This window comes from Streptomyces sp. NPDC003248, from assembly GCF_055563235.1.
In genome coordinates, this window is the sequence record NZ_JBVHDT010000021.1 from 1 (window position 1) to 55,542 (window position 55,542).

At 73.2% G+C, this 55,542-nt stretch carries 54 protein-coding genes (1 of these 54 only partly in view); 21 read left to right on the forward strand and 33 right to left on the reverse strand.

Annotation, left to right across the window (positions count from 1 at the left end):
* The 16 genes from ACZ3KJ_RS32460 to ACZ3KJ_RS32535 all read right to left on the reverse strand — a co-directional run.
* On the reverse strand, positions 1-194 hold a 194-nt coding region (locus ACZ3KJ_RS32460), incomplete at its 3' end, for a flavodoxin-dependent (E)-4-hydroxy-3-methylbut-2-enyl-diphosphate synthase (RefSeq protein ID WP_467532253.1).
* Between the two features lie 4 nt (positions 195-198).
* The gene (gene hpnH / locus ACZ3KJ_RS32465; RefSeq protein ID WP_389521838.1) at positions 199-1,221 is read right to left on the reverse strand and encodes an adenosyl-hopene transferase HpnH; all 1,023 of its coding nucleotides are present in this window, start codon (positions 1,219-1,221) and stop codon (positions 199-201) included.
* Between the two features lie 5 nt (positions 1,222-1,226).
* A complete protein-coding gene (locus ACZ3KJ_RS32470; protein ID WP_467532255.1) occupies positions 1,227-1,868 on the reverse strand; it encodes a 5'-methylthioadenosine/S-adenosylhomocysteine nucleosidase family protein in 642 nt (213 codons plus the stop codon).
* Entirely contained in the window at positions 1,868-3,883 is a 2,016-nt protein-coding gene (gene shc, locus ACZ3KJ_RS32475; RefSeq protein WP_467532256.1) for a squalene--hopene cyclase, read from the reverse strand. Before shc ends, ACZ3KJ_RS32470 begins: the two co-directional genes overlap by 1 nt.
* A gap of 120 nt (positions 3,884-4,003) precedes the next feature.
* A complete protein-coding gene (locus tag ACZ3KJ_RS32480; protein WP_467532406.1) occupies positions 4,004-5,068 on the reverse strand; it encodes a polyprenyl synthetase family protein in 1,065 nt (354 codons plus the stop codon).
* Positions 5,069-5,142: 74 nt separating this feature from the next.
* Complete coding sequence (gene hpnE / locus ACZ3KJ_RS32485) at positions 5,143-6,639, reverse strand: hydroxysqualene dehydroxylase HpnE (RefSeq protein WP_467532257.1); 1,497 nt, start codon at positions 6,637-6,639, stop codon at positions 5,143-5,145.
* Entirely contained in the window at positions 6,636-6,788 is a 153-nt protein-coding gene (locus ACZ3KJ_RS32490; RefSeq protein WP_467532258.1) for a DUF6380 family protein, read from the reverse strand. The genes hpnE and ACZ3KJ_RS32490 overlap by 4 nt, the downstream gene beginning before the upstream one ends.
* Positions 6,788-7,738, reverse strand: coding sequence for a presqualene diphosphate synthase HpnD (gene hpnD / locus ACZ3KJ_RS32495; protein ID WP_467532260.1), 951 nt, complete (start codon positions 7,736-7,738; stop codon positions 6,788-6,790). Before hpnD ends, ACZ3KJ_RS32490 begins: the two co-directional genes overlap by 1 nt.
* Positions 7,735-8,637: a squalene synthase HpnC gene (hpnC, locus tag ACZ3KJ_RS32500; RefSeq protein WP_467532262.1), complete on the reverse strand. Its 903-nt coding sequence runs from the start codon at positions 8,635-8,637 to the stop codon at positions 7,735-7,737. The genes hpnD and hpnC overlap by 4 nt, the downstream gene beginning before the upstream one ends.
* Before the next feature lie 359 nt (positions 8,638-8,996).
* On the reverse strand, positions 8,997-9,779 hold the full coding sequence (locus tag ACZ3KJ_RS32505) for an ABC transporter ATP-binding protein (protein ID WP_389521825.1): 783 nt from the start codon (positions 9,777-9,779) through the stop codon (positions 8,997-8,999).
* Positions 9,772-10,701 (reverse strand): ABC transporter permease, encoded by a 930-nt coding sequence (locus tag ACZ3KJ_RS32510; protein WP_467532264.1) that lies wholly within the window; start codon positions 10,699-10,701, stop codon positions 9,772-9,774. The genes ACZ3KJ_RS32505 and ACZ3KJ_RS32510 overlap by 8 nt, the downstream gene beginning before the upstream one ends.
* 97 nt (positions 10,702-10,798) lie before the next feature.
* Entirely contained in the window at positions 10,799-11,671 is an 873-nt protein-coding gene (locus ACZ3KJ_RS32515; protein WP_467532408.1) for a glycosyltransferase family 2 protein, read from the reverse strand.
* A gap of 8 nt (positions 11,672-11,679) precedes the next feature.
* Positions 11,680-12,459, reverse strand: a complete 780-nt coding sequence (locus tag ACZ3KJ_RS32520) for a CDP-alcohol phosphatidyltransferase family protein (RefSeq protein ID WP_467532265.1) — start codon at positions 12,457-12,459, stop codon at positions 11,680-11,682.
* Positions 12,437-13,498 carry an iron-containing alcohol dehydrogenase family protein gene (locus tag ACZ3KJ_RS32525; RefSeq protein ID WP_467532266.1) on the reverse strand — a complete coding sequence of 354 codons (1,062 nt, stop codon included), beginning with the start codon at positions 13,496-13,498 and terminating at the stop codon, positions 12,437-12,439. Before ACZ3KJ_RS32525 ends, ACZ3KJ_RS32520 begins: the two co-directional genes overlap by 23 nt.
* Entirely contained in the window at positions 13,486-14,238 is a 753-nt protein-coding gene (locus ACZ3KJ_RS32530) for a phosphocholine cytidylyltransferase family protein (protein WP_467532267.1), read from the reverse strand. The genes ACZ3KJ_RS32525 and ACZ3KJ_RS32530 overlap by 13 nt, the downstream gene beginning before the upstream one ends.
* On the reverse strand, positions 14,235-16,079 hold the full coding sequence (locus ACZ3KJ_RS32535; RefSeq protein WP_467532268.1) for a DUF5941 domain-containing protein: 1,845 nt from the start codon (positions 16,077-16,079) through the stop codon (positions 14,235-14,237). Before ACZ3KJ_RS32535 ends, ACZ3KJ_RS32530 begins: the two co-directional genes overlap by 4 nt.
* A 389-nt stretch (positions 16,080-16,468) precedes the next feature.
* Between ACZ3KJ_RS32535 and ACZ3KJ_RS32540 the strand changes: the two genes are divergently transcribed.
* Both ACZ3KJ_RS32540 and idi read left to right on the forward strand, forming a co-directional pair.
* Complete coding sequence (locus tag ACZ3KJ_RS32540; RefSeq protein WP_467532270.1) at positions 16,469-17,410, forward strand: cation diffusion facilitator family transporter; 942 nt, start codon at positions 16,469-16,471, stop codon at positions 17,408-17,410.
* Positions 17,411-17,626: 216 nt separating this feature from the next.
* Positions 17,627-18,220, forward strand: a complete 594-nt coding sequence (gene idi, locus ACZ3KJ_RS32545; RefSeq protein ID WP_467532273.1) for an isopentenyl-diphosphate Delta-isomerase — start codon at positions 17,627-17,629, stop codon at positions 18,218-18,220.
* A gap of 19 nt (positions 18,221-18,239) precedes the next feature.
* Here the strand turns inward: idi and ACZ3KJ_RS32550 are convergent, their stop codons facing one another.
* Positions 18,240-18,785, reverse strand: coding sequence for an ATP-binding protein (locus ACZ3KJ_RS32550; protein ID WP_467532409.1), 546 nt, complete (start codon positions 18,783-18,785; stop codon positions 18,240-18,242).
* A 343-nt stretch (positions 18,786-19,128) separates the two neighbouring features.
* Between ACZ3KJ_RS32550 and ACZ3KJ_RS32555 the strand changes: the two genes are divergently transcribed.
* From ACZ3KJ_RS32555 to ACZ3KJ_RS32570, 4 genes are all read left to right on the forward strand, one after another.
* On the forward strand, positions 19,129-19,878 hold the full coding sequence (locus ACZ3KJ_RS32555) for an enoyl-CoA hydratase/isomerase family protein (RefSeq protein ID WP_467532275.1): 750 nt from the start codon (positions 19,129-19,131) through the stop codon (positions 19,876-19,878).
* Between the two features lie 117 nt (positions 19,879-19,995).
* Positions 19,996-20,127: an LPFR motif small protein gene (locus ACZ3KJ_RS32560; RefSeq protein ID WP_385068740.1), complete on the forward strand. Its 132-nt coding sequence runs from the start codon at positions 19,996-19,998 to the stop codon at positions 20,125-20,127.
* Between the two features lie 200 nt (positions 20,128-20,327).
* A complete protein-coding gene (locus ACZ3KJ_RS32565; protein ID WP_467532277.1) occupies positions 20,328-22,736 on the forward strand; it encodes a Tex family protein in 2,409 nt (802 codons plus the stop codon).
* Positions 22,737-22,916: 180 nt separating this feature from the next.
* The gene (locus ACZ3KJ_RS32570) at positions 22,917-23,504 is read left to right on the forward strand and encodes a DinB family protein (protein WP_467532278.1); all 588 of its coding nucleotides are present in this window, start codon (positions 22,917-22,919) and stop codon (positions 23,502-23,504) included.
* Between the two features lie 2 nt (positions 23,505-23,506).
* On the opposite strand, the gene ACZ3KJ_RS32575 is transcribed toward ACZ3KJ_RS32570, so the two are convergent.
* The 4 genes from ACZ3KJ_RS32575 to ACZ3KJ_RS32590 all read right to left on the reverse strand — a co-directional run bounded on the left by ACZ3KJ_RS32575 (position 23,507) and on the right by ACZ3KJ_RS32590 (position 28,252).
* Entirely contained in the window at positions 23,507-25,147 is a 1,641-nt protein-coding gene (locus ACZ3KJ_RS32575) for an ABC-F family ATP-binding cassette domain-containing protein (protein WP_467532280.1), read from the reverse strand.
* Positions 25,148-25,330: 183 nt separating this feature from the next.
* Positions 25,331-26,251, reverse strand: coding sequence for a PfkB family carbohydrate kinase (locus tag ACZ3KJ_RS32580; protein WP_467532281.1), 921 nt, complete (start codon positions 26,249-26,251; stop codon positions 25,331-25,333).
* Positions 26,248-26,736, reverse strand: a complete 489-nt coding sequence (locus ACZ3KJ_RS32585) for a macro domain-containing protein (protein WP_467532283.1) — start codon at positions 26,734-26,736, stop codon at positions 26,248-26,250. The genes ACZ3KJ_RS32580 and ACZ3KJ_RS32585 overlap by 4 nt, the downstream gene beginning before the upstream one ends.
* 49 nt (positions 26,737-26,785) lie before the next feature.
* A complete protein-coding gene (locus tag ACZ3KJ_RS32590; RefSeq protein WP_467532284.1) occupies positions 26,786-28,252 on the reverse strand; it encodes an amino acid permease in 1,467 nt (488 codons plus the stop codon).
* Positions 28,253-28,534: 282 nt separating this feature from the next.
* Here ACZ3KJ_RS32590 and ACZ3KJ_RS32595 point away from each other — a divergent pair, with 282 nt between their 5' ends.
* Positions 28,535-29,266, forward strand: coding sequence for a MerR family transcriptional regulator (locus ACZ3KJ_RS32595; RefSeq protein ID WP_467532286.1), 732 nt, complete (start codon positions 28,535-28,537; stop codon positions 29,264-29,266).
* 151 nt (positions 29,267-29,417) lie between these two features.
* Here ACZ3KJ_RS32595 and ACZ3KJ_RS32600 read toward each other — a convergent pair whose 3' ends face one another.
* Genes ACZ3KJ_RS32600 through ACZ3KJ_RS32610 form a run of 3 tightly spaced genes read right to left on the reverse strand, consistent with a single transcriptional unit; the run spans position 29,418 to position 33,983 of the window.
* Positions 29,418-31,595 (reverse strand): 3-hydroxyacyl-CoA dehydrogenase NAD-binding domain-containing protein, encoded by a 2,178-nt coding sequence (locus ACZ3KJ_RS32600; RefSeq protein WP_467532288.1) that lies wholly within the window; start codon positions 31,593-31,595, stop codon positions 29,418-29,420.
* 40 nt (positions 31,596-31,635) lie between these two features.
* Positions 31,636-32,850, reverse strand: coding sequence for an acetyl-CoA C-acetyltransferase (locus ACZ3KJ_RS32605; RefSeq protein WP_467532289.1), 1,215 nt, complete (start codon positions 32,848-32,850; stop codon positions 31,636-31,638).
* 35 nt (positions 32,851-32,885) lie between these two features.
* Positions 32,886-33,983 (reverse strand): CaiB/BaiF CoA transferase family protein, encoded by a 1,098-nt coding sequence (locus ACZ3KJ_RS32610; RefSeq protein ID WP_467532411.1) that lies wholly within the window; start codon positions 33,981-33,983, stop codon positions 32,886-32,888.
* A gap of 480 nt (positions 33,984-34,463) precedes the next feature.
* Here ACZ3KJ_RS32610 and ACZ3KJ_RS32615 point away from each other — a divergent pair, with 480 nt between their 5' ends.
* Positions 34,464-35,642: a saccharopine dehydrogenase family protein gene (locus ACZ3KJ_RS32615; RefSeq protein WP_467532290.1), complete on the forward strand. Its 1,179-nt coding sequence runs from the start codon at positions 34,464-34,466 to the stop codon at positions 35,640-35,642.
* Between the two features lie 73 nt (positions 35,643-35,715).
* Here the strand turns inward: ACZ3KJ_RS32615 and mmpA are convergent, their stop codons facing one another.
* The 3 genes from mmpA to ACZ3KJ_RS32630 form a co-directional block, all read right to left on the reverse strand.
* On the reverse strand, positions 35,716-35,862 hold the full coding sequence (gene mmpA, locus ACZ3KJ_RS32620) for a morphogenic membrane protein MmpA (protein WP_467532291.1): 147 nt from the start codon (positions 35,860-35,862) through the stop codon (positions 35,716-35,718).
* Positions 35,863-36,022: 160 nt separating this feature from the next.
* Complete coding sequence (locus ACZ3KJ_RS32625) at positions 36,023-36,718, reverse strand: endonuclease V (RefSeq protein ID WP_467532293.1); 696 nt, start codon at positions 36,716-36,718, stop codon at positions 36,023-36,025.
* Between the two features lie 61 nt (positions 36,719-36,779).
* Complete coding sequence (locus ACZ3KJ_RS32630) at positions 36,780-37,106, reverse strand: plasmid stabilization protein (RefSeq protein WP_389521779.1); 327 nt, start codon at positions 37,104-37,106, stop codon at positions 36,780-36,782.
* A 309-nt stretch (positions 37,107-37,415) separates the two neighbouring features.
* On the opposite strand from ACZ3KJ_RS32630, the gene ssgD reads away from it, so the two are divergent.
* The 4 genes from ssgD to ACZ3KJ_RS32650 all read left to right on the forward strand — a co-directional run bounded on the left by ssgD (position 37,416) and on the right by ACZ3KJ_RS32650 (position 41,893).
* A complete protein-coding gene (gene ssgD / locus ACZ3KJ_RS32635) occupies positions 37,416-37,829 on the forward strand; it encodes a spore wall synthesis regulator SsgD (RefSeq protein WP_467532295.1) in 414 nt (137 codons plus the stop codon).
* A gap of 322 nt (positions 37,830-38,151) precedes the next feature.
* Positions 38,152-39,774 (forward strand): ABC-F family ATP-binding cassette domain-containing protein, encoded by a 1,623-nt coding sequence (locus ACZ3KJ_RS32640; protein ID WP_467532297.1) that lies wholly within the window; start codon positions 38,152-38,154, stop codon positions 39,772-39,774.
* Between the two features lie 143 nt (positions 39,775-39,917).
* Complete coding sequence (gene ddaH, locus ACZ3KJ_RS32645; RefSeq protein WP_467532299.1) at positions 39,918-40,694, forward strand: dimethylargininase; 777 nt, start codon at positions 39,918-39,920, stop codon at positions 40,692-40,694.
* Between the two features lie 224 nt (positions 40,695-40,918).
* Complete coding sequence (locus ACZ3KJ_RS32650; protein WP_467532300.1) at positions 40,919-41,893, forward strand: acyl-ACP desaturase; 975 nt, start codon at positions 40,919-40,921, stop codon at positions 41,891-41,893.
* A 190-nt stretch (positions 41,894-42,083) separates the two neighbouring features.
* Here ACZ3KJ_RS32650 and ACZ3KJ_RS32655 read toward each other — a convergent pair whose 3' ends face one another.
* Positions 42,084-42,329, reverse strand: coding sequence for a WhiB family transcriptional regulator (locus ACZ3KJ_RS32655; RefSeq protein WP_467532302.1), 246 nt, complete (start codon positions 42,327-42,329; stop codon positions 42,084-42,086).
* 245 nt (positions 42,330-42,574) lie between these two features.
* Between ACZ3KJ_RS32655 and ACZ3KJ_RS32660 the strand changes: the two genes are divergently transcribed.
* A complete protein-coding gene (locus ACZ3KJ_RS32660) occupies positions 42,575-43,366 on the forward strand; it encodes a VOC family protein (protein ID WP_467532304.1) in 792 nt (263 codons plus the stop codon).
* Between the two features lie 31 nt (positions 43,367-43,397).
* Here ACZ3KJ_RS32660 and ACZ3KJ_RS32665 read toward each other — a convergent pair whose 3' ends face one another.
* The 3 genes from ACZ3KJ_RS32665 to ligD form a co-directional block, all read right to left on the reverse strand.
* Positions 43,398-44,447 (reverse strand): LacI family DNA-binding transcriptional regulator, encoded by a 1,050-nt coding sequence (locus ACZ3KJ_RS32665; RefSeq protein ID WP_467532305.1) that lies wholly within the window; start codon positions 44,445-44,447, stop codon positions 43,398-43,400.
* A 152-nt stretch (positions 44,448-44,599) separates the two neighbouring features.
* Positions 44,600-45,538, reverse strand: a complete 939-nt coding sequence (locus tag ACZ3KJ_RS32670; protein ID WP_467532307.1) for an ornithine cyclodeaminase family protein — start codon at positions 45,536-45,538, stop codon at positions 44,600-44,602.
* 123 nt (positions 45,539-45,661) lie between these two features.
* On the reverse strand, positions 45,662-46,687 hold the full coding sequence (ligD, locus tag ACZ3KJ_RS32675; RefSeq protein WP_467532309.1) for a non-homologous end-joining DNA ligase: 1,026 nt from the start codon (positions 46,685-46,687) through the stop codon (positions 45,662-45,664).
* A gap of 74 nt (positions 46,688-46,761) precedes the next feature.
* On the opposite strand from ligD, the gene ACZ3KJ_RS32680 reads away from it, so the two are divergent.
* The gene (locus ACZ3KJ_RS32680) at positions 46,762-47,847 is read left to right on the forward strand and encodes an ATP-dependent DNA ligase (RefSeq protein WP_467532310.1); all 1,086 of its coding nucleotides are present in this window, start codon (positions 46,762-46,764) and stop codon (positions 47,845-47,847) included.
* Positions 47,848-47,945: 98 nt separating this feature from the next.
* Here the strand turns inward: ACZ3KJ_RS32680 and ACZ3KJ_RS32685 are convergent, their stop codons facing one another.
* On the reverse strand, positions 47,946-49,136 hold the full coding sequence (locus ACZ3KJ_RS32685) for a zinc-dependent alcohol dehydrogenase (RefSeq protein ID WP_467532312.1): 1,191 nt from the start codon (positions 49,134-49,136) through the stop codon (positions 47,946-47,948).
* Between the two features lie 263 nt (positions 49,137-49,399).
* Complete coding sequence (locus tag ACZ3KJ_RS32690; RefSeq protein ID WP_467532313.1) at positions 49,400-49,864, reverse strand: MarR family winged helix-turn-helix transcriptional regulator; 465 nt, start codon at positions 49,862-49,864, stop codon at positions 49,400-49,402.
* A gap of 217 nt (positions 49,865-50,081) precedes the next feature.
* On the opposite strand from ACZ3KJ_RS32690, the gene ACZ3KJ_RS32695 reads away from it, so the two are divergent.
* The 7 genes in view from ACZ3KJ_RS32695 to pcaDC are tightly spaced (at most 8 nt apart) and all read left to right on the forward strand, a layout consistent with a single transcriptional unit that may run on beyond the window.
* Positions 50,082-50,864 (forward strand): CoA transferase subunit A, encoded by a 783-nt coding sequence (locus tag ACZ3KJ_RS32695; RefSeq protein ID WP_467532315.1) that lies wholly within the window; start codon positions 50,082-50,084, stop codon positions 50,862-50,864.
* Positions 50,864-51,508 (forward strand): CoA transferase subunit B, encoded by a 645-nt coding sequence (locus ACZ3KJ_RS32700; RefSeq protein ID WP_467532316.1) that lies wholly within the window; start codon positions 50,864-50,866, stop codon positions 51,506-51,508. The genes ACZ3KJ_RS32695 and ACZ3KJ_RS32700 overlap by 1 nt, the downstream gene beginning before the upstream one ends.
* Positions 51,505-52,707, forward strand: coding sequence for a thiolase family protein (locus ACZ3KJ_RS32705; protein WP_467532318.1), 1,203 nt, complete (start codon positions 51,505-51,507; stop codon positions 52,705-52,707). Before ACZ3KJ_RS32700 ends, ACZ3KJ_RS32705 begins: the two co-directional genes overlap by 4 nt.
* An 8-nt stretch (positions 52,708-52,715) precedes the next feature.
* Complete coding sequence (gene pcaH, locus ACZ3KJ_RS32710) at positions 52,716-53,489, forward strand: protocatechuate 3,4-dioxygenase subunit beta (RefSeq protein ID WP_467532319.1); 774 nt, start codon at positions 52,716-52,718, stop codon at positions 53,487-53,489.
* A 6-nt stretch (positions 53,490-53,495) separates the two neighbouring features.
* Positions 53,496-54,098: a protocatechuate 3,4-dioxygenase subunit alpha gene (gene pcaG, locus ACZ3KJ_RS32715; protein ID WP_467532320.1), complete on the forward strand. Its 603-nt coding sequence runs from the start codon at positions 53,496-53,498 to the stop codon at positions 54,096-54,098.
* The gene (pcaB, locus tag ACZ3KJ_RS32720) at positions 54,095-55,438 is read left to right on the forward strand and encodes a 3-carboxy-cis,cis-muconate cycloisomerase (RefSeq protein ID WP_467532322.1); all 1,344 of its coding nucleotides are present in this window, start codon (positions 54,095-54,097) and stop codon (positions 55,436-55,438) included. The genes pcaG and pcaB overlap by 4 nt, the downstream gene beginning before the upstream one ends.
* Positions 55,435-55,542, forward strand: partial view of a bifunctional 3-oxoadipate enol-lactonase/4-carboxymuconolactone decarboxylase PcaDC gene (gene pcaDC, locus ACZ3KJ_RS32725; RefSeq protein WP_467532323.1) — the start only. 1,014 nt of this gene lie beyond the right edge of the window; the window shows 108 of its 1,122 coding nt (coding positions 1-108); the start codon lies at positions 55,435-55,437; its stop codon lies off the right edge, out of view. Before pcaB ends, pcaDC begins: the two co-directional genes overlap by 4 nt.

Here is a 55,542-nt window from a genome sequence, read left to right on the forward strand (position 1 = left end):
CCCGACGCGGTCAGCTCGGCGATCTGCTGGAGCGTGGCACCGATGTCCGACGTACGGGTCGTCGTCATCGACTGCACGGACACCGGGGCGTCCCCCCCGACCGCCACCGGGCCGACCTGGATCCGGCGCGACACACGCCGCTCGGCGACCGGCCGGGCCGGCACCTGGGGAACGCCCAGGGAGACGGCGGTCACGGGGTCACTCCCGGTTCCCGGAGACCGTCTCGCGCATCGCGCGCAGCGACTCCTTGAGCGAGCCCATGGTGGCGAGGACGGCGGTGGGCTCGTAGCCGCAGTGCGCCATGCAGTTGGCGCACCGCGGGTCCTTGCCCCGGCCGTACCGGTCCCAGTCGGTCTTCTCGATGAGTTCGCGGTACGTCGGCACGTACCCGTCGCTCATCAGGTAGCAGGGGCGCTGCCAGCCGAAGAGGGAGTAGTTGGGGATGGCCCAGGCGGTGCACGGGAAGTCGACCCGGCCCTCCAGGAAGTCGAGGAAGAGCGGCGAGTGGTTGAGCCGCCAGCGGCGGCGGTTGCCGCCCGCGAAGGCCTTCTTGAACAGCTCGCGGGTCTGCTCCACGCCCAGGAAGTGCTCCTGGTCGGGCGCCTTCTCGTAGGCGTAGGCGGGCGAGATCATCATCTCGTCGACCTTGAGGTCGTCGTTGAGGAAGTTGAGCACCTCGACGATGGTCTGCGGGGTGTCGGTGTTGAAGAAGGTCGAGTTGGTGGTGACCCGGAAGCCGCGCCGCTTGGCCTCCTTGATCGCCTCGACCGCCTCGTCGAACACGCCCTCCTTCGCCACCGACTCGTCGTGCCGTTCCCGCAGCCCGTCGATGTGCACGGCGAAGGCGAAGTAGGGGGAGGGCGTGAACCGGTCCATCTTCTTGCGCAGCAGCATCGCGTTGGTGCAGAGGAACACGTACTTCCGCTTGGCCACCAGCTGCCGGACGATCTCGTCGATCTGAGGGTGCATCAGCGGTTCGCCGCCGGCGATCGAGACCATGGGCGCGCCGGATTCGAGCACCGCCCCCACGGCCTGGGCGACGGGCATGCGCTGCTTGAGCACTCCCGCCGGGTGCTGGATCTTGCCGCAGCCCTCGCACTTGAGGTTGCAGGCGAAGAGCGGTTCCAGCTCGACGATGAGCGGGAACTTGTCCCGCTTGCGGAGCTTCTGTTCAGCCAAGTACGTAGCGACCTTGATGGACTGGCGCAGCGGCATGGCCATCTGGCTCACCTCCGGGGGAGCAGCACACTACGGTGCCATTCGAAGAATGCAGGCAGGACGGAGCGAAGGACACGGAAAGCCGATATTCCACCGCGCACCGTGCCGATCCGGACGAGTTCATGTTCAGGAGCGTCCACGACCACCCGGACAGCCGCAACCGGGCGCGCGCCCGCGCGGACGGCGCTCAGGAGTGTGGCCGCCGACTCCATGTCGACCGCGATCGCGCCGGTGGCGAGCAGGTCGGACCGCTCGGGACCGCGCACGACGTGGTCGGAGCCGGTGACGGGGCCGGTGTGGACGGTGCGCCCGGGCAGGGTCCGGGCGAGTTCCTTGACGAGCAGTTCGGTGCCGACGCACGGCACGGCGCCGCGCGGGTCGCGGGTCTCCTCGGCGACGACCAGGTCCCCGGGGTGCATGCCGGGGGCGAGCCCCGCGCAGAAGCCGGTGGCCAGCACGGCCGCTCCGCCGAGCACGGGGTCGGTGAGGATCCGGGTGACGGACCGTTCGGCCGCCCTCGGCCCCATGCCCGTCCGCAGGACGGTGACCGGCCCGCCCGCCCCCGACCGGTCGCCCATGCGCAGGGCGAGGTGTTCGATGCCGAGCGCGCAGGCGATCAGCAGCGGGGCGGGAGCGGGCTGCGCGCTCATCAGCCCCCCTCGGCCTCGACGGCACCGGGGGCCTTCGGGGCGAAGGGGTCGCCGTGGACGTACCGGCCGAGCGCGGTGAGCGGGAACACCTGCCGGTAGAGGTGGTAGTTGATGGAGAAGTCCCAGGGGAAGCCGGTGCCGGTGAACTGGGGCTCGTCCCAGGAGCCGTCCTCCCGCTGGCTGGCGGTGAGCCAGGCGACGCCCCGCTGGACCGCCGGGGAGTCCCGCTCCCCCGCCGCCAGCAGCGCCATCAGCGCCCACGCCGTCTGGGAGGCGGTCGAGGGGCCCCGGCCGCTCCACCGGCCGGCGTCCTGGTAGGAGCGCAGGTCCTCGCCCCAGCCGCCGTCGTCGTTCTGCACCCGCTCCAGCCAGGCCACCGCTCTGCGGATCGCCGGGTGCCGGGCGGGCAGCCCGGCGGCGGTCAGGGCGGGGACGACCGATCCGGTGCCGTAGACGTAGTTGACGCCCCAGCGCCCGAACCACGAGCCGTCCGGCTCCTGTTCGGCCAGCAGCCAGCGGATGCCCCGCCGGGTGCGCGGGTCGTGGGCCAGGCCCTCGACCGCGAGCATCTCCACGACGTGCGCGGTGACGTCCGCGGACGGCGGGTCGATGACCTCGCCGAAGTCGCAGAACGGCAGCCGGTTGGGGAACGGGCTGGTGTTGTCGACGTCGAACGCGCCCCACCCCCCGTTGCGCGACTGCATGCCGAGGTTCCAGCGCACCCCCCGCGCGATGGCCTTCTCCACCCGCTCCGGGTCGTGGTGGTCGACCCGGCGCAGCGCTAGGACTACCTCGGCGGTGTCGTCGATGTCGGGGTAGTTGTCGTTGTGGAACTCGAAGGCCCAGCCGCCGGGGGGAAGTTCGGGCCGCCGTACGGACCAGTCGCCCGGGCGCACGACCTGCTCGCCGAGCATCCAGTCGGCCGCCTTGACCAGTTGGGGGTGGTCGGCGGGCACCCCCGCGTCGGCGAGCGCGATGGTCGCCAGGCAGGTGTCCCACACCGGCGACTGGCAGGCCTCGATCATCCGGGCCCCGTCCTCGCGCCGGACGGCGTACCGGTCCAGGGACTCCAGCCCCGCCCGCATCACGGGGTGCCGCAGGTCGTAGCCGAGCAGGTGCAGGGCGATGACCGAGTACACGGCGGGCGGCTGGATGCCGCCCCAGCAGCCGTCGTTCTCCTGCCGCTCGATGATCCAGCGGGCGGCGGAGTCCATCGCGGCCCGGCGCAGCCGGCGCACCGCGACCGTGCGGTAGCCGCGCACGACCTTGTCCAGCCGCTGGAACAGCCCGTTCCAGCTGTTGATCGGCGCGAGGGGCCCCGGCGGGTTGGGCCGGGCCGGGTCGGTGTGCAGTTCGTCGAGCGGGAAGGGCGCCGGGCGCACCGGGCGCTTGGCGGAGACGACGGTGAGCGGGACGATCGTCTGCCGGGCCCAGCAGCCGAAGTGGTAGATGCTGAGCGGGAACCACTTGGGGAAGTACAGCAGTTCCGGGGGGAGTTCGGGCAGGTCCTCCCACTTCCACCAGCCGAACAGCGCCAGCCAGATCCGGGTGAAGACACGGGCGGCGGCGATGCCGCCCCGCTCGCGGACCCAGGCGGAGGCGCGCGCCATGTGCGGCGCGTCGGGCGCGTCGCCGGCCAGGCGCAGGGCGACGTAGGCCTCGATGGTGGCGGAGAGGTCGCCGGGGCCGCCGTGGAAGGTCGCCCAGGTTCCGTCCTCGCGCTGCTCGCCCCGGATGAAGAGGGCGGCGGCCCGGGTGGTCGGCTCGTCGCGGATGCCCAGGAACTGGCGGAGTAACAGGTCCTCGGCGTCCATCGTGACGTTCGTCTCGAGGTCGCCCTTCCACCAGCCCTCGGCGTCCTGCCGGGCGAGCAGGAAGTCGGTCGCGCGCCGCATCGCGTCGCGCGCGGCGGCTTCGTGGGCCCCGGCCGCCACGGGGGTGGTGATGTCGGTTTCGCTGGCCGCGGCGGCGCGGGGCGGCAGCGCCCCGGTGCTTCCGTCGGTCGTCGCTGTCATGGCTTCCCCTTCGTGCAGTCGTGCGAAATCGTGCTGCTGTGGGTCCGCCGTCGGCCGGTGCGCCTTCCCGCCTCGCTGCACCGGCCGGCGACTACGCGAGGGCTATTCGACCGATAGGGATCATCTCTTTCGTACGACGACGAAGTCGGCGAGCGCCGTGAACCGGGCCCGGACCTGCTCGGGCATGTCGACGGCGGCCAGGGCCTCGATGGCGACGGTGTGCTGGCGGCGTGCCTCCTGGGCGGTCCACTCGCGGCCGCCGGCCTCCTCGATGAGCGCGGCGCGGGCGGCGAACTCCTCCTCGGAGAAGTGGGCGAAGTCGTTGCTCCCGGCGTCGGCGGCGAGGATCTCGCCGAGCCGCGCGGAGGCGGGGCCGCCCGCCGCGAGCGCTGCCACCACCGGCAGGGACTTCTTGCGCTGGCGCAGGTCGCTCCAGGTCTGCTTGCCGGTGGAGACCGGGTCGCCCCAGATGCCGAGGAGGTCGTCGACGGCCTGGAAGGCGAGGCCGAGGTGGTAGCCGTACTTCTCCAGGGCGTCGGCGGTGCGGTCGTCCGCGCCGCCGAGCACGGCGCCGATGGAGCTGGCGCAGGCCAGCAGGGCGCCGGTCTTGTTGCCCTCCATCTCCAGACACTCCTCGACGCTGACGCGGTCGCGGTGCTCGTAGGAGATGTCCTGCGCCTGGCCGTCGATCAGGGCGCGGGTGGCGGTGGTCAGCCGGCGGGTCGCCCGGCCGGCCTCGACCGTGCCGAGCTCCAGCAGGACCTCGTTGGCGAGGGCGAACAGGGCGTCGCCGACCAGGATGGCCTGGGCGGGGCCGTGCACCTTCCAGACGGTGTCGCGGTGGCGGCGCTGCTCGTCGCCGTCCATCAGGTCGTCGTGCAGCAACGAGAAGTTGTGGACCAGTTCGACGGCGACCGCGCCGGGGACGCCGGTCGCGGGCGCGGCCCCGGTGACCTCCGCGGAGAGCACCGCGAGCGCGGGACGCACGGCCTTGCCGCCGTCCCCGTCGGTCGGGTTGCCCTGGGCGTCGATCCAGCCGAAGTGGTAGGCGGCGACCGTGTCCATGGGCGGCGCCAGACGGTCGACGGCCGCCCGCAGCACCGGTGTGGCCAGGGTCCGGCCGCGCTCCAGGAGCGCGGTCACGTCCACCGCGGTCTCTCGGGGGGCCGTCGGCGCCGGGGACACAGGGGGCACAGTTTCTCCTCTTGTTGCGGTACCGGAGGGGGTGCGGGGATGTGCCGAGCCGTGCTGATCGAACTTCACCGGACGCCACCTCGCAGGGGGGCGCCGGTTCCCTCCGGTTCTCGGCCGGGGGTCCGGGGGGTGTCCCCCGGGACGATGCAGTGGGCCGCCTCCTCGCTGGCGAAGAGGTGGCGGGGGCGGGGCCGGCCCAGGGCGCCGAGCGCGGCGTCCGCCGCGTTCACACCGCTGCGGACCGCACTCTCCATGGTCGCGGGCCACCCTGTGGCGGTCCACGCTCCGGCCAGGTACAGGCCGGGTGCCTTGGTGCGGGCGCCGGGCCTGAGCCGTCCGACGCCGGGGGTGGGGGCGAACGTCGCCGTGCGCTCCCGGGTCACGAAGAAGTCCCGCACCTCGGCCTCGCGGGCGCGCGGCAGCAGCCGGCGCAGCTCGGGCAGGTAGCGCTCGCGCAGCGCGGCCACGGGCCGGTCGATGTCGTCCCGCGCGGCCGACTGCGACAGCGCGAGGTACTGGCCCGAGCGCAGTCCCGAGGCGTCGGTGCGGTCGAACACCCACTGCACCGGCGTGCCCAGCGCGGCGAGGAAGGGCGCGTCCAGGACCGTGCGGTCGTAGACGACGTGCATGTTGAGGATGGGCGCGGTGCCGATGTCCAGCAGCCGCTCGGGCGCCTCCAGCGCCCCGGGCGGCAGCAGGTCGTACGTCTCGCGCTGCGGTACGGCGAGGACGACGGTGTCGGCGCGGAGCGTCTCGCCGGGCACCTCGACGCTCCAGCCGCCGTCGCCGTCGGGGGAGACGGAGGTGACGCGGGCGCGGAGCTCGGTGCGCACGCCCGCGGCGTCGAGCGCCCGGCGGGCGAGCCGGTCGTGCAGTTCGCCCAGCGGGACGCGGGCCCATCCGATGTCGGCCGCGCCCGGATCGGACAGCAGACCGGTCTTGAAGACCATCGCGGCGAGCCCGAGCGAGGTGTCGCCGGCGACCGCGTTGAGGGTGGCGACGCCGACCAGGTCCCACAGGGCCTCGACGGCGCGCGGCGACTGGCCGTGCGCCGTGAGCCAGCCGCCGAAGTCCTGGGCGTCGAGCGCCGGGTCGGCGAGGTCGAGCTTCTTGAGCGCCAGCGCGGCCCGGCCCACCCGGGCGCGTTCGGCGAGCGAGAGGTGCGGGTACGCGGCGAGGCTGCGCCCCAGGTGGAGGGGGACCGGCAGCGCGTCGCGCCGCAGCCTGCCGAGCCGTCGCCCCTCGGGCCGGGCGACGTCGACGACGGGCACGTCGAGACGTTCCTGCAACGGTGCCAGGGTGGCGCCGTCGATCCGGTCGAGGAACCAGCGGTAGGCGGTGCAGCAGCGCAGGTAGACGTGCTGTCCGTTGTCGACGGTGAGTCCGCCGCGGTGGAAGGAGAAGGCCAGGCCGCCCAGCCGGGGCCGGCCTTCGAGCAGCGTGACGCGGACGCCCGCGTCGGCGAGCGCGAGCGCGGCGGTGACGCCGGCCAGCCCGCCGCCGACCACGACGGCGTCCCGCCCGGGCGTCCGCGGGCCGTCCGGGAGCAGCTCGTCGCTCATGGCGCCCCCTCCCCTGCGCGCCCGCCGTGCCGCGGGAACCGTGCCCGGCAGGCCGTCGCAGTCAGGGACGCCGCGCCGCGCCGGAGGGTTGCGTGCCGTTTCCCCCCGGCGGCGTCACCCCGGTCCGCCGGGTCGCTGCCGGGGCCCATCAGATCTGCCTCCTGACGGCCAGCCGGGACACGTGCCGGGTGTCCAGACCGGACAGCCCGCGCACGGCGACGTACGCCTTCTCCCGGCCGGGCAGGGAGACCCGGCCGCGCAGGACGGCCTCGGGGTCGCGCTCGATGCGGTCGAGGAGGCGGCGGTAGATGCCGGCCATCGCGGCGACGCAGGCGCCGCTGCGCCGGTCCAGCATGGGCAGCAGCCGGTAGCCCTCGGCGAAGAGGGCCCGGGCCCGTCGCACCTCGAAGTTCACCAGGCCCGCGAAGTCGGAGCCCTCCGGCGGCCGCGCCCCGTCGAAGCCGGCCGAGCAGCCGAACTTCGCGAGGTCGTCGGCGGGCAGGTAGGTGCGGCCGCCCGCGGCGTCCTCGCGGACGTCCCTCAGGATGTTGGTGAGCTGGAGCGCGAGCCCCAGCGTGTCGGCGTACTCGGGAGCGCGCTCGGCGCCGCGCGCGCCCGGTTCCGTGCCGAACACGCCGAGCGAGAGCCGGCCGATGGCGCCGGCCACGCAGCGGCAGTACGCCTTCAGGTCGTCCCAGGTCTCGTACGTCTCGCCGCGGACGTCCATCAGGACGCCGTCGATCAGCTCGTCCAGGCCGCCCAGCGGGATCGGGAAGACCCGCGCGGCATGGGCGAGGGCGACCGCGACGGGGTCGGTGTCGTCCTCCTCGACCTCGCCCGCGCGCACCCGGGCGAGCAGCGCCCTGGTGTCCTCGAGCCGGGCCGTCTTGACCTCGGCGTCCAGCGCGCCGTCGCCGATGTCGTCGACCCGGCGGGAGAACGCGTACAGCGCCGACATCGCGCGCCGCTTGGGCGTGGGCAGCAGCCGGATGCCGTAGGCGAAGTTGCGCGCCTGCTGTCCGGTGACGGCCTCGCAGTAGCCGTAGGCGGCGAGTACCGGTGCGGACACGTTCGGCGGAGAGTCCACGGTCCGGATCACCCCTCTTCTCGCAGGGTCGCGCCCGCCTCGCGCAGCACCCGGAGCTTGCCGGGCCTGGGCGGGCCGGGAAGGACGTCGTAATCGGCGGCGGCGATCGCGTGGACCGCCGCCCTTCCGCCCGCCACGAAGCCCGCGAGCAGCAGTCTCAGCCTGCCGTGGACGCTGCGCACCAGCGGGGCACCCTCGGCCAGGAGGTCGCGGGCGCGCTGCGCCTCGTACGCGATCAGGGCGCGCACCGAGGCGCCGGCGGTGGGCGCGGCGAGGTCCGCCTCCCGGACGTGGAAGCGCTCCATGTCCGCGGCGGGCAGGTAGACGCGGTCGCGGCCGAGGTCCTCGGCCACGTCCTGGAGGTGCTCGACGATCTGCAACGCGGTGCAGACCGCGTCGGAGCGGCGGATCCGCTCCGGGGTGGAGGTGCCGGTGACGGCGAGGACGAGCCGGCCCACGGGGTTGGCGGACAGCTCGCAGTACGCGAGGAGGTCGTCGTAGGTCGCGTAGCGGGTGACGAGCTGGTCCTGGCGGTTGGCGGCGATCAGGCCGAGGAAGGGCTCGGGGGTGAGGGCGCGGCGGCGGACGGTCGGCCGGAGGCGGCGCAGCAGGGGGTGGCGGGGGGTGCCGTCGAAGACCCGGCGCAGGTCGGCCTCGAAGGCGTCCAGCAGGACGAGGCGGTCCTCGGCGTCGGCGGCCGGGACGCCGAGCAGCCGGGCGTCGGCGCCGCCGGGGGCCAGGTCGCCGTCGCCGATGTCGTCGACCAGACGGGCGAAGCCGTACACGGCCATGAGGTCCTCGCGCCAGGCCCGGGGCAGGAAGAACGGGGCCACGGGGAAGTTCTCGTGCGCGGCCTTGGCGAGGGTGCCGCGCTCCGGGTCCACCGGGCGCGACGTGGTCGGCGCCGTCATCGTCGGCTGCCCGGGGCAGGGACGGCGCATGCTCCGTTACGCTGGGGAGTTTCCGTAGCCATTGCCGTCACATCTCCCGTTCTACACCGACAACCCGATACCCACTATTTCGGACACGCCGCCCAGCCGTCCGCACGGCAGCCCTGTCCGAGGGTGTCGCGCAATATCGCCCCACTTGACTCGTTTCGGGACCGGTCCAGCTTACGTTGTACAACGCAGCGGGGTTCGCGGGGGTGGCCCGCAGATCACAACAACACACCGATTGGCGTCAAGCTTCCTGTGCCGAGGCGGAGTTGACGTTTCCTTTGCAGACGCGGGGCCCCGCCGGGCAGTTCCGGCGGGGCCCCGGTCGCGTCGGGCTACTTGCCCGTGAACTTCTCGTACTCCTTGAGGACCTCGTCGGTCGGGCCGTCCATGCGCAGCTCGCCGCGCTCCAGCCAGAGCACGCGGTCGCAGGTGTCCCGGATCGACTTGTTGCTGTGGCTGACCAGGAACACCGTGCCGGCCTCCTTGCGCAGCTCCCGGATGCGCTGCTCGGAGCGCTTCTGGAACTTGCGGTCGCCGGTGGCCAGGGCCTCGTCGATCATCAGCACGTCGTGGTCCTTGGCGGCGGCGATGGAGAAGCGCAGCCGGGCCTGCATGCCGGAGGAGTAGGTGCGCATCGGCAGGGTGATGAAGTCGCCCTTCTCGTTGATGCCGGAGAAGTCGACGATCTCCTGGTAGCGCTCCTTGATCTGCTCCCGGGACATGCCCATCGCCAGACCGCCGAGGATGACGTTGCGCTCGCCGGTGAGGTCGTTCATCAGGGCGGCGTTGACGCCCAGCAGCGAGGGCTGGCCGTCGGTGTAGACCTTGCCGCTCTCCGGGGGCAGCAGGCCGGCGATGGCCCGCAGCAGGGTGGACTTGCCGGAGCCGTTGGAGCCGATGAGGCCGATGGCCTCGCCCCGGTGGGCGACGAAGGAGACGCCGCGCACCGCGTGCACCTTGCGCACCCCGCGCTCCTCGCCGCCGCGCTTGACGATCCGGCTCAGGGCGGCGGTGGCGCTGCCCTTCCCGGTGCGGGCGCCGTTGACGCGGTAGACGATGTGCACGTCGTCGGCGATGACGGTGGGGATGCGCTGTCCCGGTACCTGGTCAGCCACGGCCGTACCTCTCCTCCGCCTGCCAGAACCACACGAAGCCGCCGATGGCGAACAGGGCCGCCCAGCCGCCCGCCGCCGCCCACACGTGGTCGGGGAGGTTCTCGGCGCCGTACTCCTCGATGAGGGCGAAGCGCATCAGGTCCATGTAGATGGCGGCGGGGTTCCACTGGAGGACGTTCGCCATCCACTGGGGCTTGTCGGCGAGGAAGACCGGGATGGAGAACATCACGCCGGACGCGTACATCCAGGTGCGCATCACGAACGGCATCAGCTGCGCGAGGTCGGGGGTCTTCGCGCCGGCCCGGGCGAAGATCAGCGCCAGGCCGGTGTTGAAGCAGAACTGGAGGACCAGCACCGGGACGATCAGGATCCAGGAGGCGTCCGGGTAGCTGCCGAAGGCGATCGCCACGATGAACAGCACGATCATCGAGTACAGCAGCTGCTGGAGCTGCTGGAGCGCGAACGAGATCGGCAGCGAGGCCCGCGGGAAGTGCAGGGCGCGGACCAGTCCGAGGTTGCCGGAGATCGCGCGGACACCGGTCATGACGGAGCTCTGCGTGAAGGTGAAGACGAACACACCCGTGACGAGGAACGGGATGTACACGTCCTTGTCCATCCCGCGGCCCGCGTCGAGGATCAGACCGAAGATCGCGAAGTACACGCCCGCGTTGAGCAGCGGGGTGGCCACCTGCCACAGCTGGCCCAGTTTGGCCTGGCTGTACTGCGCGGTCAGCTTCGCCGAGGAGAAGGCCAGGATGAAGTGGCGCCGCCCCCAGAGCTGGCGGACGTACTCCCGCAGCGTGGGCCTGGCCCCGCTCACGGCCAGCCCGTGCCTGGCGGCCAGCTGCGCCGCCGTGAGGCCCTCGTCGGGCGACGGGGGCGCGCTCACCGCGACTCCGCCGTCATGCGTTGTCTCACTCACCAGTAGGAAACTTTCGTCTTCGGGATGCACAGCCTGGACGGGCTTGGCATGAGCCGGGGGGCCTCGGCACGCTCCGGGGCCCTCGGGGACGAGCTTGTCAGATGACGGGAGGCCGGCCCAGTCGGGTCAGCCGCCACACCGTACGCCACTTCATGGGCCTGCGCGGTCCGCACGGGGTGGCCCACCCTTCCCGGAACCCGCCGAACCACGCCTTGAGCGCGGACCGCGAGGGGCGGCGCGCCAGCGTGAGCAGCAGCCAGACGCCGAGGTAGACGGGGACCAGCGGGGCGGGCAGGTTGCGGCGGGCCAGCCAGACCCGGTTGCGGGCGACCATGCGGTGGTAGACCGCGTGCCGCGAGGGCGCGGTCGTCGGGTGGTACAGCACCATGTCGGACCGGTAGTCGATCATCCAGCCCGCGTCGAGGGCCCGCCATGCCAGGTCGGTTTCCTCGTGCGCGTAGAAGAATTCGTCCGGGAGCCCGCCGACCTCGGCGAGGACCCGGGTGCGGACGGCGTTGGCGCCGCCGAGGAAGGTGGTGACCCGGGAGGAGCGCATCGGGTCCGAGGCGCGCAGCCGGGGCACGTGGCGGCGCTGGGTGACACCGGTCTCCGGATCGGCGATGCGGAAGCTGATGATGCCGAGCCCCGCGTCGGCCGCGAACGCCTCGCGGCACAGCTGCGCGGTGTCGTGCCGGGCGAGGAGGCCGTCGTCGTCGAGGAAGAGCAGGACGTCGACGTCGCGGCCGCTGGGGCCGAAGGCCTCGATGCCGACGTTGCGGCCGCCGGGGATGCCGAGGTTCTCGGGCAGTTCGACGGTGCGGACTCCGTCGGGGACGGCGGGAACGGGTGAGCCGTTGCCGACCACGACCACCTCGACCGGGTCGCCGTCCTGCTTGGCGACCGAGTCGATCAGGGCTCTCAGCTCGTCGGGGCGGTTGCCCATGGTGATGATCACCGCGCCGACCTTCATGGGCGCGCTCACTTCAGCCTGCTCGACGCGAGGATGGACACCAGGTGCAGCAGGGTCTGCACGAGCGCGATGCCGGCCAGGACGGCGACGCCGAGCCGGGTGAAGAAGAGGTCGCCGCGGAGCTGGTCGACGACCGCCAGGGCCAGGATCAGCAGGGACGCCTCGATGCCGAGGATCAGCCGGTGGAACTTCAGCGCCGCGGCGGCCCGGCGGGCCAGGGCCATGCCGGAGGAGCGCATCTCGGCGGCGGCCTCCTTGACCGGCGGCTTTCCGGCCTGGTGCCGGGCGACGCCGACCAGGTCGGTCTCGGCCTTGATCAGGATCGCGCCGAGGGCGGCCAGGGTGCCGAGGAAGGCCCACAGCCAGTCGATGCGGCCGCTCCCCCACAGGTCGGCGGCGCGCAGCCCGAAGCCGACGAGCACGGCGGCGTCGGTGAGGTACGCGCCGACGCGGTCCAGGTAGACCCCGTTCAGCGAGTACTGCTTCTTCCAGCGCGCGATCTCGCCGTCGACGCAGTCCAGCAGCAGGTAGAGCTGGACGCACACCACGCCGAGCACCGCGCCCGCTATCCCCGGCACCAGCAGGGCCGGGGCCGAGAGGACGCCGAAGACGGTCATCAGATACGTGAGCTGGTTGGGTGTGACCCTGGTGTCGACCAGGTAGCGGTCGACCCGCAGGGACACCTCGCGCATGTAGAGGCGCCCCATCCAGTGCTCACCGCTGCGCCGGTCCTTCACCCCCGGGGGGTGCACGACCGGTCTGAGTTCAGCTACCGATGGCCTTGACATAGTCGGCGTAGACGTCCTTGATCTGTTCGGTCTTGAGGTCGAGGTGTTCGAGGATCGTGTAGCGGCCGGGCCGGGTCTCGGGAGCGAACTCCACGGCGCGGACGAATTCGTCCGGGGTGAAGCCGATCTCCTCCGGCAGGACCGGCAACCCGTGCCGACGCAGCACCTCGGCCATGTAGGCCGACTCCTCGTGGGCTCCGCGCAGGTACATGGCGAACGCCGCGCCCAGTCCGCACTGCTCGCCGTGGGCGGCGGCACGCTGGGGGAACAGCAGGTCGAAGGCGTGGTTGATCTCGTGGCAGGCGCCGGAGGACGGGCGGGAGTCGCCCGACACGGACATGGCGATGCCGGTGAGGACCAGCGCCTCGGCCAGCACCTGGAGAAAACCGTCGTCCCCGACGCCGCCGGGGTGCCGGAGCACGGCCTCGCCGGCCTGGCGGGCCATCGCGGCGGCGAGGCCGTCGATCTTCTCGCCCTTGACTCGGTTGGCCAGTTCCCAGTCCGCCACGGCGGAGATGTTGGAGATGGCGTCGCCGATGCCGGAGCGTACGAAGCGGACGGGGGCCTCACGGATCACATTGAGGTCGATGACCACCGCGATCGGGTTGGGCACACCGTACGAACCGCGCCCCGCGTCGTTGTCCAGGGTGGCGACCGGCGAGCAGAGGCCGTCGTGGGCGAGGTTGGTGGCGACCGCGACCAGCGGCAGGCCGACGCGTGCCGCCGCGAACTTGGCACAGTCGATGATCTTGCCGCCGCCGAGACCCACCACCGCGTCGTACCGGCCGGCCTTTATGTCTGCGGCCAGCCGCACCGCGTCGTCGATGGTGCCGCCGCCGACCTCGTACCAGGTGGCTCCGGGCAGCGAGGGAGCGATCCGCTCGCGCAGCCGGGCGCCCGAGCCGCCGCTGACGGCGACGGCGAGCCTGCCGGAGTGCGAGATGCGCTCGTCGGCGAGGACGCACGCCAGGTCGTCGAGGGCACCCGGGCGGATGTCGACGACGACCGGCGAGGGGATGAGCCTCGTCAGTACCGGCACGCGATCTCCCGCCCCTTGGCCAGATCGTCGTGGTTGTCGATCTCGACCCACTTGACGTCGCCGATCGGCGCCACGTCGATCCGGAAGCCGCGGTTCACGAGCTCCTGGTAGCCGTGCTCGTAGAACTGCTGCGGGTCGGTCTCCCACACGGTCTTCAGCGCGTCCGCCAGCTCGGCGGCCGCGTCGCCCTCGATGAGGGTGACGCCGATGTACTCGCCGGAGGCCTCGGCGGGGTCCATCAGCTTGGTGATCTTCGTCATGCCCTTCTCGGCGTCGACGACGACCTTCATCTCCTCGTCCGCGAGGGACTTCACGGTGTCGAGGGCGAGGATGATCCTCTTGCCGTCACCGCGGGCGGCGAGCAGCGTCTTCTCGACGGAGACCGGGTGGACGGTGTCGCCGTTGGCGAGGATCACGCCGTCCTTGAGGGCGTCACGGCCGCACCACAGGGAGTAGGCGTTGTTCCACTCCTCGGCCTTGTCGTTGTCGATGAGGGTGAGCGTGAGGCCGTACTTCGCCTCCAGGGCCGCCTTGCGCTCGTAGACGGCCTCCTTGCGGTAGCCGACGATGACCGCGACCTCGGTCAGGCCGATCTCGGCGAAGTTGCCGAGGGTGAGGTCGAGGACCGTGGGTTCGCCCTCTATGCCCGCGGGCCCCACCGGCACCAGCGCCTTCGGCAGGGTGTCGGTGTAGGGGCGCAGACGCCGTCCGGCGCCGGCCGCCAGCACGAGGCCGATCATGCGGGTTCTCCTTCGTCGTGTACGGCGGGGGCCCCGGAGGACACCCAGAAGCGGATGCTCTCGGCGAGCACCACGAGGGCGACGGCCACGGCCAGGGCCGTGAGCGCCACCGTGAACTGCGAGGCGGTGAGCAGGGCGGCCAGCACCGTGACGAGCAGTGTGCGCCCCTCCTGCCCCCCGACGGCGCGCACCAGCCAGGCCGGCGGCGCTCCGGCGTCGCCGCGGATGCGGTACACCGTGTCGTAGTGATGGTAGGCGACGGCCGCCACCAGCCCGAAAGCCGCGGGCAGCGCCCCGTTCACGTCGGCGCGGGCGGCGAGGACGAGGACGGTGAGGTACTCCGCGGCGCGGAAGAGCGGCGGGATCAGCCAGTCGAGGGCGCCCTTGAGGGGCTGGGAGAGGGCGAGGCCGGAGGTGAGGGCGTAGACCACCGCGCCGGCGACGGCCGCCCACGGGCTGCCGGACGCGACGTTCGCGGCGAGGACGACGACGCCGAAGACCGCCAGCAGCAGCGGGGAGCTCGGGTGGAAGCGGGTGTTCGGGCTGCGCAGGCCGGCCACGAAGGCGCCCAGGGGACCGTTGTCCGCGAGGTCCGCCAGCGCCCGCGCGGCCCGGTCGGTGCGCTTGGCCCTGCGGGTCACCGACCGCAGCACCCGTCCCGCGGTGGTGTAGGTCGCCGCCAGGGCACAGCCGATCAGCAGGGCGTAGAAGGTGATGCGGGGGGTGGTCGCGGCCGTCAGGACGGCGATCATGGCCCATCGTTCGCCGATGGGCAGGACTATCATCCGCCGCGCCCAGACCGTCCAGCCGACGCTGTCGAGCTTGTCGGAGAGGGCGGCGGTGGGGCTGGTGTTGGCGGAGGCGTCGTGGTTGGCCTCGTTGAAGGAGAAGTCCACGACGTGCCGGCAGGTCTGGAGGATCATCGCGCCGAGCGCGAGGGCCCATACGTCGTCGCCGCCGCGGGCGGCCCCCAGTGCGAGGCCCGCGTAGTAGGCGTACTCCTTGGCGCGGTCGAAGGTGGCGTCGAGCCAGGCGCCGAGGGTGGAGTACTGCAAGGAGTAGCGGGCGAGCTGGCCGTCGGTGCAGTCCAGGACGAAGGAGAAGATCAGCAGCAGGCCGGCGGCGACGAATCCGCCCCGGGTGCCGGTGGCCGCGCAGCCCGCCGCGATCAGCGCGGTGATCAGGGAGGCGGTGGTGACCTGGTTCGGGGTGAGGCCGCGGCGGGCGCACCAGCGGGCGATGTACCGCGAGTAGGGGCTGACGCAGTAGGTGGTGAAGAAACCGTCGCGGGACTTCACGGCCGACTTCAGGCGTACGGCCTCGTCGTCGACGGCGGCGACGGCCTGCCGTGCCTCGTTGCGGGCCTGCGGGTCGGCGGGGACCTCCGCGACCAGGCTGCCGAGCTCGGGCCGGTGGACGTCGGCGCCGTCGGCGTCGAGAGCGCCGACGACACGGTCGGCGAGGCTGTCGAGGCTGTCGACGTTCCCCACGCTCGACTTCGCTCGCGCGGGGGCACCCCCACCGGCCGGGCCGCCGCTCGCGGAGTTCTCCCGGGCCACCGCCCGGGTCAGGGCCTGCCGGCCGGCGGGCTGGGCGGTGACGGCGCCGGGGATCGCGGCGAGCGGGAAGCGGGGGTCGGTGAGGCCGAGGCGCAGCGCGTGCGGGTGACCCACGAAGCGGCTGTCGACGAGGGCGACGCGCTCGTCACCGGGGACGGCGGCGAGAAGCGTCTCGGCGTCGGCGGTGCCGGCCGCGGTCCGGACGTCGAAGCCGAGGGACCGCAGGTCCGTCTCGATCGACGATCCGGGGACCGGCTGACCGGTGAGGATGGCGGTCGGCAACCGAACTCACTCCCTGGGGCCCGACGCGTCCGCGCCGGTCATCTGCATGGTGGGTCGCCCTCCGGCGGTACCAGCCGGGCGGCATGTCGGCAGAGGCTATCGGATGCCGCGAAGACCGTGTTCACCGGCCGTTCAGGACGGATCACACGGTCTGACAGCACGTGTGCACCGCCCTTTGCCGAGATCATCATGGGCGATCGGCGGCCCGGCCGACAAACCGCGGCGCCGCGCCCCCGCGCGGGACGGCCGGGCGGCAGGCGGGGCCGATCTGAACCGGGAATCGTTTTCGCAGGTCAGAGCAGATGACAACGGTGTTCAGTGCCGCGTTGCCGGATACCCCCCACCCGTAGTTGACTGGGTGCCGGACCGCTGACAGGAGGGTTTGCTCCATGGGGGCTGGGCACGACCACGGCCATGCGCACACCCACGCGCCGGCCACCGCCACGGCCGCCGCGGCGTACCGCGGCAGGCTGCGGGTGGCGCTGGCGATCACGCTCACCGTGATGGTGGTGGAGCTCGTGGGCGGGGTGCTCGCGGACTCCCTCGCCCTGATCGCGGACGCGGCGCACATGGCGACGGACGGGCTGGGCCTCGGCATGGCGCTGCTCGCCATCCACTTCGCGAACCGCCCCCCGAGCACGCACCGCACCTTCGGCTACGCCCGGGCGGAGATCCTCGCCGCCCTGGCCAACTGTCTGCTGCTGCTCGGGGTGGGCGGGTACGTCCTGTACGAGGCGGTCCAGCGGTTCTTCACGCCGGCCGCCACCGAGGGCGGGCTGATGATCGTGTTCGGCGCGGTGGGTCTGGTGGCGAACACGGTCTCGCTGACGCTGCTGATGCGCGGCCAGGCGGAGAGCCTGAACGTGCGGGGCGCGTTCCTGGAGGTGGCGGCGGACGCGCTGGGCTCGGTGGCGGTGCTGGTGTCGGCGGCGGTGATCCTCACCACCGGCTGGCAGGCCGCCGACCCGGTCGCCTCGCTGGTCATCGGCCTGATGATCGTGCCGCGGACCCTCAAGCTGCTGCGCGAGACCCTGGACGTCCTGCTGGAGTCGGCTCCGCGGGACGTGGACATGGCGGAGGTGCGGGCGCACATACTGGCGCTGGACGGGGTGGAGGACGTGCACGACCTGCACGCCTGGACGATCACCTCGGGGATGCCGGTGCTCTCCGCGCACGTGGTGGTGCGCTCGGACGTGCTGGACGCGATCGGTCACGAGAAGATGCTGCACGAGCTCCAGGGCTGCCTGGGCGACCACTTCGACGTGGCGCACTGCACCTTCCAGCTCGAGCCGGGCGGGCACGCCGAGCACGAGGCGCGGCTCTGTCACTGACGCGAGCGGGGCGGGCCGCGGGCCGGCGCCGCGGCGGCAGCTCCACCGGCCACTGTTTCGTATGTCCGTTCGGCACGGTTCCCCGGGCGCCGTGCCGGGCAAGATCGACCGGGGGCCCGGTCGCCGGACGCGGGACATGCGGCGCTCACGCGGAATGCGGGGAGCGCGGGCGCGTACGGCAGACTGAGGGGGCGAGGACCGATGCTAAGGATGGGTATGCCGATCACTTCTGCCACCACGACGACCGGCTCGTCGAGCGGCACCGCTGACGCGATTCTGCTGGAACTCGTCGACGAGAACGGCGTGACCATCGGCACGGCGGAGAAGCTCGCCGCCCACCGGGCGCCGGGGCAGCTGCACCGGGCGTTCTCCGTGTTCCTCTTCGACGAGCAGGGCCGGCTGCTGCTCCAGCAGCGGGCGCTCGGCAAGTACCACTCCCCCGGTGTGTGGTCCAACACGTGCTGCGGCCACCCCTACCCGGGGGAGGCCCCCTTCGCGGCGGCCGCGCGGCGCACCTTCGAGGAGCTGGGGGTGTCCCCGTCGCTGCTCGCGGAGGCGGGCACGGTCCGCTACAACCACCCGGACCCGGCCTCGGGCCTGGTGGAGCAGGAGTACAACCACCTGTTCGTCGGGATGGTGCAGTCCCCGCTGCGGCCGGACCCGGAGGAGGTCGGTGACACGGCCTTCGTGACGCCCGCCGAGCTGGCCGAGCGGCACGCGAGGGACACGTTCTCCTCGTGGTTCATGACCGTGCTGGACGCGGCCCGGCCGGCCGTCCGGGAACTGACGGGTCCGTCGGCCGGCTGGTGAGCCGGGGCGCCCGGACCGCTCACTCCCCGGAGGGCAGGATCACCCCTTCCAGGGCGTCCGTGGGCTTGAGCGGCAGGGCGGCCCAGACGACCTTGCCGCCGCTCGCCGTGTGCTCGACGTCGCACACCCCGCCGGCCTCCCGGGTGATCTCCCGCACCAGGAGCAGCCCCCGGCCGCCGGTCCGGGCGTGGTCGGCCTCCAGGGCGGTGGGGCGGTAGGGGTGGTCGTCCTCCACGGACACCCGCACCCACTCGGCGCCGACGGCCACCTCCACCGCGAGCACCGGCGACAGCAGCGCCGCGTGCCGGACGGCGTTGGTCACCAGTTCCGAGACGATCAGCAGGAGCCCCTCCGCGAGGTCGTCCGTGACCGGCACCCCTTGACGCAGCAGCAGGTCCCGCACGGCGTGCCGCGCCTGCGGGACCGAGACCTCGACGGGGGCGGCGGTGAACCGCCAGACCCCCTCGTACGGCAGCGGTCGCGGCACGTCCGTCCCGCGGGGTCCGAGAGGTGCGCCTGCGTCGCCCTGTGGGCGAGGGCCGGGCCCGCGCCCGCGGTCGTCCATCGTCCGGTCGCCACCCTTGCGCTCGATTGTCGCCACGCCCCCGAGTGTTGGTAACCCGACCCGGGGCGCCGGATGACTGAACAGAAGTCAGCACTTATCGAGCGTTCTCGTCGTTCTCCGCCCGCGATTTTCCGCACCTTGCCGAGTTCTGTCCGGTGCACACCACCTTCGTGCACTCTTCAGGTTGTACGGGTTTACCGGGGCGCTCGCCCGTTTCGTACCCCGTGCCGCGGTGGCGTCCCTCGCCCGCGATGCGGCGACGCGCACCCGGACGCGGTCGGCCCGGTGCGGTCGGCCGGGTGCGGTCGGCCGGGTGCGCGAACGGGCGGTTAGCATCCGGCCCATGGAGCCCGAGCTGCTGTACGGCGTCACCGACGCGGTCGCCACCGTCGTCCTGCACCACCCCGCCAAGCGCAACGCCATGACGGCCGCGATGTGGCGGGCGCTTCCCCCGTTGCTGGACGGGCTCGCCGCCGACCCGGGCGTGCGGGCGCTCGTGCTGACCGGCGCGGGCGGCACCTTCTGCGCCGGAGCCGACATCTCCACGCTCCAGGGGTCGCCCGACGAGGCGCAGGGACTGGCGGTGCGGGCCGAGGAGGCCCTCGCCGCCTTCCCGAAACCGACGCTGGCGGCCGTGAAGGGCCACTGCGTGGGCGGCGGCGCGCAGCTCGCGGCCGCGTGCGACCTGCGGTTCGCCGAGGAGGGGGCGCTGTTCGGGGTGACGCCGGCGAAGCTCGGGATCGTCTACCCGTCCTCCGCGACCCGGCGGCTGGTCGCGCTGGTCGGTCCGGCCACCGCCAAGTACCTGCTGTTCTCGGGGGAGCTGATCGACGCGGAGCGGGCCCTGCGCACCGGGCTGGTGGACGAGGTGCTGCCGGCCGGATCGCTCGACGAGCGCGTGGCCGGGTTCACGCGGGTGCTGGCGTCCCGTTCGCAGTTGACGCAGGCCGCCGCGAAGGAGTTCGCGAACGGCCGCGCGGACCGCGACGCCCACTGGGCCGCGCTGGCCCGTGCCGAGGGCGAGACCGCGGAGGGCGTCGCCGCGTTCCTGGAGCGCAGGGAGCCGCGCTTCACCTGGACCTCGTCGGGGTGAGACGCGGTCCGGCGGGGCCTTCCCGCCGCCCGCCGGCGACGGACGGGCATGTCCGGGCGCCGTGGAGGTACCCGTTCCCTCCCGGCCGTGGCGGCCGGGAGAGGAGAGGAGACTCACGTGTTCCGTGCGATCGCAGACGTGCTGCGGCAGATCGGTGGCGCCGTCGCCACCGTGGTGACCCTGCCCTTCCGGGCCGTGGCCCGGCTCTTCGGAGGCGCCTCCGCCTCCACGCGGCACGGCAGGGCCTGAGCCGTGGGGCCCTCCGGGGCGCCGGGGGGGGGCGGAGCCGCTCCCCGGCGCGTTCCCGGACGCGTTCCCCGGACGCGTTTCCGGACGCGTGAGGGCGCTGCCGCCCGCCCGGCCCGCCGGGAATCCGCCCTGATCCCCGATCGTCGGCGCGGCCTGCCACAATTGCCGCGCAACCTCAGTGGAGAAGGCGGTACGGGATCGTGACGACACCCGGGTCCATCGAAGTAGGGTCCATCGAAGGCAGGATCGCCGAGGAGCTCGGCGTACGGGAGCGGCAGGTGAAGGCCGCCGTGGAGCTGCTCGACGGCGGTTCGACGGTGCCTTTCATCGCCCGCTACCGCAAGGAAGCGACCGAGATGCTCGACGACGCGCAGTTGCGCACGATCGAGGAGCGGCTGCGCTACCTGCGGGAGCTGGAGGAGCGCCGGGCGGCGATCCTGGACTCCGTGCGCGAGCAGGGCAAGCTCACCGGCGAACTGGAGGCGCGGATCCGCGGCGCCGAGACCAAGGCCCGGCTGGAGGACATCTACCTGCCCTACAAGCCCAAGCGGCGCACGAAGGCGCAGATCGCCCGGGAGGCCGGGCTGGAGCCGCTGGCCACGGGGCTGCTCGGCGACCCGGGCGTCGAGCCGCTCGCCGCGGCGTCCGCCTTCGTGGACGCCGACAAGGGCGTCGCCGATCCGCAGGCCGCGCTGGACGGGGCGCGGGCGATCCTCACCGAGCGGTTCTCGGAGGACGCCGACCTCGTCGGCGAGCTGCGCGAACGCATGTGGGCGCGCGGGCGCCTCGCCGCGAAGGTGCGGGACGGCAAGGAGGAGGCGGGCGCCAAGTTCGCCGACTACTTCGACTTCGCCGAGCCGTTCACCGAGCTGCCCTCGCACCGTGTCCTGGCGATGCTGCGCGGTGAGAAGGAAGAGGTGCTCGACCTCGTCCTGGAGCCGGAGGAGCCGACGGACGGGCCCTCGTCGTACGAGGGGATCGTCGCCCACCGGTTCGGCATCGCCGACCGGGGCCGCCCCGCCGACAAGTGGCTGACCGACACCGTCCGCTGGGCCTGGCGCACCCGGCTCCTGGTGCACCTCGGGATCGACCTGCGGCTCAGGCTGCGGACGGCCGCCGAGGACGAGGCCGTCGACGTGTTCGCGGCGAACCTGCGGGACCTGCTGCTCGCCGCCCCCGCGGGCACCCGCGCGACGCTCGGCCTGGACCCCGGCTTCCGCACGGGCGTGAAGGTGGCCGTGGTGGACGCGACCGGCAAGGTCGTCGCCACCGACGTCATCCACCCGCACGTCCCGGCGAACCGGTGGGACGAGGCGATCGCCAAGCTCGCCCGGCTGGCGAAGGAGCACGCCGTCGAGCTGGTCGCGATCGGCAACGGCACGGCGTCCCGTGAGACCGACAAGCTCGCCGGTGACCTCATCGCCCGGCACCCGGAGCTGGAGCTCACCAAGGTGATGGTGTCCGAGGCGGGCGCCTCGGTCTACTCGGCCTCGGCGTTCGCCTCGCAGGAGCTGCCCGACATGGACGTGTCGCTGCGCGGCGCCGTGTCGATCGCCCGCCGTCTCCAGGACCCGCTGGCCGAGCTGGTGAAGATCGACCCGAAGTCCATCGGGGTCGGCCAGTACCAGCACGACCTGTCCGAGGTGAAGCTGTCGCGCTCGCTGGACGCGGTGGTGGAGGACTGTGTGAACGGCGTCGGTGTCGACGTGAACACCGCGTCCGCCCCGCTGCTCGCCCGGGTCTCCGGCATCACCTCCGGCCTCGCCGAGAACATCGTGGCGCACCGCGACGCCAACGGCCCGTTCACCTCCCGCAAGGACCTGAAGAAGGTGCCGCGGCTCGGGCCCAAGGCGTACGAGCAGTGCGCGGGCTTCCTGCGGATCCGCGGCGGCGAGGACCCGCTGGACGCCTCCAGCGTGCACCCCGAGGCGTACCCGGTGGTCCGGCGGATGGTGAAGACGACCGGGCAGGAGGTGGCCGCCCTCGTCGGCAACACGTCGGTGCTGCGGTCGCTCAGGCCGGACGACTTCGTGGACGACACCTTCGGTCTGCCGACCGTCACCGACATCCTCAAGGAGCTGGAGAAGCCCGGACGCGACCCGCGGCCCGCCTTCCGGACGGCCACCTTCAAGGAGGGCGTGGAGAAGATCTCCGACCTGTCCTCCGGCATGGTCCTGGAGGGCGTGGTGACGAACGTGGCCGCCTTCGGCGCGTTCGTCGACGTCGGCGTCCACCAGGACGGCCTGGTGCACGTCTCCGCCATGTCCAGGACGTTCGTCAAGGACCCGCGCGACGTGGTGAAGCCCGGGGACATCGTCAAGGTGAAGGTCCTCGACGTCGACATCCCGCGCAAGCGGATCTCGCTGACGCTCCGGCTGGACGACGAGGCGGCCCCCCAGGGCTCCCCGGGCGAGGGCCGGCCGCAGCGCGGGGGCGGGCGCCCGCCGCAGCAGCGACAGCAGTCCGGCCAGCGTGGCGGCGGTCAGCGGGGCGCGGGCGGCGGTCAGCGCGGGGGCGGTGCCCGGCAGGCTCCGGCGCCGGCGAACAGCGCGATGGCCGACGCACTGCGCCGGGCCGGGCTGGTCGACCCCAAGAAGGGCCGGAGCTGAGCGAGGGGGCCGGGCCCGGCGGCACACCCGTGGCCCGGCCCCGCTCGTACCGTCCGCGTCCGCGGGGACACCGGGTCCGGCGAGGACGGGACGCCGCCGACCGTCCGGGGCCGGCGGGACGCCCGCTCGGGGCGGGGAAAATCCGGTTGCCGGTGATCGTCGTACCGGCACACTGACGGGATGAACGCACGCGACCCCAAGGCGGACCTCCTCCGCTGCCTCCAGGACGCCCGCGACGTGCTGGTGTGGAAGCTCGACGGGCTGTCGGAGTACGAGGTGCGGCGGCCCATGACGCCGACCGGCACCAATCTGCTGGGGCTGGTCAAGCACCTGGCCGGGGCGGAGGCACTGTACTTCGGGGCGGTGTTCGGGCGGCCGTTCGCGGGGACGCCGCTGTGGATCACCGGGGACGCGGAGCCGAACGCCGACCTGTGGGCGCGGGCCGACGAGACGCGCGAGGAGATCGTCGGACTGTACCGGCGGGCCTGCGCACACGCGGACGAGACGGTCGCGGCGCTGCCGTGGGACGCGGTCGGCCGGATCCCGGGGGGCAAGGGCGGCGAGGTGACCCTGCATCGGATCCTCGCCCACATGATCGGTGAGACGCACCGGCACGCCGGGCACGCCGACGTCGTCCGGGAGCTGGTCGACGGAGCGACGGGGCAGCGCCCGGGCGGCGCCAACACGCCCGACGGCGACCCGGCGTGGTGGACGGCGCACCGCGAGCGGGTGGAACGGGCGGCCCGGGAGGCGGGCCGCACCGGGTGAGGCTACCGTTCGGTCACCTTGCCGTGCGCGACCTCCAGGCGGCGGGTGACGTGGACCGCGTCCAGCATGCGCCGGTCGTGGGTGACCAGCAGCAGGGTCCCCTCGTAGGCGTCCAGGGCGGACTCCAGCTGCTCGATGGCCGGGAGGTCGAGGTGGTTGGTCGGCTCGTCGAGGACGAGGAGGTTGACGCCGCGTCCCTGGAGCAGCGCGAGGGCGGCGCGGGTGCGTTCGCCCGGTGAGAGGGTCGCCGCCGGGCGCAGCACGTGGTCCGCCTTCAGACCGAACTTGGCCAGGAGGGTGCGCAGGTCGGCCGGTTCGGTGTCCGGTACGGCGGCGGAGAAGGCGTCGAGCAGGGTTTCGGGGCCGTGGAACAGCCCGCGCGCCTGGTCGACCTCGCCGACCAGGACGCCCGAGCCGAGGGCCGCGTGGCCGGCGTCCAGCGGGACGCGGCCCAGCAGCGCGGCGAGCAGGGTCGACTTGCCCGCGCCGTTCGCGCCGGTGACCGCGACCCGGTCGGCCCAGTCGATCTGGAGGGTCACCGGGCCGAGGGTGAAGGCGTCGCGCCGCACCTCGGCGTCCCGGAGGGTGGCGACGAGCGCGCCGGAGCGCGGGGCGGCCGCGATCTCCATGCGCAGCTCCCACTCCTTGCGGGGTTCCTCGACGACCTCCAGGCGTTCGATCATGCGCTGCGTCTGGCGGGCCTTCGCGGCCTGCTTCTCGCTGGCCTCGCTGCGGAACTTGCGGCCGATCTTGTCGTTGTCGTTGCCCGCCTTGCGGCGCGCGTTCTTCACGCCCTTGTCCATCCAGGAGCGCTGTGTCTGCGCGCGCTCGTGCAGGGCTGCCTTCTTGTCGGCGTACTCCTCGTAGTCCTCGCGGGCGTGCCGGCGGGCCGTGTCCCGCTCCTCCAGGTAGGCCTCGTAGCCGCCGCCGTAGAGGTTGATCTGCCGCTGGGCGAGGTCGAGTTCGAGGACCTTGGTGACGGTGCGGGTGAGGAACTCGCGGTCGTGGCTGACGACGACGGTGCCGGCGCGCAGGCCGGTCACGAAGCGTTCGAGGCGCTCCAGGCCGTCGAGGTCGAGGTCGTTGGTGGGCTCGTCGAGGAGGAAGACGTCGTAGCGGGAGAGGAGGAGGGAGGCGAGGCCCGCGCGGGCGGCCTGGCCGCCGGACAGGGACGTCATCGGCTGGCCGAGGTCCACGCCGAGGCCGAGGGAGCCGGTGACGTCCTCCGCGCGTTCGTCGAGGTCGGCGCCGCCGAGGCCGAGCCAGCGCTCCAGGCTCGCCGCGTAGGCGTCGTCGGCGCCGGGTGCGCCGTCGACCAGGCCCTGGGTGGCCTCGTCCATCGCGCGCTGTGCCTCGGCGACTCCGGTGCGGCGGGCGAGGAACTCCCGCACGCTCTCGCCGGGGCGGCGCTCCGGCTCCTGGGGCAGGTGGCCGACGGTCGCGGCCGGCGGGGAGAGCCGGAGCTCGCCCTCCTCCGGCGCGGTGAGGCCGGCCAGGAGCTTCAGCAGGGTGGACTTGCCCGCGCCGTTGGCTCCGACCAGCCCGATCACGTCACCGGGGGCGACGACGAGGTCGAGCCCGGAGAAGAGGGAGCGGTCGCCGTGGCCGGCGGCGAGGTTCTTGGCGACGAGGGTGGCAGTCATCAGACGTCAGATCCTAGTGGGCGTGCGGTGCCGGGGGCGCGGGGGCCGGGTCGGGGGACACCGGCCTGGACCGGTCGGACCGGTGCCCCGGCCTCGGTCCGGCCGTCGAGCCGGTCCTCGGTCTCCCCGTCCTGGGCCGTCGGCCTCGGTCACCGCGCGCGGAGTCGGTGACCGAGGGCCCTCTCAGCGCGGTTCGGCGGTCCGGGCGACGGCCGAGCGGGTCAGGAGTTCGTCGCGGTCGATCGCGTCCGTCCGCGTCGACGGCACGGTGCAGGCGTGGGCGCCGGCCACCGCGCCGAACAGGGCGCAGGTCAGGGGCGGCTCGCCGGTGAGACGGCCGTAGAGGAAGGCGGCCGCGAAGGCGTCACCGGCGCCGTTGGAGTCCACCACGGGGGCGGCGGGCGGCACCGCCGGGACGCGGGTCAGCTCGCCGTCGGCCAGCAGGTACGCGCCGTGCGCGCCCGCGGTGGCGACGACCACCTCGGCCCGGCCGCGCTCGGCGACGCGGCGCATGGTCCGCTCGGGGTCGGTCAGTTCGGCCGCGGAGAGGAAGACGACGTCGGCCTCGTACGCGAACGACGCGTGGTACGGGTTCTCCCCGTCCCAGTTGTGCAGGTCGGTGGAGATGCCGACGCCCGCCTCGCGCAGCACCGGCAGGGCGAGCGCGCAGGGCTGGGTGATCGAGACGTGGGCGTGGCGGCTCCTCGCGGCCAGGTCCCTCAGGGTGTCCTCGGGGAACCGGTCGTCGGGGAGCGAGCGGCTGGTGTCGTACAGGGACAGCCGCCGGCCGTCCGGGCCGACCAGGTTCACCGCGCGCTTGGTGCCGGCGGGCTGCGGGACCGCGGTGAGGCCGATGCCCCGGTCGCGGTGCAGGGCGCGGACCAGGTCCCCCTCGGGGTCGTCGCCGAGGAAGTCGAGGTGGTGGGTGCGCAGACCGAGGGCGCTCAGGCCCATGGCGACGAAGTCCCCGGTCTGGCCCGCGCGGGTGCGGACCCCGCTGTCGATCATGTAGCTGTCGGCGTACGGGAGCGGCAGCTCCGGGACGTACACGATGGTGTCCACGCCCGCGCCGCCCAGTACGAGGACGTCGATGTCACGGCTCAACTCCGGCCCTCCCCTTGGTCGTAGACCGTGACCGCGATCCCCCGTGCGGCCAACCGCTCGGTGATCAGCGGTTCGACGCGGGACCACGTGCCGCCGGCCAGGCCACACCCTATCCGCGGCATGTGGACGGAGGCGCCGAGTTCCGCCGCCCGGTCGGCCAGCCGTGCCAGTGCCGTGTCGATGGCCTCGTACCGCACGGGGACGCCCTTGCTGCCCGTCCTTGTCCCGCGCTGGCCGATCATGTTGGCCACCCACACGTACGGCTCGACCCGGACGCACTGGACGGCGCCCAGCCCGAAGTCGTTCGACGCGCGGTCCCGGTGCCAGGCGCGGTAGGCCTTCTCGGGCTCGGGCCAGCGGCGCGAGAGCGCGAGGACGAAGCCCTTCCCCCAGCCCCCGATGTCGTTGCAGACATGGGCGATCACCTTGACGCCCTTCACCGACGGCGCGGTGGCGTCCCCCCGGACATACGTGATCTCCGACATGACGCCACCGTAGGCGATGCCACTGACAGTGGCCCGGGCCCTTCCGCCGCTACGGCGTGAGCCGCGACAGCTCCTCGTCGGCCGCCCGCGCCACCCGGCGGCGGACCGCGAACCAGCCGCCGACCAGGGCGGCCGCGACGACCGGGACGAGCAGCAGGGTCTTGCGGCCGACCTCGGGGTCGTTCCACATCAGGCCGAGGACGGCGACCAGGAAGGCGATCGTGACGATCTCGGTGACCGGGCTGCCGGGGAGGCGGAAGGAGGGGCGGGCCACGAGACCGGCCCTGGCGCGGCGGACGAAGACCAGGTGGCAGATCATGATGATCACCCAGGTGCTGATGATGCCGAGGGAGGCGACGTTCAGCACGATCTCGAAGGCCTGCTCGGGCACGAGGAAGTTCAGGCCGACGCCGAGGACGCAGACCGCGCAGGTGAGCAGGATGCCGCCGTAGGGGACCTGGCTGCGGTTCATCCGGGCGGTGAACCTCGGCGCCGAGCCGGCCATGGCCATGGAGCGCAGGATGCGGCCGGTGGAGTACAGGCCGGAGTTCAGGGACGACATGGCGGCGGTGAGGACGACCAGGTTCATGACGTCGCCCGCGCCGGAGACGCCGATCTTCGACAGGACGGTGACGAAGGGGCTCTCGTCGGCCGAGTAGACCGAGCCGGGCAGCAGCAGCGCGAGCAGGACGACGGAACCGACGTAGAAGAGGCCGACGCGCCACATGATGGAGTTCACCGCGCGCGGGACGACCTTCTCCGGCTCGGCGGTCTCGCCCGCGGCGACGCCGACCAGTTCCAGGGCGGCGTACGCGAAGATCACGCCCTGCATGACGAGGACGACGGGCAGCAGGCCGTGCGGGAGGAGGCCGCCGTGGTCCGTGATCATGCTCGGGCCGGGCGTCCGGCCGCCCACCTCGTGCCGGGTGGCGAGCAGGAAGACACCGACGCACATGAAGGCGACGAGGGTGGCGACCTTGACGATCGCGAACCAGAACTCCATCTCGCCGAAGATCTTCACCGAGATGAGGTTCACCGCGAGGACCACGGCGAGCGCGACGAGCGCCAGCACCCACTGGGGGACGCTCGTGAACATGCTCCAGTAGTGGGTGTACAACGCGATCGCGGTGATGTCGGCGATACCGGTGGTCGACCAGTTCAGGAAGTACATCCAGCCGGCGACGTAGGCGCCCTTCTCGCCGAGGAACTCGCGCGCGTACGACACGAAGGAGCCGGACGACGGCCGGTACAGGACCAGCTCGCCGAGGGCGCGGACGACGAAGAAGGCGAAGACGCCGCAGACGAGGTAGGCCAGGGCGAGCGCCGGCCCCGCGGTGTGGAGGCGCCCGCCGGCGCCCAGGAAGAGGCCGGTGCCGATCGCGCCGCCGATGGCGATCATGTTGACGTGGCGGTGCTTGAGGTCCTTGCTGTAGCCGGCGTCGCCCGCGTCCGCGGGTGTCGCGGTCGCCTGGGGGTGGGCGGCGACGTCGGCCGTGCGCGCGGTGTCCTTGCTCACGGGTGGTTCCACTCTCTGGTGCGCCCGGGCGCCGTACGTCCGGGTGTCCTGACGGTCATGGCCCGCGGCTCCCTGGTCGGGGCACAGACCAAGGAAGCAGCTTCCCGGAGGTGTCCCTCTCATGCGGTGCTTCACGTCACAGAGCGTGACTTCTCACAGGACCGTCACATGGGGCGCGCGGGCCCCGGCGGTTCCCGCGATCCCGGCGGTCCCGGCGGTCCCGGCGGTCCCGGCGGTCCCGGTGGGTGTCACAGGGGTGGTGGGACAGCGATACTGCTGCACATGACGATCGAGACCGAGGAGCCGGCCCTCACGGTCGACGAGCTGGCCGCGCGGGCGGGGGTCACGGTGCGCACGGTGCGGTTCTACAGCACCAAGGGCCTGCTGCCGCCGCCGGTGATCGGTCCGCGCCGGGTGGGGCACTACGGTCCGGAGCACCTCGCGCGTCTCGCGCTGATCGCGGAGCTCCAGCAGCAGGGCTTGACGCTGGCGGCGATCGAGCGCTACCTGGACCGGCTGCCGCCCGGACTCGACGCGCACGACCTCGCCGTCCACCGGGCGGTGGTGGCCTCGTGGGCGCCGGACACCGTGGAGTCGGTGACGCGGGAGGAGCTCGAGCGGCGGGCCGGGCGGTCGCTCGGCGAGGAGGACGTGGACCGGCTCCGTGCCATGGGCGTGGTGGGGGCCGGGTCCGGCGGCCGGGCCGACGGCGGCTCGTACCGTGTCGATGCCGGGCTGCTGCGGCTGGGCGTCCGGCTCCTCGACGTCCCCCTGTCGCCGGAGGCGATCCTCGCCGCCCGGACCGTCCTGCTGGAGCATGCGCGCACCGCCGCCCACGAGCTGTCGCGGCTGCTGCGCGAGGAGGTGCCGGAGCGCGACGCGGGCGCGGTCCGGTCGCTGTCGGCGCACATGCAGCCGCTGGTGGTCCAGGCCCTGCTGACGGCGTTCCAGCGGTCGCTCACGGAGGAGCTGCGGGAGTGGATCGGGGAGCCGCCCACGGGCGGCTCACCCTGATCCCACGGGCGGCTCACCCTGATCTCCCGCGGGCGGCTCACCCAGATCCCCCGGGCGGCTCCTCCTGAGCGCGCCCACGGACGGCTTCCGCTGAGGGCTGTCCGTCCCCCGCGGGCGGGGCCCTGCGGCTCCACCCGCCCGCGGGCCCCGGTCAGCGCCCGTCCGTGAAGGTCTCCCCCGCCTCCGCCTTCCGCACCAGCAGCGCGGGCGGGGTGAAGCGGTCGCCGTAGCGCTCGGCGAGTTCCCGCGCGCGGGCCACGAAGCCGGGCAGGCCCCCCTGGTAGCCGTTGATGTACTGGAGCACACCGCCGGTCCAGCCGGGGAAGCCGATGCCGAAGAGGGAGCCGATGTTGGCGTCGGCGACCGAGGTCAGCACGCCCTCCTCCAGGAGCCGCACGGTGTCGAGGGCTTCGGAGAAGAGCATGCGCTCCTGCATGTCCTGGAAGGGGATCTCCGCCCCCTGCCGGGTGAAGTGTTCGCGCAGGCCCGGCCAGAGGCGGGTCCGCCCGCCGTCCTCCCCGTACTCGTAGAAGCCGGCGCCGCCGCTGCGGCCGGTGCGGCCGAACTCGTCGACCATGCGGTCGATGACGGCCTCGGCGGGGTGGCCGGGCCAGGTGCCGCCCGCCTCCTCGACGGCCCGCTTCGACTCGTTGCGGATCTTGCGGGGCAGGGTGAGCGTCAGTTCGTCCATCAGGGAGAGGACCTTGGCCGGGTAGCCGGCCTGGGCGGCGGCCTGTTCGACGGAGGCGGGCTCGATGCCCTCGCCGACCATGGCGACGCCCTCGTTGATGAAGTGGCCGATCACCCGGGAGGTGAAGAAGCCGCGGGAGTCGTTGACCACGATCGGCGTCTTCTTGATCTGCCGGACCAGGTCGAAGGCCCGGGCGAGCGCCACGTCGCCGGTGCGCCCGCCCTTGATGATCTCGACGAGCGGCATCTTGTCGACGGGCGAGAAGAAGTGCAGCCCGATGAAGTCGCCCTGGCGCTCGACCCCCTCGGCGAGGACGGTGATGGGCAGGGTGGAGGTGTTGGAGCACAGCAGGGCGTCCGGCGCGACGATGTGCTCGATCTCCTGGAACACCTTCTGCTTCAGGGACGTGTCCTCGAACACCGCCTCGATGACGGCGTCGCAGCCGGCCAGGTCCTGCGGGTCCGCGGTGGGCGTGATGCGGTCGAGCAGCGCGTCCGCCTTCTCCTGGGTGGTACGGCCCCGGGAGACGGCCTTGGCGCACAGTTTCTCGGAGTAGCCCTTGCCCTTGAGGGCGGCTTCCAGGGAGACGTCCTTGAGGACGACGTCGATGCCCGCGCGGGCGCAGGAGTAGGCGATGCCGGCGCCCATCATCCCGGCACCGAGGACGGCGACCCTGCGGACCTGGCGGGGTTCGACGCCCTGCGGGCGGTTGGCGCCGGAGTTGACGGCCTGGAGGTCGAAGAAGAAGGCCTGGATCATGTTCTTGGAGGTCTGGCCGGCGGCCAGCTCCACGAAGTAGCGGGCCTCGATGACCTGCGCGGTCTCCAGGTCGACCTGGGCGCCCTCGACGGCGGCGGCGAGGATGTTGCGCGGGGCCGGGTAGGGGGCGCCGCCGGTCTGCTTGCGCAGGGTGGCGGGGAAGGCGGGCAGGTTCGCCGCGAACTTGGGGTTCGACGGGGTGCCGCCCGGGATCCGGTAGCCCGGCCTGTCCCAGGGCTGCTGCGACTCGGGGTGGGCGTCGATGAAGGCGCGGGCCTTGGCCAGCATCTCCTTCTCGGTGGCGGCGACCTCGTGGACCAGGCCGTTCTCCAGGGCGCGGCGCGGGCTGTACTGGGTGCCCTGGAGGAGGACCTTGAGGAGGGCGTCGGCGATGCCGAGCAGGCGGACGGTGCGCACCACGCCGCCGCCCCCGGGGAGCAGGCCGAGGGTGACCTCGGGCAGGCCGATCTTCGAGCCGGGCGCGTCGAGGGCGACGCGGTGGTGGCAGGCGAGGGCGAGTTCGTAGCCGCCGCCGAGGGCCGCGCCGTTGATGGCGGCGACGACGGGCTTGCCGAGGGTCTCGATGCGGCGCAGGTGGCGCTTGATCTCCAGGCCGCCGTCGAACAGCTCCTGGGCGGTCTCCGGGGTGACACGGATCAGGTCGCGCAGGTCGCCGCCGGCGAAGAAGGTCTTCTTCGCGGAGGTGATGATGACGCCCCGGACGGTGTCCTGCTCGGCCTCCAGCCGGTCGGTGACCACCGCGAGGGAGGCGCGGAACGCCTCGTTCATGGTGTTCGCGGACTGGTCGGGGTCGTCGAGGACGAGGGTGACGAGGCCGGTGCGGTCCTGTTCCCAGCGGATGGTGGTGCTCTGTGTCATGACAGGTCTCCGTAGAAGTCGTGGGGTTCCGCCGGGGTGGTCAGACGCGCTCGACGATCGTCGCGACGCCCATGCCGCCGCCCACGCACAGCGTGGCGAGGCCGTAGCGCTTGTCCTGGCGCTCCAGTTCGTCGACGAGCGTGCCGAGGATCATGGCGCCGGTGGCGCCGAGGGGGTGGCCGAGGGCGATGGCGCCGCCGTTGACGTTGACCTTGTCCAGGGAGAGGCCCATGTCCTTCGCGAAGCGCAGGACGACCGCCGCGAAGGCCTCGTTGATCTCGACGAGGTCGATGTCGTCGATGGTCAGGCCGGCCTTGGCGAGGGCCTTGCGGGTGGCGGGGGCCGGGCCGGTGAGCATGATGGTGGGTTCGGATCCGGAGACGGCGGCGGAGACGATCCGCGCGCGCGGGGTGAGCCCGTACCGCTCGCCGATCTCCTTCGAGCCGATGGCGACGAGCGAGGCGCCGTCGACGATGCCGGAGGAGTTGCCGGCGTGGTGGACGTGGTCGATCCGCTCCACCCAGTGGTACTGCTGGAGGGCGACGGCGTCGAAGCCGCCCAGCTCGCCGATGTCGGCGAAGGAGGGCTTCAGCTTCGCCAGGGAGTCGGCGGTGGTGCCGGGGCGCGGGTGCTCGTCGTGGTCGAGGACGACCAGGCCGTTGCGGTCCTTCACCGGGACGACCGAGCGGTCGAAGCGGCCGTCCTTGACGGCCGTGGCCGCCCGTTCCTGGGAGAGGGCCGCGTACTCGTCGACGTCGCGCCGGGAGAAGCCCTCGAGGGTGGCGATGAGGTCGGCGCCGATGCCCTGCGGCACGAAGTTGACGGCGAGGTTGGTCATGGGGTCGTTGAACCAGGCGCCGCCGTCGGAGGCCATGGGCACCCGGGACATCGACTCCACACCTCCGGCGAGGACGAGGTCCTCCCAGCCCGCGCGGACCTTGGCGGCGGCCAGGTTGACGGCCTCCAGGCCCGACGCGCAGAAGCGGTTCTCCTGCACGCCCGCCACCGTGTCCGGGAGGCCGGCCGCGAGCGCGGCGATCCGCGCGATGTCGGAGCCCTGGTCTCCGACGGGGCCGACGACGCCGAGGACGATGTCGTCGACGGCGGCGGGGTCCAGGCCGGGGAAGCGGTCGCGCAGCTCGTGGATGAGGCCGACGACGAGGTCGATGGGCTTCGTCCCGTGCAGGGCGCCGTTCGCCTTGCCGCGGCCGCGCGGGGTGCGGATCGCGTCGTACACGTACGCTTCGGTGCTCACTGGCAAGCCTTTCGGGGTGGGTGGGCCGAGCGGGGTCAGTCGCCCTGCGGGGGGTCGGTCAGGAGCCGGGGGGCGTCCCAGTCGCGCGCCACGTCGGCCGTGTCGGCGCCGGGCCGCGCGGGACCGCCGCGGACGGCGGTGGGGGTGGCGGAGAAGCGGGGGGCGGGCGCGGGCTGGGTGACGCCGCCGTGGTCGGTGAAGGTGGCGCGGGCGGCGAGGTGCGGGTGGTGGGGGGCCTCGCGCAGCGACAGCACGGGCGCCACGCACGCGTCGGAGGCCGCGAAGACGGCCGTCCACTCGTCCCGGGTGCGGGACGCGAAGCGGGCCGCGACCGCCTTGCGCAGTTCGTCCCAGCGGGACGGGTCCGTGCGGGCGTCGGTGAAGCCGTCGAGCCCCAGCAGGCGTACGAACTCGTCGTAGAAGCGGGGTTCCAGGGCGCCGACGGCCATGTGCCCGCCGTCGGCGGTCTCGTAGGTGCCGTAGTACGGGCAGCCGCCGTCCAGGAGGTTGACCCCGCGGCGGTCCTGCCAGCCGCCGGCGGCGAGCATGCCGTGGATCATGGTGGAGAGGTGGGCGGCGCCGTCGACGATGGCGGCGTCGACGACCTGGCCGGTGCCCGTCGCGCGCGCGTGGTGCAGGGCGGCGAGGACGCCGACGACGAGGTAGAGGGAGCCGCCGGCGTAGTCGCCGAGGAGGTTGGCGGGGACGGCCGGGGGCGCGTCCGGGGCGCCGATCATGCCGAGGGTGCCGGTGAGGGCGATGTAGGCGATGTCGTGGCCGGCGCGGTGGGCGAGCGGGCCGTCCTGGCCCCAGCCGGTCATCCGGCCGTAGACCAGCCGGGGGTTGCGGGCGCGGCAGACGTCGGGGCCGACGCCGAGGCGCTCGGCGACGCCGGGGCGGTTGCCCTCGATCAGCACGTCGGCGCGGGCGGCGAGGTCGAGCACGCGGGCGGGGCCGTCCGGGGCCTTGAGGTCGACGAGCACGGAACGCTTGCCGCGGTTGGTGAGGTCGTGCGCCGGGTCGATGCCGAGGGCGGGGCCGCCGGGGCGGTCCACGCGGACGACGTCGGCGCCGAGGTCGGCCAGGAGCATGGCCGCGAAGGGGCCGGGCCCGATGCCGGCCAGCTCGACCACCCGCACTCCGGCCAGCGGGCCGTGGCCGGCGGTGCCGGGCCTACCGGGCACGGGGGCCGTACCGGGCACGGGGGCCGTACCGGTCGCGGGGGCCGTACCGGTCGCGGGAGCCGTACCGGTCGCGGGAGCCGTACCGGGCACGGGGGCCATGCCGGGCGCGGGGGCCGTACCGGGCACGGGGGCCATGCCGGGCGCGGGAGCCGTACCGGGCACGGGAGCCGTGCCCGCCGGTTCCGCTGTGTCTGCCGTTGTCATCCAGCCCCCTTGCTGTGACACAACCGATGTAACACCACTGATGCTAGGAACGTGTTCCAGTGGACACAAGACGCGCGGGAACGGCCGAGCAAGCGCTTGGCCAGTCTAGGCCGGGAGGCCGGGTTCCGCTCAGCGCCGTCCGGCCGAGAGGCCCGGGTCGCGCGGCACACCTCACGCTAGCCTCAGCCACCGACAGCGGCGCGTGCTGCACGACCAAGGGGTGTCATGAGCAGGCTAAGAAGGACGGACCGTCCGTACGACATCGTGCTCTTCGGGGCCACGGGCTTCGCCGGGACGCTCACCGCGGAGTACCTCGCGGCCCACGCGCCGGCGGACCTGCGCTGGGCGATCGCGGGCCGCGACGACACCAGGCTGCGGCGGCTGCGCGACGCGCTCCCCGGCGACGCGCGGCCCGCGGTCCTGCGGGCGGACGTGTCGGACCCGGCCTCGCTGCGCGCCCTCGCCGAGCACGCGCGCGTGGTGGCGACGACGGTCGGCCCGTACGTGCGCCACGGCGAGGACCTGGTGGCGGCCTGCGCGGACACCGGTGCCGACTACGTCGACCTGACGGGTGAGCCGGAGTTCGTCGACCTCATGTACGTCCGGTACGACGCACGCGCGCGGGAGACGGGGGCGCGGCTGCTGCACGCGTGCGGCTTCGACTCCGTCCCGCACGACCTGGGCGTGTACTTCACCGTCCGGCACCTGCCCGAGGGCGTGCCCCTGACCGTGGACGGCTACGTGTCCGTCGACGCCTCCTTCTCGGGCGGCACGCTCGCCTCCGCGCTGGGCCAGCTCGCCCGCGGCCGGCACCTGGCGGCCGCCGCGCGGGAGCGGCACCGTCATGAACCGCGGCTGATGGGCCGCCGGGCGACGGCACCGCTGGGGGCGCCCCGGTTCGCCCCGGAGGTCGGCGCGTGGGCGCTGCCCCTGCCGACCATCGACCCGCAGATCGTGCGCCGGTCCGCGAAGGCGCTGGAGCGCTACGGCCCCGACTTCCGCTACCGGCACTACGCGGCGGTACGACGGCTGCCGGTCGCCGTGGGCGGCGCCGCGGCCGTCGGGGCGCTGTTCGCCGCCGCCCAACTGCCGCCCGTGCGGCGCGTGCTGTCGGACCGGCTGAAGCCCGGGGAGGGGCCGAGCGCCGAGAGGCGGGCGCGCAGCCGGTTCTCCGTGCGGTTCGTGGGCGAGGGCGGCGGCCGGCGGGTGTGCGCCGAGGTCTCGGGCGGCGACCCGGGCTACGACGAGACGGCGAAGATGTTCGCCGAGGCGGCGCTCGCCCTGTCCTTCGACGACCTCCCGGAGACGGCCGGCCAGGTCACCCCGGCGGTGGCGATGGGCGACGCGCTGACCGGACGGCTGCGCGCGGCGGGCATCCGCTTCCGGGTGGCCGCGAGCCGCTGAACGGGCCTCGCCCGCACGCTCCTGGACCGGCGGTGCCGGCACGCCTCCCGGACCGGCCCGTCCTGGATCCGTCCTAGACCGGCCACTCCACCAGCGTGTAGATCATCCCGACGACCCAGGCCAGCCCCGCCAGGGTGGCGAGGACCAGCACGGCGTTCACGGCGCGTTCGACGGGCCGGTCGGGATCGGCGAGGGGCTTCGGGGCACGGTGCGTCGTCATGCGGGCCAGCCTGCCGGGCGACGGCCGGGCCTCACATCCGTACAGGTACTCAGGGCAGGTACTCAGTCGGGTACTCAGGCGGGTACTCAGCGCAGGTGCTCGGGTCAGGCACTCGGACCAGGCACTCGGGTCAGGTGGGCCGACGGCCGGAGCCGGCCGGTCAGGTGCGTGCCGTCGCGTCCCTCAAGGCCCGGCGGCACAGCGCGTCCGCCCTGCGGGTGGTCTCCGGCAGGCGGAACCGGGGGGTGAGCGCGAGGGTGTGGGCGCAGGCGTTGTCCAGGCCGACGCGGTGGCCGACGGACACGAAGACCGGCTTCACGTCCTGGCGGGTCCTGAGCGCACGGCCCACCTCCTCGCTGCCCGCCAGCAGCGGCGACCCGGACCCCCGCGGGGCGTCCGGGTCGTCGTACGTGAAGGTGAACGGGTTCTTGGCGACGCCGATCGTGGGCAGGCCGGTGAGGACCCCCAGGTGGCTGGCGAGGCCGAAGCGGCGGGGGTGGGCGAGGCCGTAGCCGTCGCAGACGACCAGGCCCGGCTCGCAGGGCAGGGCGGCGAGGGCGGCGAGGACGGTGGGGAGCTCGCGGAAGGCGAGCAGGCCCGGCACGTACGGGAAGGAGATCCGTCCGACGGCCGTGGCCTCGGCCACGACGTCGAGGCTCGCCGCGTCCAGCACGACGGCCGCCGCCGCCACGACGTCGAGCGCGTCGTCGTAGGCGACGTCGACGCCCGTCACCCGGCCCGTGCCGGGCGCGGGACCCGGCTCGTCCAGCACCACCCTCGCCCGCAGTTCGTCCTGCACGGCGCGGGCCTCGGCGTCGTTCGCGGGCCAGCCCGCCGGAATGCGTACGGTCGTCATGGTGAGGACGAGCGTACGGCTCCCGGGGACCGGCCCGCGAACGTGCCGCCGGGCGGCCGGGTCAGTCCTTGCCCAGGGCCCGCTGGAGCTGGCTCTTGTTCATGTCCGAACGGCCGTGGATGTTGCGCCGCTTGGCCTCCTCGTAGAGCTGGTCGTACGTGGGCCCCTGCGAGCCCTTGCCGGACCGCTGGCCGCCGCGCCTGCCGGACGACATGTCCTGCGTGGAGGTGCGGCTGGCGGTCTTCGACTCACCGGACCGGGCGCGTTCCTTGTTCACCGTGCGGGCGGCGATCTCCTTCGCCCGGTCGGTGCTCTCCCCCCGGTCCTGCGCACTCTTCTTGATGTGCTCGTACTGGCGCTCCCGCTTGGGGCTGGAACCGCGTGGCATGGGCGCTCACTCCTTTCGCGTGCTCCCGACGGGTACCCCGAAAGCGCGCGCCGACCGGCCCCCGGTCCGCGGATGTTCCCCCGCCGCCGGCGCCGGCCGCCCACCGGGGTGCCCCGTGCGCCGCGCCCCGCACCACGGGTCTCAACCGCCCTGGGGAGCACGGGAGGAGAAGTCGGTCACTCCCGTGCATGAAAGGCGGTGACCGAGGTCACTCGCATGGTGCGCACGGATCGGCCGGTTCCGGCGTCTCTTCCAGTGTCCGGCCCACCGTCCCGGACGTTTCGTCCGCCGTCACGAGGGAGCAAGGCGTTGTCCACCGTCATCGAGCAGCCCGTCGAGGCCCGCCTGGTCGCCGCCGCGCCCCGGATGCCGAACATCCCCGCCACGCTGCACTACGACCGACGCGATCCCTTCGCGGTCCGCATGACCTTCCCGGCGCCGGCCACCCTGGAGGGCGTGGACGTCTGCTGGACCTTCGCCCGCGACCTGCTCGCCGCCGGCCTCCACGGCGCCGAGGGACACGGCGACGTCCGCGTCCGCCCCTACGGCTACGACCGCACGGTCCTGGAGTTCCGCGCGCCCGAGGGCACCGCGGTGATCCACGTGCACTCGTCGGAGATCCGGCGCTTCCTGCGGGCCACGAGCGAGCTGGTGCCGGCCGGCCGGGAGCACCTCCAGCTCGACCTCGACCACGGCCTGGCGGAGCTGATGCGGGACGCGTGACCGGCCCGGTGCGGACGTGTGACCGGCGCGGTGCGGGACGTTCTGTCGGCCGTGATTAATGCGTTGACAGCCTTCTCACCCCCCTCCTACGGTGTGGAACGCTTCTGTTGCCGCCGATTGGAGAAGGACGTTGCTCGTCTGAGGTCCTGAGACACCGCGCCACACCCGCGAGAGGGGTGGGCGTCGCGTGCGACCTCGGCCGTCCGAGCCGTCCTTGCGCAACAGGGCTCTTTCCGTGCCCGCGCAACCCGCTCCCGCAGTGGTCGCCCCCTGGTGTCTCGATACGCGTTGCCCTGACCGCACACGCAACCGCGAGGCCCACTTGTCCGTTTCCGTCACCTGTTCCGCCCTCTCCTTCGCCTGGCCGGACGGCACCGCCGTCTTCGAGGGGCTCGACGTCGCCTTCGGCCCCGGCCGCACCGGACTCGTCGGGGCCAACGGCTCCGGCAAGTCGACCCTGTTGAAGCTGATCGCCGGGGAACTCGCCCCCGCCGACGGCGCCGTCCGCGTCGCCGGCGAGGTCGGGTACCTCCCGCAGAACGTCACCCTCGACACCTCCCTCCGCGTCGACGAAGCCCTCGGCATCGCCGCGCAGCGGGCCGCGCTGCACGCCATCGAGGACGGTGACGTGTCCGAGGCGCACTTCGAGACCGTCGGCGACGACTGGGACGTCGAGGAGCGCGCCCTGGCCGCCCTCGGCGAGCTCGGACTCGGCCACGTCGACCTGGACCGCACCATCGGCGAGGTGTCGGGCGGCGAGTCGGTGCTGCTGCGGCTGGCCGCGCTGCTGCTGCGCCGCCCGGACGTCCTGCTGCTCGACGAACCCACCAACAACCTCGACCTGTACGCCCGCCGCCGGCTGTACGCGGCCGTGTCGTCCTGGCCGGGCGTGCTGGTCGTGGTCAGCCACGACCGCGGACTGCTGGAGCTCGTCGACCAGATCGCCGACCTGCACGCCGGCGAGGTCACCTGGTACGGCGGCACCTTCTCCGCCTACGAGGAGGCCCTCGCCACCGAGCAGGAGGCCGCCGAGCGGATGGTGCGCGTCGCGGAGGCCGACCTGCGCAAGCAGCGACGCGAACTGGCCGACGCCCAGGTCAAACTGGCCCGCCGCAAGCGGTACGGCCAGAAGATGGCGGACAGCAAGCGCGAACCGAAGATCCTCATGGGGGCGCGCAAGCGCGCGGCCCAGGAGTCCGCGGGCAAGCACCGCATCCTGCACGAGGAGAGGCTCGCCGAGGCCCGGGAACGGCTCGACAAGGCCGTGGACGCCGTGCGCGACGACGACGAGATCCGCGTCGACCTGCCGTACACGGCCGTACCTCCCGGGCGCGAGGTGCTCACGCTCCGGGACGTGCGCCTGGCGTACGGTGCGCGCGTGGTGGGCGGCCTCGACCTGCGCGGGCCCGAGCGGGTCGCGCTGGTGGGGCGCAACGGGGCGGGCAAGACCACCCTGCTGCGGACCATCTCCGGGGAGCTGGCGCCGGTGTCGGGCGAGGTGGGCGCACACGTGCCGCTGCGGTTCCTGCCGCAGCGCCTGGACGTCCTGGACGGCGAGCTGACGGTCGCCGAGAACGTGGCCCGGTTCGCGCCCGACGCCACCGGCAACCGGATCCGCGCCCGGCTGGCCCGCTTCCTGTTCCGCGGCGCGCGCGCCGACCGGAAGGCGGCGACGCTGTCCGGCGGGGAGCGGTTCAGGGCCGCCCTGGCCGCCCTGATGCTCGCCGAGCCGGCGCCCCAGCTGCTGCTGCTGGACGAGCCGACGAACAACCTCGACATGGCGAGCGTGCGCCAGCTCACCACGGCCCTCGCGTCGTACGAGGGGGCGCTGGTCGTGGCCAGTCACGACCTGCCGTTCCTGGAGTCGATCGGCATCACCCGCTGGCTGCTGCTGGACGGGGAGCTGCGGGAGACGTCCGCGGAGGAACTGGCCGGTCCCGCGTAGGACCGCGGGTCTCAGGAGGGGCACAGGCCGGTAACGGGGATTTCGTCCCGGTGGACGGGCCCTGCATGATGGCTGACCGGCGCCGCGTCAGGGGCGCCGGTCAGGGTCGGCCCTGACCTCCCACCGATGCGAAAGATCTGGTCGTGCCCAGCAAGAAGGCCCTCATCCGCCGCCCCGGCCCGCGCCTCGCCGAAGGCCTGGTGACACACGTCGCGCGGGAGACGGTCGACGTCGGGCTGGCCGAGGAGCAGTGGGAGGCGTACGCCGAGGCCCTGCGGACGCACGGCTGGGAGACCCTGGAGGTCGACCCGGCCGACGACTGCCCGGACTCCGTGTTCGTGGAGGACACGGTCGTCATGTACCGGAACGTCGCCCTGATCGCGCGGTCCGGCGCGGAGTCCCGGCGTGCGGAGACCGCCGGCGTCGAGGAGGCCGTGGCCCGGCTCGGCTGCTCGGTCAACTGGATCTGGGAGCCGGGCACCCTGGACGGCGGTGACGTGCTGAAGGTCGGCGACACGGTCTACGTCGGCCGCGGCGGCCGGACCAACGCGGCCGGCGTCCAGCAGGTGCGGGAGGCCTTCGAACCGCTGGGGGCGCGGGTCGTGGCCGTACCGGTGAGCAAGGTGCTGCACCTGAAGTCGGCGGTGACCGCGCTGCCCGACGGCACCGTGATCGGCCACATCCCCAAGGTGGACCGGCCGTCGCTGTTCCCGCGCTTCCTGTCGGTGCCCGAGGAGGCCGGCGCCCACGTGGTGCTGCTGGGCGGCCCCAAGGTGCTGATGGCGGCGAGCGCGCCGCGGACGGCCGACCTGCTCGCCGACCTCGGGTACGAGCCCGTCGTGGTCGACATCAGCGAGTTCGAGAAACTCGAGGGCTGTGTGACGTGCCTCTCGGTGCGCCTGCGGGAGCTGTACGCCTGACCGGTCGGCGGGATCGTCCCGGTGGCCCCGGGACCTGCGGATCCGGGGCCGTCCGCCCTGCCCGGACGCCCTCCGCGCGAGGTGCCGGAGAGCGGCTGATCAGGGATCTTTACGGCGCGCTTAACCTACGGCTTCGTAACCTACGGATTCGTAGCCTACGATCCCGTAAGTTCCGGCGCACCGCCGGACGGTTTCCGCTCTGCATCACGTCCCCTGGAGTACCCGTGACGATCGCCTCCCCGCACCTCGGCAGCCCCTCCGTCTGGACCGACGCCCGGCTGCTGTACGCCCTGGAGGAAGTGGTCGAGAAGGAGCTGAACCGGCACCTCAAGGTCGCCAAGGACTGGATGCCGCACGAGTACGTGCCGTTCAGCGACGCCCGCAACTTCCCCGGCTTCTTCGAGGACGGCGAGGCCTGGGACAAGGAGCAGTCGAAGGTCACCGAGGTCGGCCGGATCGCCCTGGTGGTGAACCTGCTGACGGAGGACAACCTCCCCAGCTACCACCACGAGATCGCCACCCTGTTCGGCCGGGACGGCGCCTGGGGCACCTGGGTGCACCGCTGGACGGCGGAGGAGGGCCGGCACGGCATCGTGATGCGCGACTACCTGCTCGCCTCGCGCGCGGTGGACCCGGACAAGCTGGAGCAGTTCCGGATGGCCCACATGAGCGAGGGCTTCGAGTCCGACAACCGGCACTCGATGCTGCACTCGGTCGCCTACGTCGCCTTCCAGGAGCTCGCCACCCGCATCTCGCACCGCAACACCGGCCACCAGTCGGGCGACCCGGTCTGCGACCGCATGCTGGCCCGCATCGCCACCGACGAGAACCTGCACATGGTCTTCTACCGCAACCTGCTCAAGTCGGCGTTCGAACTCGCGCCCGACCTGACCATGCAGGCCGTGCGGGACGTCGTGGTCAACTTCCGGATGCCCGGTCACGGCATCCCCGGCTTCGAGCGGGCCGCGGCGCAGATGGCGATCGGCGAGGTCTACAACCTGCGCATCCACCACGACGACGTCCTCCAGCCGGTGCTGCGCCACCTGAAGGTCATGGAGATCGACGGCCTCGGCCCCGAGGGGCAGAAGGCGCAGGAGGAACTCGGCCTGTTCATGGGCGGCCTGGACGCCGAGGCCCTGAAGTTCGACGAGAAGCTGGCGGCGCGCAAGGCGCGCATGGCGGCCCGCGCCGCCGGCTGACACACGGCTCCGCCGAACGACGGACGGCCCGCACCGGGAAGGACCTCCCGGTGCGGGCCGTCCGCGTCGCGCAGCCGTGGTCCGCGGTCGGTGTCACCATGCCGCCTCGGACCACGCCCGCGCGGTCGGCCTTCCCGGTTCCCGGTTCCCGACCACACCCCCGCGATGCGGTCGCCCGGCTCCCGCGGGCTCAGTACGAGGCGCGCCGCAGCTGCAACCGTTCCTTCTCGGACAGGCCGCCCCATACGCCGAAGCGCTCGTCGTTGGCGAGGGCGTACTCGAGGCAGGCGGGGCGCATGTCGCACAGGGTGCAGATGCGCTTGGCCTCCCGCACCGAGCTGCCGGGCTCCGGGAAGAAGAAGTCCGCCCCGGTCTGCGCGCACAGCGCCTCCCGCTGCCAGGCGAGATCGGGCGTCGATGTGGTGTCGGTGTACATGGCCAGCATCGTGGCGAACGGCGAAAAACGTTCGATCAACGCCGGATATACGCGGTGCGGCAGGGCCTCCGGCCGCCCCGATGGTGCCCCCGCCACGGGGTGCGGCGCACGGCGGCGCGCGGGACCGCGACACAGGAGGGCCGCCGCCCCCGCCCTCCTCCCCCGGCCGGGCTCCGGCAGCGGTTGTCGGTGGGCGGTGCGAGACTCGGCAGTGCATCGGCGGGACTTCGACGAGGAGGACGAAGATGCTCACCACCCGTTTCGTCGACGGCGCTCCGAACTGGATCGACATCGGTACGAGCGACATCGGGCGCGCCTCCGTCTTCTACGGTGCTCTTTTCGGCTGGCGGTTCGAGTCTGCGGGGCCGGACGCCGGGGGCTACGGCTTCTTCCGGCTGGACGGCGGCATCGCGGCGGGCGGTATGCAGACCACGCCCGAGCAGGGCCCGCCGTCGTGGACGGTGTACTTCCGGTCGTCGGACGCCGAGAGCACGTGCGCAGCCGCCGAACGGGCGCACGGCAGAGTGGTCTTTCCGCCGATGGAGGTGAGGGACCAGGGCACGACGGCGATCCTCGCCGACCCGGCGGGCGCGCCGTTCGGCATCTGGCAGCCCGCGCGGCTCCAGGGCCTGGAGGTGGCGGGAGCGCCGGGCTCGCTGTGCTGGGCCGAGCTGTATACACCGGACGAGGCCGCGGCCGCCGCCTTCTACCACGCCGCCCTGGGCCTGGAGACCTCGGCCGTCTCCCTCCCCGGCGGCACCTACACCAGTGTCCGTCCGGCGGGCGCCGGGGAGGACGGCGCGTTCGGCGGGGTCGTCCCGTCGGCCGACGCCCCCACGGAGGCGGGGGCGGGGGCGTACTGGCTGCCGTACTTCGCGGTCGGGGACGTGGACGCGCTGGTGGGGACGGCGCGGGAGCTGGGGGGCGCGGTGCGGCTGGCCCCCACGGACATCGAGGACGTCGGCCGGATCGCCCGTCTCGCCGACCCGGACGGGGCCGGCTTCGCGGTGATCCGCACCGCGCCGCGGCGGACGTGAGCACGGCGCGGGATTCCGGAGCGGGGGCCGGTCAGGCCGAGGCGCGGCGCACCAACGTGGTCGGCAGGACCACACCGGACGGTGGGACTTCGGCTCCGTCGTCCGGTCCGGCGTGGGGCGTGCGGGGGTCGAGGCCGCGCAGCAGGAGGCGGGCCATGGTCCGGCCCATCTCCTCGATGTCCTGACGGACCGTCGTCAGCGGCGGGTCGGTCTGTTCGGCGACGGGCAGCATGTCGTCGAAGCCGACCACGGCGACGTCCTCGGGCACCCGCAGTCCGCGTTCGCGCAGGACGCGCAGGGCACCCGAGGCGGTGAGGTCGTTGGCGGCGAACACGGCGTCGACGTCGGGGCGGCGGTCGAGGAGTTCCCGCATCGCCCGCTCACCGCCTCCGAAGGTGAAGTCGCTCTCCACGACGAGCCGTGGATCGGTGTCGCCCACGACGTCCCGGAACCCTTCCAGCCGGTCCACCGCGGAGGTCTGGTCGCGGGGACCGGTGAGGTGGGCGATCCGGCCGCGCCCCAGACCGGCCAGGTGGCGGACGGCCGCCCGGGCGCCGCCGCGGTTGTCGCTGTCGACGTACACCACGTCGCGGGTGCCGTCGCTCCAGCCGGGGCGGCCGCCGAACACCGTCGGCACTCCGGCGCCCTGGATCAGCCCGGGCAGCGGATCGTCGAGGTGCAGCGAGAAGACGAGGGCGCCGTCGACGTGGCCGCCGGCCAGATAGCGGGCGACCCGGGCATGGTCGTCGCGGCCCTCGGTGAGCAGCAGTACGAGCTGGTTGTCGTGGGCCGTCAGTTCCTTGCTGATGCCGCGCAGGTGGAGCGCGAAGAAGGGGTCGGCGAAGATCCGGGTCTCCGGTTCGGCGATGACGACGGCGACGGCGTCGTGCCGCTTCGTCACCAGGCTGCGGGCGGCCTGGTTGGGCACGTACCCGAGTTCCTCCACGGCCCGCCGGACCCGCTCCGCGAGGGGCTCGCGCACACCGTCCCCGCCGTTGACGACCCGTGAGACCGTGGCCCGGGACACCCCGGCCCGGGCGGCCACGGCCTCCAGCGTGGGACGCGGCGCTGTCTCGGTCACTACGGGGCTCCTCCTCGACGGCTGGGGGACAGAATAGCCGCGCGCCACGGCGCCGACCGGCGACGGTGAGAGCGCTCCCGCCACCGGAGAGCACCGGCACACGGCGGCGCGCCGCGCGCCGGTCCCAGGTCAGCCGGTCGGCGGTTCGGCCCTCAGGCCAGCAGGTCGATCCGCCGCCCGACGCCCGTCCGTTCGGCCCGCTCGTACGCGAGCCAGGCGAGTGCCAGGTCCTGCCAGGGCAGGCCGACAGGGGCGTACACGGAGCGGGTGGCGGGATCCGTGCGCCCGGGGTGGTCGCCACGCAGGATCTCGCCGAGGGTGGCGGCTGCGGCCTCCGGGGGCAGGCCGGCGGAGGCGAGCACGCCCATCTCGGCCGCCGGCTCACGCTCGTCGACGACGAGCAGTGCGGCCTCCAGCAGGTCGCGGGCGAGTTCCCGCTTGCCGGGCTCGTCGGCGCCGAGGCTGGTGAGGTGCTGCCCGGCGTGGGTGTCCGCCAGGCACAGCAGCGGTGTGCGCGACCAGGTCGCCAGCAGGACGACGTCGGCGGCCGCGGCCACCTCCACGGCCGATCCCGCGGTCCGTCCGACGTGCCGGGCGGCGAACGCGGCGGCCCGGCCGGCGTCCGTGTCGTGGACGACGAGCGGGCGCCGCCCGCGCAGGACGGCGAGTCCGTGCAGCACCAGCTCCGCCTGGGCGCCCGCGCCGACCACCCCGAGGGTGCCGTCGGCCCGTCCGGTCAGGACGTGGGTGCCGAGGGCGGCCGCGAGGCCGGTCCGCCAGGCGGTGACCGTGGCGGAGTCGAGGAGAGCGAGCAGTTCGCCGTCCCGTCCGCCGTGCAGGCAGATCACCCCGCGCAGTGCGGGCCGGGCCACGGGGAACTTGGCGTTGACCTTGACGGTGTACGCCTCGATGCCGGGCAGCAGCCCCGGTATCAGCGCTGTCGCCGTGCCGGGGAACGGCAGGTCGGTGCGGATCCGGCGGCCCGGTGTCCGTTCCCCGTCCGCGCGGCGGAAGCCCTCGTCCAGGGCGGCCAGGCAGGCTTCGGGGTCCAGCACCGTCTCCAGGTCACTGCGGGTCAGGACGAGGGTCATGGCCCCATGATCCCTCAGTGCCCGTGATCCCTCGATGCCCGTGATCCTCCGGAGTCCGTGATCCCCCGGAGTCCGTGGGCCCTGGAAGGCGCGGCCCCGCGCGGGATCGGGGCGTGCGGGCCGTCAAGGGGCCGGTGGGTGGTTCTTCTTCGCGCGGCTCGGCTGGACGCGGCGGGGTTCGCCCGGCATCTTCGGGTACTCGGGCGGGTACGGCAGGTCGCCGAGGCCGTGGTCGCGTTCGTCCTGGGCGGCCAGGTCGAGGAGCGCGTCGAGGGAGTAGGCGTGGTCGTCCATGTCGGCGTGCACGTCGCCGAGTTCGGCGTACCGGGCCGGCATGGTCGCGATGTCGAAGTCGCGGGGGTGGGCCCGGCCGACCTCCTCCCAGCGCAGGGGGGCGGAGACGGGGGCGTGCGGGCGGGGGCGGACGGAGTAGGCGGAGGCGATGGTGCGGTCGCGGGCGGTCTGGTTGTAGTCGAGGAAGATGCGTTCGCCGCGCTCCTCCTTCCACCACTTGATGGTGACCCGGTCCGGCATGCGGCGTTCCATCTCGCGGCCGACGGCGATGGCGGCGCGCCGGACCTGGGTGAAGGTCCAGCGCGGCTCGATCGGCACGAAGACGTGCAGGCCGCGGCCGCCGGAGGTCTTGGGCCAGCCGCGCAGTCCGCCGAACTCGTCGAGCAGCTCGCGCAGTTCGTGGGCGGCGCGCACGGCGTCGTCGTAGTCGGTGCCGGGCTGCGGGTCGAGGTCGATGCGGAGTTCGTCGGGGCGGTCGACGTCGGTGCGGCGGACGGGCCAGGGGTGGAAGGTGAGGGCGCCGTACTGCGCGGCCCACAGCACGGCCGCCTCCTCGGTCGGGCACATCTCGTCGGCGGTGCGGCCGCTGGGGAAGGCGATGTGGGCGGTCGGGATCCAGTCGGGCATGCCCTTGGGGGCCCGCTTCTGGAAGAAGGACTCGCCGGTCACGCCGTCCGGGTAGCGCTCCAGGGTGGTGGGGCGGTCGCGCAGGGCGCGCAGGATGCCCGGAGCGACCGCCTGGTAGTAGCGGGCGAGGTCGAGCTTGGTGAAACCGCGCTCCGGGAAGAAGACCTTGTCCGGGCTGGACAGCCGTACCGTCCGGCCGCCCGCCTCCAGTTCCACCGCGTCACCCATGCGAGCCACGGTAGGCGCACCTCGCACGGCACGCATACCGGGCGATACCCGACCCGAACGAGCAGAATCGGAGCATGGATCTGCCGGTCATGCCTCCCGTGAAGCCCATGCTCGCCAAGTCGGTGACGGCGATCCCGCCCGGCATGCAGTACGAGGCGAAGTGGGACGGGTTCCGGGCCATCGTGTTCCGCGACGGGCCGGACGTCGAGCTGGGCAGCCGTACCGGCAAGCCGTTGACCAGGTACTTCCCCGAGCTCGTCGCGGCCCTCCTGGCGCGCGTGCCCGAGCGGTGCGTGCTGGACGGCGAGATCGTGATCGCGCGGGAGGGGCGGCTGGACTTCGACGCGCTCACCGAGCGCATCCACCCGGCGGACTCGCGGGTGCGCACGCTCGCCGAACGGACCCCCGCCTCCTTCGTCGCCTTCGACCTGCTGGCACTGGCCGACCAGTCGCTGCTGGACGTGCCGCTGAGCGACCGGCGGGCGCTGCTGACCAGGGCGCTGGAGGGGGTGACGCCGCCCGTCCACGTGGCGCCGGCGACCCTGGACGTCGAGGTGGCACGGCAGTGGTTCGAGGAGTACGAGGGCGCGGGCCTGGACGGGGTGGTCGCCAAGCCGCTCACCCTGCGGTACCTCCAGGACGAGCGCGCCATGTTCAAGGTCAAGCACGAGCGCACGGCGGACGTGGTCGTCGCCGGCTACCGGCTGCACAAGAGCGGCCCGGTGGTCGGCTCCCTGCTGCTGGGCCTGTACGACGACCGGGGCGCCCTCCAGCACGTCGGGGTCTCCGCCGCGTTCTCGATGAAGCGCCGGGCGGAGCTGGTCGAGGAGCTGGAACCGCTGCGCCTGGCGGACGCCGCGGGCCACCCGTGGGCGGCCTGGTCGGACGAGACCGCCCACGAGACGGCCCGGCTGCCCGGTGCGCCGAGCCGCTGGTCGGGCAGGAAGGACCTGTCCTGGGTGCCGCTCGCACCGGAGCGGGTGGCCGAGGTGGCCTACGACCACATGGAGAACGGCGCGCGTTTCCGGCACACGGCCCGCTTCCGCCGCTGGCGCCCGGACCGGACACCGCAGAGCTGCACGTACGCGCAGCTGGAGGAGCCGGTGCGCTACGACCTGGCGGAGATCCTCGGCGCACCGCCCCGGACACCGCCCTCCTGAGGCACAGCGGCGCTCACAGTGGCGCTCACAGTAGCGCTCACGGTGGCGTTCTCACGGCGGTGTTCTCGGCGACGCCGGCGGTGTTCTCGGCGACGTCCTCACGGCGTCATGAGGATCTTCACCGCGCCGTCCCGCTTCCGCTGGAACATCTCGTACGCCTTGGGCGCCTCCGACAGGGGCAGCCGGTGGGTGGCGAAGTCGTCGACGCCGAGGGGGTCCTCGTCCGTGAGGTACGGGATGATGTCGTCGGTCCAGCGGCGCACGTTGGCCTGGCCCATCCGGATCTGGATCTGCTTGTCGAACAGGGTGAGCATGGGCATCGGGTCGGCCATGCCGCCGTAGACGCCGACCAGGGAGAGCGTCCCGCCGCGCCGCACCAGTTCGATGGCGGTGTGCAGGGCGGCGAGCCGGTCGACGCTGAACCGCTCGGCGAGGGGGCCGCCGATCTTGCGCGGCAGCAGGGCGGAGGCGTTCTGGACGAGACGTGCGGCGGCGCTGCCGTGGGCCTCGGTGCCGACGGCGTCGATCACGGCGTCGGGGCCGCGGCCGTCGGTCTCGTCGCGGATCGCGGCGACCAGTTCCTTCTCGCTGTCGAAGTTGCGCAGGTCGTACGTCTCCACGCCGCGCGCCTTGGCCCGCCGCAGCCGGTCGCCGACCAGGTCCACGCCGATCACCCGTCCGGCGCCGCGCACCTGGGCGACCCGGCAGGCCATGTCGCCGATGGGTCCGAGGCCGAGCACGGCCACGGTGCCGCCCTCGGGGACGTCGGCGTAGGAGACCGCCTGCCAGGCGGTGGGCAGGACGTCGGAGAGGTAGACGAAGCGGTCGTCGGGCGGTCCCTCGGGGACCTTGATGGGCCCGAACTGGGCCTGCGGCACACGCAGGTACTCGGCCTGGCCGCCGGGCACCGCGCCGTACAGGCGGGTGTAGCCGAACAGGGCGGCGCCCATGCCCTCGCCGGTCACCTGGGTGGTCTCGCACTGCGTGGGCAGGGCGTTCAGGCACATCCAGCAGCCGCCGCAGGCGATCTGGAAAGGCACCACGACCCGGTCACCGGCCTTCAGGTCGGGGACGGCCGGGCCGACCTCCTCGACGATGCCCATGGGTTCGTGTCCGAGGATGTCGCCGGGGGTCATGAACGGGGTGAGCACCTCGTAGAGGTGCAGGTCGGAACCGCACAGTCCGGTGGACGTGACGCGGATGACGGCGTCCGTCGGTTCCTGGATCTTCGGGTCGGGCACGGTCTCCACCCGTACGTCCCGCTTCCCCTGCCAGGTCACTGCCTTCATCGTGCCGCGCTCCCTCCACCGAGTTTCGGGGTCCCGCCGTGTCGGGGGGCCTGGTCCTGGGTGCCGCCCGGGTACCCGGCGGCGCTGCCCCGAACCGCGCGGGCGCCCCGGCCGGTCCGGCCCGGTCCGCCCCGCGGAGGGTGCGGGCAGCCGCCGGCTCGCGGGGTCTGGAAGGCGTGACGGGGGTCAGGAAGGCGCGCGGGGTCTGGAAGGCGTGACGGGGGCCGGGAAGGCGTGACGGGGGCCGGGAAGGCGTGACGGGGTCAGGAAGGCGTGACGAGGGGTTCCACGGGGTTGCGGAGTCCTTCGGTCGCGTCCGAGACGCGCCGGATGAGGTCGAAGAAGACGACCTGCTCCTCGGCGGAGAGCGGGGCCAGGAAGACCTGGTTCATCCGGGCCGTGCGCACGCTCAGCTTGCGGTGGACGCGCTGCCCCTCGTCGGTGAGGCGGAGCAGGAAGCGGCGGCCGTCCTGCGGGTCGCGGACCTTGTCGAGCAGTTCGCGCCGGCCGAGCCGGCTGATGACCTCGGCGATGGTGGAGCGGTCCAGTCCCACCCGTTCGCCCACGGTGCGCTGGTCCAGGCCGGGCTCGGCGACGAGCGCGTTCAGCACCGCGAACTGCGGTGAGGTGATCTCCTCGGAAACCATGGTGTTCCACAGAAGGTAGTGCGCCTGCTGCAACCGGCGGGCCAGGTGCCCGGGGTGGGAGGAGAGGTCCACCGCGGCCATGTGCGCTCCCGAGATCGTCTTCGTTTCGTTGGTGCACTGAACAATACCGCGCGGGAGCCGGATCGCACCTTCAGCCAGCCAATGTGATCTGACCTGCACTTTCACCGAGGTCTTGACGCCCCGCTCCCCCGATGGCAGCGTGATGGACACCTCGCTGAAATAATCAGTGCCCTGATTAATTGACGACCTGGGCGCTCGGACGGATGGGGCTTCACGGATGGACAAGGTGGTCGCCACGGCCCTGGAGGCTGTGGCCGATGTGCCGGAGGGCGCGTCGCTCGCGGTGGGCGGCTTCGGGTTGAGCGGTGTCCCGAACGTACTGATCCAGGCGCTGTACGAGCGCGGGGTCGGCTCCCTGAGCGTCGTCTCCAACAACTGCGGGGCGATGGAGTCGGGGCTGGCGGTCCTGCTGGCCGCGGGACGGATCGCCCGGGTGACCGGCTCCTACATCGGCGCGAACAAGGAGTTCGCGCGCCAGTACCTCGCCGGTGAGCTGGAGGTCGAGCTGATCCCGCAGGGCACGCTCGCCGAGCGGCTGCGGGCCGGCGGTGCCGGCATCCCCGCGTTCTACACCCCGGCCGGGGTGGGCACGCAGGTCGCCGACGGCGGTCTGCCGTGGCGCTACGACGGACAGGGCGGCGTCGCGCTGGCCTCGCCGCCGAAGGAGGTGCGGGAGTTCGACGGCACCGAGTACGTGCTGGAGCGGGGTATCCGCACCGACTTCGCGCTGGTGCGGGCCGCCAAGGGCGACCGGCACGGCAACCTGGTGTTCAACAAGTCCTCCCGCAACTTCAACCCGCTCGCGGCGATGGCCGGACGGGTGACGATCGCCGAGGTCGAGGAACTCGTCGAGCCCGGCGAGATCGAGCCGGACGCGGTGCACGTGCCGGGCATCTTCGTGCAGCGGGTGGTCGCGCTGACCCCCGAGCAGGCGGCGGACAAGAAGATCGAGCGGCGCACGATTTCCGCGCCTTCGGCACGAGGGACGGTGAACTCCTGATGGCGTGGACACGGGAAGAGATGGCGGCCCGCGCGGCCCGCGAACTCCAGGACGGCCAGTACGTCAACCTGGGCATCGGTCTGCCGACGCTGATCCCGAACTACCTCCCGGCGGACGTGGAGGTGATCCTGGAGTCGGAGAACGGCATCCTGGGCACCGGCCCCTACCCCACCGAGGACCAGGTCGACCCGGACCTGATCAACGCCGGCAAGGAGACCGTGACGGTCCTGCCGGGCGCCTCCTTCTTCGACTCGGCGCTGTCGTTCGGCATGATCCGCGGCGGTCACATCGACGTCGCCGTGCTGGGCGCGATGCAGGTGTCGGAGACCGGCGACCTGGCCAACTGGGCGATCCCCGGCAAGATGATCACCGGCATCGGCGGGGCGATGGACCTGGTCCACGGCGCCCGCACGGTCATCGTCGTCATGACGCACACCGCCAAGGACGGCAGCCCGAAGATCGTCAGCGAGTGCGCGCTGCCCCTGACCGGCAAGGGGTGCGTGAACCGGATCATCACCGACCTCGGCGTCCTCGACGTCACGGAGAACGGGCTGGTCCTCGTCGAGACCGCCCCCGGGGTGAGCGCCGACGAGATCGTCGCCAAGACCGACGCCAAGGTGACCCTGACGGAGGAAGTGCAGTGAAGGACGTCTACATCGTCGACGCGGTCCGCACCCCGATCGGCCGCTACAACGGCGCCCTCGCCCCGGTGCGCCCCGACGACCTCGGCGCGCACGCCATCCGCGAGCTCCTGGCCCGCACCCCCGAGCTGGACCCCTCCCGCGTCGAGGACGTCTACTTCGGCAACGCCAACGGCGCCGGCGAGGAGAACCGCAACGTCGGCCGTATGGCCGCCCTCCTCGCGGGCCTGCCGACCTCCGTGCCCGGCGTGACCGTCAACCGGCTGTGCGCCTCCGGCCTGGAGGCGGTGATCCAGGCGGCCCGCGCCATCGCCGTCGGGGACGCCTCGATCGCCGTGGCCGGCGGTGTGGAGTCGATGACCCGCGCCCCCTACGTGCTGCCCAAGTCCGACCGGCCGTTCCCGGCGGCGCACACCGAGCTGTACTCGACCACCCTCGGCTGGCGGATGGTCAACCCGAGGATGGACCCCCAGTGGACGATCCCGCTGGGCGAGTCGGCCGAGCTCATCGCCGAGAAGCACAAGATCAGCCGGGAGCAGCAGGACGAGTTCGCGCTGCGCTCGCACCGCAGGGCGGCCGCCGCGCAGGCGGAGGGCCTGTTCGACGCCGAGCTCGCGCCGGTGACCATCCCGCGGCGCAAGGGCGACCCGCAGGTCGTCGCCGCCGACGAGAGCGTCCGCGCGGACGCCTCCCTGGAGGCGATGGCCAAGCTGAAGCCGTCCTTCCGCACGGAGAACGGCACGGTGACGGCCGGCAACGCCTCCCCCCTCAACGACGGCGCCGCGGCCCTGCTGCTGGTCGACGAGGAGGGCCTGGCCGCCACCGGCCGCGAGCCCCTCGCCCGCGTCCGCGCCACCGGGGTGTCGGCGAACGACCCGCAGTACTTCGGGCTCGCCCCCGTCGAGGCGGTCAACCGCGCGCTGGCCAAGGCCGGCAAGGGCTTCGCCGACCTGTCGGTGCTGGAGCTGAACGAGGCCTTCGCCGCCCAGGTGCTGGGCTGTGTGGCCGAGTGGCCCGAGTTCGACCCCGAGATCCTCAACCCGCAGGGCGGAGCGATCGCCCTCGGCCACCCGCTCGGCGCGTCCGGCGCCCGCCTCGCCGGCACGGTCGCCCACCAGCTCGCCCGCCGCGGAAGCGGCATCGGCGTCGCCACCCTCTGCATCGGCGTGGGCCAGGGCCTCGCCCTCGTCCTCGAACGCTAGGAATCGCCATGACTCTCACGCAAGCGGACATCGACCTGGAGATCGCGGCCGAGCGCGCCGCGTACGAGAAGCGGATCGCCGACGGCGCCCCCGTCGAGCACCAGCCGCGCCGCGACTACGCCCCCTACCGCTCCTCGGTGCTGCGCCACCCGAAACAGCCGCTGGTCGCGATCGACGTGAACAAGGACCCGGAGCTGGTGGAGCTGGCCTCCCCCGCCTTCGGCGAGCGCGACATCACCGAGATCGACAACGACCTGACCCGGCAGCACACCGGCGAACCGATCGGCGAGCGCATCACCGTCTCCGGCCGGCTGCTCGACCGCGACGGCCGCCCGATCCGGGGCCAGCTGATCGAGATCTGGCAGGCCAACTCGGCGGGCCGGTACGCCCACCAGCGCGAGCAGCACGACGCGCCGCTGGACCCGAACTTCACCGGCGTGGGCCGCACCCTCAGCGGCGACGACGGCTCCTACCACTTCACCACCATCCAGCCGGGCCCGTACCCGTGGCGCCAGCACGTGAACGCCTGGCGGCCGGCGCACATCCACTTCTCGCTCTTCGGCACGGCCTTCACCCAGCGGCTCGTGACGCAGATGTACTTCCCGAGCGACCCGCTGTTCCCGTACGACCCGATCATCCAGTCGGTGACGGACGACGCGGCCCGGCAGCGGCTCGTCGCCACGTACGACCACAACCTGTCGGTGCCGGAGTTCTCCATGGGCTACCACTGGGACATCGTGCTCGACGGCCCGAACGCCACCTGGATCGAAGAGGGACGCTGACCTGCCATGACGAAGATCGACACGAGCCGTCCCGAGACCGTGCTGCCCACCGCGTCGCACACGGTCGGCCCCTTCTACGGCCACGCCCTGCCGTTCCGCGGCGGCGAGGACATCGCGCCCCACGGGCACGCGGACACGATCACCGTGCACGGATACGTGTACGACGGTGAGGGCAACGGGCTGCCGGACGCCATGGTGGAGCTGTGGGGTCCCGACCCGGAGGGCAACGTGCCCACGGCCGACGGCTCGATGCGCCGCGACCCGTCGTCCGGCGGCTTCCTGGGCCGCAACGGCGTGGAGTTCACCGGTTTCGGCCGCATCCAGACCGACGCGAACGGCCACTGGTACGCCCGGACGCTGCGCCCCGGCGCCCGCGGGCACAGCGCCCCCTACCTCAGCGTGTGCGTCTTCGCGCGCGGACTGCTGGTGCACCTGTTCACCCGCATCTACCTGCCGGGCGACGACGCCGCGCTCGCGGCCGACCCGCTGCTCACCCGGGTGGGCGACCGGCGCGACACGCTGATCGCGAAGGACGAGGGCAACGGCACCTACCGTTTCGACATCCGCCTTCAGGGCGAAGGCGAGACGGTCTTCCTGGAGTTCCAGTGACACCCGCTGTCCCCGATGCCCCCTCCGACGCCGGTCTGCTCGCCCCCGGGTGGACCGGCGCCCCCGCCGCCTCCGCGACGGGCGACGACGCCTTCCTGCGGGCGCTGCTCGACGCGGAGGCCGCGCTGACCCGCGCCCAGGCCTCCCTGGGCCTGGCCCCCGCCGAGGCCGCGGCGGCGGTCACCGAGGCCGCCGCCGCGGACGCCTACGACGTACGGTCGCTGGCGGAGCGCGCCCGCGGCGGCGGGAACCCGGTGATCCCCCTGGTCGCGGACCTCACGAAGGCGACCGGCCCGCAGTACGGGCCGTACGTCCACCGGGGGGCCACCAGCCAGGACATCATGGACACGGCGACCATGCTGGTCGCCGTGCGCGCCCTGGACCTCGTCCTGGCCGACCTCGACCGCACACAGCGCGCGCTGGCGCGGCTCGCCGCCGGGCACCGGGACACGCCGATGCCGGGGCGCACCCTCACCCAGCACGCCGTCCCGACGACCTTCGGGCTGAAGGCGGCCGGCTGGCGGTCGCTGGTGCTGGACGCGCGGGACCGCGTGACGGCCGTACGGGACGCCCTGCCCGCCCAGCTCGGCGGCGCCGCCGGCACGCTGGCCGCCTTCACGGCGTACGGCGCCGCCGACGCGACCGCGCTGCCCGCCGCGTACGCCCGTGAACTGGGCCTGCGCGCACCGCGGTTGCCGTGGCACACCCTGCGCACGCCGGTCGCCGACCTCGCCGGATGCCTGGCCTTCACCGCCGGGGCGCTGGGGAAGCTCGCGGCCGACGTGCTCACCCTCGCCCGCACCGAGACCGCCGAGGTCGCGGAGGGCAGCGGGGGCGGCTCGTCGGCGATGCCGCACAAGGCGAACCCGGTGCGGTCCACGCTGATCGCGGCCGCCGCCCGGCGCGCCCCGCAGCTAGCGGCCACGCTGTACGGGTCGCTGGTGGCCGAGGACGAGCGGCCCGCCGGGGCCTGGCACGCCGAGTGGGAGCCGCTGCGGGACCTGCTGCGGCTGGTGGGCGGGGCCGCCCGGGACGCCGCCGAGCTGACGGAGGGCCTGCGGGTGCACCCGGACGCCATGCGCGCGCACCTCGACCTCACCCACGGGCTGATCGTCTCCGAGCGGCTGTCGGCCGAGCTGTCGGCCGTGCTCGGCCGCGCCCGCGCCAAGGAACTCCTCACCCGGCTCGCACCGCGCACCTACGCCGAAGGCCGTTCGCTGGCCGACCTCCTCGCCGAGGAGCCCGAGTTGAAGGACGTCGACCTCGGCGACCTCACCGACCCCGCCCGCTACACCGGCTCCGCCGGAGCCCTCACCGACCGTGCGCTGGAGCGACGTTGACCGAGAAACTGCTCAACCACCTTGCCGAGGGGCCCGCTTCCGCTCCGCCGCTGCTGCTCGGGCCCTCCCTGGGCACCTCGTACGCCCTGTGGGACAAGGTCGCG

Excerpts from the sequence above, each read along its gene's own strand:
- hpnH (WP_389521838.1), bottom strand. The coding sequence starts at position 1,221 with ATGGCCATGCCGCTGCGCCAGTCCATCAAGGTCGCTACGTACTTGGCT.
- ACZ3KJ_RS32470 (WP_467532255.1), bottom strand. The coding sequence starts at position 1,868 with ATGAGCGCGCAGCCCGCTCCCGCCCCGCTGCTGATCGCCTGCGCGCTC.
- shc (WP_467532256.1), bottom strand. The coding sequence starts at position 3,883 with ATGACAGCGACGACCGACGGAAGCACCGGGGCGCTGCCGCCCCGCGCC.
- hpnE (WP_467532257.1), bottom strand. The coding sequence starts at position 6,639 with ATGAGCGACGAGCTGCTCCCGGACGGCCCGCGGACGCCCGGGCGGGAC.
- ACZ3KJ_RS32490 (WP_467532258.1), bottom strand. The coding sequence starts at position 6,788 with ATGGGCCCCGGCAGCGACCCGGCGGACCGGGGTGACGCCGCCGGGGGG.
- hpnC (WP_467532262.1), bottom strand. The coding sequence starts at position 8,637 with ATGACGGCGCCGACCACGTCGCGCCCGGTGGACCCGGAGCGCGGCACC.
- ACZ3KJ_RS32515 (WP_467532408.1), bottom strand. The coding sequence starts at position 11,671 with ATGAAGGTCGGCGCGGTGATCATCACCATGGGCAACCGCCCCGACGAG.
- ACZ3KJ_RS32520 (WP_467532265.1), bottom strand. The coding sequence starts at position 12,459 with ATGTCAAGGCCATCGGTAGCTGAACTCAGACCGGTCGTGCACCCCCCG.
- ACZ3KJ_RS32530 (WP_467532267.1), bottom strand. The coding sequence starts at position 14,238 with ATGATCGGCCTCGTGCTGGCGGCCGGCGCCGGACGGCGTCTGCGCCCC.
- ACZ3KJ_RS32540 (WP_467532270.1), top strand. The coding sequence starts at position 16,469 with ATGGGGGCTGGGCACGACCACGGCCATGCGCACACCCACGCGCCGGCC.
- idi (WP_467532273.1), top strand. The coding sequence starts at position 17,627 with ATGCCGATCACTTCTGCCACCACGACGACCGGCTCGTCGAGCGGCACC.
- ACZ3KJ_RS32550 (WP_467532409.1), bottom strand. The coding sequence starts at position 18,785 with ATGGACGACCGCGGGCGCGGGCCCGGCCCTCGCCCACAGGGCGACGCA.
- ACZ3KJ_RS32555 (WP_467532275.1), top strand. The coding sequence starts at position 19,129 with ATGGAGCCCGAGCTGCTGTACGGCGTCACCGACGCGGTCGCCACCGTC.
- ACZ3KJ_RS32570 (WP_467532278.1), top strand. The coding sequence starts at position 22,917 with ATGAACGCACGCGACCCCAAGGCGGACCTCCTCCGCTGCCTCCAGGAC.
- ACZ3KJ_RS32575 (WP_467532280.1), bottom strand. The coding sequence starts at position 25,147 with ATGACTGCCACCCTCGTCGCCAAGAACCTCGCCGCCGGCCACGGCGAC.
- ACZ3KJ_RS32585 (WP_467532283.1), bottom strand. The coding sequence starts at position 26,736 with ATGTCGGAGATCACGTATGTCCGGGGGGACGCCACCGCGCCGTCGGTG.
- ACZ3KJ_RS32595 (WP_467532286.1), top strand. The coding sequence starts at position 28,535 with ATGACGATCGAGACCGAGGAGCCGGCCCTCACGGTCGACGAGCTGGCC.
- ACZ3KJ_RS32600 (WP_467532288.1), bottom strand. The coding sequence starts at position 31,595 with ATGACACAGAGCACCACCATCCGCTGGGAACAGGACCGCACCGGCCTC.
- ACZ3KJ_RS32615 (WP_467532290.1), top strand. The coding sequence starts at position 34,464 with ATGAGCAGGCTAAGAAGGACGGACCGTCCGTACGACATCGTGCTCTTC.
- mmpA (WP_467532291.1), bottom strand. The coding sequence starts at position 35,862 with ATGACGACGCACCGTGCCCCGAAGCCCCTCGCCGATCCCGACCGGCCC.
- ACZ3KJ_RS32625 (WP_467532293.1), bottom strand. The coding sequence starts at position 36,718 with ATGACGACCGTACGCATTCCGGCGGGCTGGCCCGCGAACGACGCCGAG.
- ACZ3KJ_RS32630 (WP_389521779.1), bottom strand. The coding sequence starts at position 37,106 with ATGCCACGCGGTTCCAGCCCCAAGCGGGAGCGCCAGTACGAGCACATC.
- ACZ3KJ_RS32655 (WP_467532302.1), bottom strand. The coding sequence starts at position 42,329 with ATGTACACCGACACCACATCGACGCCCGATCTCGCCTGGCAGCGGGAG.
- ACZ3KJ_RS32660 (WP_467532304.1), top strand. The coding sequence starts at position 42,575 with ATGCTCACCACCCGTTTCGTCGACGGCGCTCCGAACTGGATCGACATC.
- ACZ3KJ_RS32670 (WP_467532307.1), bottom strand. The coding sequence starts at position 45,538 with ATGACCCTCGTCCTGACCCGCAGTGACCTGGAGACGGTGCTGGACCCC.
- ligD (WP_467532309.1), bottom strand. The coding sequence starts at position 46,687 with ATGGGTGACGCGGTGGAACTGGAGGCGGGCGGCCGGACGGTACGGCTG.
- ACZ3KJ_RS32680 (WP_467532310.1), top strand. The coding sequence starts at position 46,762 with ATGGATCTGCCGGTCATGCCTCCCGTGAAGCCCATGCTCGCCAAGTCG.
- ACZ3KJ_RS32685 (WP_467532312.1), bottom strand. The coding sequence starts at position 49,136 with ATGAAGGCAGTGACCTGGCAGGGGAAGCGGGACGTACGGGTGGAGACC.
- ACZ3KJ_RS32690 (WP_467532313.1), bottom strand. The coding sequence starts at position 49,864 with ATGGCCGCGGTGGACCTCTCCTCCCACCCCGGGCACCTGGCCCGCCGG.
- ACZ3KJ_RS32695 (WP_467532315.1), top strand. The coding sequence starts at position 50,082 with ATGGACAAGGTGGTCGCCACGGCCCTGGAGGCTGTGGCCGATGTGCCG.
- ACZ3KJ_RS32700 (WP_467532316.1), top strand. The coding sequence starts at position 50,864 with ATGGCGTGGACACGGGAAGAGATGGCGGCCCGCGCGGCCCGCGAACTC.
- pcaH (WP_467532319.1), top strand. The coding sequence starts at position 52,716 with ATGACTCTCACGCAAGCGGACATCGACCTGGAGATCGCGGCCGAGCGC.
- pcaG (WP_467532320.1), top strand. The coding sequence starts at position 53,496 with ATGACGAAGATCGACACGAGCCGTCCCGAGACCGTGCTGCCCACCGCG.